Raw genomic sequence first — 56424 nt, forward strand, 5'->3', positions numbered from 1 at the left:
GGTCGAGCGCGGTCTGATCGATCTGGACAAGCTCTGAGCAGGTGCCCGGCACGGAAAAGGGGGTTCGGGGATGAAACCCCGCACCCCCTTCTCGTATGGGGTGCGGCCAGGGGCGTTAACCCTCCTTGGCCGCCAGATCCGCCAGCGTCGCGGCGAGCCGGAAGTACTTGTTCTTGCCCAGATCGGCGATGGTCTTGATGCCGAGCGCCTCGAGCAACTGGGCGTCGTGCTTCTCGGTCAGCCCGGCGAGGGCGGACGGGGGAGCGGCGAGAATGTCCTGCAGGGACTTGGTTTCGTAAGCCTTGTCGAGAGCCTTGTCGAGCACAACGTTGACGGCCATCGGGCCTCCTTCGTAGAGCACAAGATCGGACCAGGCCGACGATAGTGGCAATACCCCTGTGTCACCAGGGATCTGCGCGACGTGTTGCGGTTGTATCGCGGATGTCCGGTTTGTGTTGCAGGCGCGAAAAAGTCCCCTCAAAGTTGTGAATTCGTGTTCTACCGGCGGTATTCTCGTCGGCGAGGGCGGGTTCTCCTGAGTATCGGAGAACCCGCTCATCGCCACTTTCGAGCCGGTTTACCGACCGTCGAATCAACTGTCGGAAGCGGCAATACGACCGGCAACTTCCGGCGTTTGTCCCTTTTGTTCGGATTCCTTCCCGTTTCCATTCGGGCTCGCCCCCCACCCGGGCAAGGGTAGGTCCGGCAGCGCCTGCTCCAGCTTGGCCAGCTGTTCGGCCACCACCGTCGCCGGTCCCTCGATCAGCGAGAAGGGCCACGGCCAGTGATGCCCGCCCAGCCGTTCCACCTCGTCCTTCAGCTCCGCGGTGGTCGCCTCGAGTTCACTGATCTCCGTGCGTAATTCGTCGATCTGCTGCAGCGCCGCCGCCAGCCCGTCCACCACGGTCCGGTTCCGGCCCTGTTCGTCCTGTCCCAGTTGCGGCCAGCCGGCCAGTCCCGGCCCGCGCAACTGGATCTGCACATCGCGCAGCATCTCGTCTTGTTCGGGTGTCAACTCGGGTTCCTCCTGCACGAAATCCCATTGGCCGAAATCGGCACGGTCGCTGGTGTTCACGTCGCATTCGACGCCGCCCACGTAAACCTGTTCACCGGTCTGGAAGATGCTGATCCGCGGGTCCACATTGCCGCCCGACCAGGCGATGGTCTGCCAGCCCCAGCTGGCGGTGCCCGCGTCCAGGGCCCGGCTCAACGGCCAATAGCCGCCGTAGATACCGACATTCGCCCGGCCCAGCACGCTGGCCGCACCGTCCAGGTAGGCATTGATGGGCTCCTGCTGCTGCGGGGTGGCGTCGAAATCCGCGGAGAAGTAGATGGGCCGGTCGCGCCGCCCGCCGCAGCGCAACACCTGCGCCAGCCCGGCGCGCGCGTCGGTGACCCCCGCGCCGTACCCGTCGAGCATGCGCGCGGCGGTGGTCTCCCAGTTGGACACGATCGAAATGCCGTGTGCGCGAAGATCGTCCGCTTCGTCCGGTGTGAGTAGTTTGCCGGGAAGGGTGGGGCCGCCCGAGGACAGGTAGCGCACCACGAAGTCGTAGCCGGCGGCCCGGATGGCGCTCGCACTGGGTCGACCTGCCGCGTAATCCAGCCCGAAACGCATGTCTACCACTGTAATTCGGACGTGCGGTGCGGTGTGGTGCATTCCGGACGATTTCCGCATCTCCGATCCCGCGTGTCTGTCGGACCTTGGTGGTTGACTGGGGGCGGTTGTGTGAGCGGCGTCACTGTGCTGTGGCGGTCGGTGCTCGGCACCGGAACGCGCGGCGTGGGGCTCGCGCGCGGCCGAGATCCGATTCGCCTTGCTATTTACTCGAAATGGAGATGCCCTGATGCCCGTACGCGACGAAGCCTGGCCCCCCGGTACGCCCTGCTGGGTCGACTGCCAGGTCGATGATCCGGCGCAGGCCGGTGCGTTCTACGGTGAGTTGTTCGGCTGGGATGTGCAGGGTGGTGGGGACGACAGCGGGGGATATCTGATGGCCCTGCGGGACGGGCAGGCCGTCGCGGGGATCGGGCCGAAGCCCGACGCGGCCGCGCCGTCGGTGTGGACCACGTATTTCGCGGTCACCGATGCCGACGCCACCGCCGAACGGGTGACCGCGGCGGGCGGCAGCCTGCTGGTGCCGCCGTTCGACGTGATGGAATCCGGCCGCATGTTCGTCGCCGCCGACGTCTCGGGCGCGCCCTTCGCGGTCTGGGAAGCCCACGCGCACAATGGCGCCGCCGTGCACAACGAGCACGGCGCGTACGTCTGGAACGACCTGCACACCGGCGATTTCGAGGCCGCGAAACGCTTCTACGCCGAGGTCTTCGGCTTCACCTGCACCGAATACGACGACGAGGCCATGCACTACGCCGTCATCACCCCGCCCGGCGGTACCGACCTGGTGGCCGGTATCAACGACGACACCCTCAACGGCGCCGCCCCGGCCCGCCCCTACTGGCTCACCTGGTTCCAATTCGATGATCTGGACACGGGTTTGAAGCGCGCCGAGGAACTGGGCGCGTCCGTGGTCATGGCCGCCGAGGACGGGCCCTTCGGCCGGATGGCGGTGCTGGCGGCCCCGCAGGGGGAGCTGTTCGCCCTGCTCGACCCCGCGCAGGCGGTAGGCGAGGTGCCGCCCACGGTGGCGTGAGAAACGAAGGGCCGGACCGCGGTAGCGCGATCCGGCCCGGACGTCGAACGGTGCGTCAGCGCACCGATTCGGGGGTGCGCCCCCGCTGCGAGGCCGCGCCGCGCGAGGCGGCGGCCAGCGAAGTGCTGTGCGCGCTATCGGAATCCGGCGCCAGGAAGGGCCGCCGCGCCTCACGCCGGTCCGGCGCCACCAGGATCGCGGTGATCGGCACGGTCAGCGACAGCGCGCCGATGATGAAGAACGGCACGAAGAAGTCGAACAGCTGCTGGCCCTCGGGCGGCGCCGCACCGGCCGTCACGTGCACCTCGACCCCGGTGAGGCCCGCGTAGTGCATGGCGATCACCAGCACCGCGTACACCACCGAACCGCCGAGCAGCAGCGGCACCGACTTCACGGTCAGGCTGAACCAGATGGTCAGCACCGAGAGCACCAGCGCGATCACGTACACCGCGATGATCGACACCAGGCTGCGGTCCACGCTGCCCGGGACGTGAATCGCGGAGAGCAGCATGAGATGCGAGGTGCCGAGGCCGCCCGCCATCACGACCGCGCCGATGCCCAGGCGCACCCAGTTCAGCTTGCTGCCGGCGATGAGCAGCGCCACGAACACCGCGACGCCCGAGACCACGGACGACAGGTTGGTCAGGGCGGGTTCGTAGCGCAGCGCCTCGGCGTTCTGGAGCTCCACGCCCAGCATGAGCATGAACACCGGCATGGACATGCCGACGCCGCCGATGGACGAGGAGGCCACCAGCACCCACACCAGCCGGAACTTCGCGGTCACCGATTTGGTGGACTGCCGGATGCACGCCAGCCCGCACGCCACCCCGGCGAACGAGGTGATCAGCGCCAGACCGACCACCCAGAACCCCATCGAGAAGTAGATCACCCAGAACCCCTGCCTCTTCGTAATCCCTGTCCAGGACGTCGTTCCGGCGTGTGACGAGCAGCCGGGACGACGTATCGCGCGCGGTCAGCCGCGCTGCGCCGCCATCAGCCGCTCGATCGCGTACTCGGTGACCGCCGCCAGCGCGCGCCGCACCTCACCCGGATCGCGGGCGTCGATATCGACGATCGGCACCCCTTCGCGCACGCTGAGCGCCTCGCGCAGTTCCGACACCGGGAAGCGCGGGGCGTCGGGGAAGCGATTGACCGCGATCAGGAAGGGCAGCGATTTGGCTTCGAAGAAGTCGACGGCCGCGAAGCTGTCCTCGATGCGCCGGGTGTCGACCAGCACCACCGCGCCGATGGCGCCCTTGATCAGGTCGTCCCACATGAACCAGAAACGCCGCTGGCCGGGGGTGCCGAACAGGTACAGCACCAGATTGCCGGGCAGGATGATGCGCCCGAAATCCATGGCGACCGTGGTGGTTTCCTTGCCCGGAGTGGCGGCCAGGTCGTCGTGGCCCTCGGACATGCCGGTGACCATGGCCTCGGTGCGCAGCGGCACGATCTCCGAGACCGCGCCGACGAAGGTGGTCTTGCCGGCGCCGAAACCGCCCGCCACCACGATCTTGGTGGAGGCTACCGAGCGCGGTTCCTCACCCGGTCGCGGCGGGTACACCGGCGCGCCGCCCGGAAGCGGGAGCTGGCCGGTCGTGTACTGACCTCCGCTCGCAAACTGGCCGGTCGTGTATTGGCCGCCAGCCGCGAATTGCCCCGGCGGGAACTGGCTTCCGCCGGGTTGCGGCCCGCCGGTGTAGCCCCCGCCGTCAAAGGGCGCGGAGTCCATGCAGAGTCCTCTCCATCAAAGACCGGCGCTCATCGAAGGTCGCTTGGTCGCTCAAGGTCGAATGCAGGCGCAGGGTGCCGGCGACGACGAGATCGCCGATCACCACCCGCACCATGCCCAATGGCCGCTGCAGGTGCGCCGCGATCTCCGCGACCGACAGCCGGGCGGTGCCCAGTCGCAGGATCTCCGTGCGGATGTCACCCGCGGGCCAATCGAAATGGGCGGTGTAGGACAGGGTTTCGACGACCGCCTCGAGCGGCAGGTCCACTGCCGGCTCGGTGCGGCCGGAGGTCAGCGCGTAAGGCCGGACCCGGCTGGTCGGGCGATTGCCGCCGGCACCGTTGGAAATGGTCATCGGCGGACTCGTCTAGGCAGTGCGGGCGGTGGCCTGAACCACGGACCCGACCCGGTCGACCAGCAGCGCCATCTCGTAGCCGATCCGGCCGATGTCGTGCTGCTTGTTGGCCAGCACCGCCAGGTGCGAGCCGTTTCCGACAGTCATGACCAGCAGGTAGCCCCGCTGCATCTCCACGATGGACTGCATCACCTTGCCGCCCTCGAAAAGCTGTGCGGCGCCGGTGGACAGGCTGGCCAGACCGGCGGTCACCGCGGCCAGCTGCTCACCGCGATCGGCCGGCAGATGCGGGCTGGTGGCCTGCAGCAGACCGTCGGCGGAAACCAGAACCGCGTGCGAGACCCCCGGGACCTCCCGGGTGAATCGCGTGACGAGCCAGTTCAGATTCTCGTCGGTGGTGGTGCGCTGTGCGTCGGTCATGCATGCCCTCCGTCTGTGTACTGCGTATCGGCTCGCCCGGAGCGGACGCCGCTGAGGTGCCTGGTCAAGCTGTTACGAATCTCTTCCGGATTGCGGGCGCTGCCGTCGTCCTCCTGCGCGGCCGCACCGGGCACCAGCTGGGCCCCGGGCCGCCGGATCGGCAGACCGCCCTGCGTCCGCCCGCTGCCCTGCGGATTGGCGGCTTCCTCGGCCGCGGCCCAGCCGGCATCGGATTCCGAGGACCACACGGACTCGCTCGGCTCATCCGCCGCCGGTTCCACCAGCCACTCCGAAACCATCCGCTGGAAGATCGGCGAATCGTGCTGCGGGCGCGGCGGGGCCGCAGCTCCGTCCGGCCCGGCGGCGGCGATGTCCTGCAGCGCGTGCGCGCCGGTGGTGGTCGCCGGATCCAGCGCGGGTCGCCCGTTGTCCCCGCCGAGTTCCGTGACGCCGGTATCCGCCGCGGCGAACGACCCGGTGTGGTGGCCGTTGCCCGGCGCGCTGCCGTCGCCCGGGTTACCCGCCGTCGCGTCGGCGTCCGCCGCAGCGCCGCGGTCGAACCCGCTGTTCCCGTCGGCCGCACCGGCATTGCCGAAGCTGTTCCCGCTCTCGGCGCCGCCGGCACCGGCGAAGCCGCCGGTGGGCCTGGGGTAGTCGCCGGTGCGATATCCGAAACCGCCGTTGTTGTCGAAGCCGTTCGCGCCGCGGGCGGCATTGCCGTTGCCGCCGTTGCCGTTCGCGGGATTCGCCGCACCGAAATTGCCGGTGGCGACATTCCCGCCGAATCCGCCGCGCGCGGGGCCGCCGGTCCGGTCGTCCCCGGCCGGTGCGCCGGCGTCGCGGCTGAAGACCTCTTCGTTGCGCCGGCCGAGATCGGTGCTGCTGCCCGCGAAGTTGGCCGGGTCGTTGTTGCCGCCGAAGCCGCCGCGGTCATTGCCGCCGCGCGCCGGGGTGCCGAAGCCGTTGCGTTCTTCGGGGTTTCCGAAGCCGTTGCCGAATCCGTTCCGCTGGCCGCCGGCCCCGAATCCCTCGGCGTCGCGCAGATCGAAACGGGTGGTGGCGGGACCGTTGAAGGCGCCTGCGTCGAAGCCGTCGCCGTTCCCGTTGCCGCCCTGGCCGATCGGGGGGACCGGCCGCAGCGGCGGTTCGGCGGCGTCGGAATTGTCGCCCCAGAAGTCGACCTTGCTGGGTTCGGATCCATTGCCGCCGTAGGGGCCGGGCTCGGTGCTCTCGACGAAGGCGTCGGTGAAGCGGTCCGCACCGCCGCGGGCGAAACCGCCGGTCACGGGGTGTTCACCGGTATCGGCGCCCGGCGTCTTGCGCTGCGGCAGACCGGAACTGGTGACGCCGAAACGCTGCGGCGGGGTGGTCTCCGGCAGGTTCGGCACCGGGGTCAGGCGCGGCGGCGTGACCACCGGCTGCGGGCCCGAGACCGGTCCCTGCGCACCCGGGGCCGGGGCCGCCGGCAGCGTCGCGGTGACCGGGTACTGCCCGGTGGGATCGCCATTGCGTTCCGGCGCGGGCGAGACCAGCGAACCCGGCAGGTGCACGCTGGCGGTGATGCCCGGCTGCTGCACCATGGCCGAGGTACGGCGCAGGCTCACGGTGATGTTGTGCCGCTTGGCCAGGCGGCCGACCACGAACAGGCCCATGCGGCGCGCGGTCTCGACATTGACCTCGCCACCGGAGGCCAGGCGATCGTTGATGGACTGCAGGTCTTCGGCATTCATGCCCAGGCCGCGGTCGGTGATCTCGATCAGATAGCCGCCGTCCACGGCCCGCGCCACCGACACCGCCACCGGGGTGGAGGGCGGCGAGTAGCGCAGCGCGTTGTCGATCAGCTCGGCGAGCAGGTGCTCGATATCGACCGCGGGCTCACCGGCGACGATGCCGTCCGGCACGGTCCCGATCTCGACGCGCTGGTAGTCCTCCACCTGGGAGACCGAGGACCACAGCATATCCGACAGCGGCACCGGCGCGAGATGACCACGGCGCAGGGCCGTTCCGGCCAGCACCAGCAGGTTGTCGCCGTTACGGCGCATGCGGGTGGCGAGGTGGTCGAGACGGAAGAGCGACTGCAGGCGCTCGGAGTCGTCCTCGTCGCGCTCCAGCTCCTCGATCAGCGACAGCTGCTGTTCGACGAGCGATTGGCTACGGCGGGACAGGGTCTCGAACATATTGCCGATCTGCAGGCGCAGTCGCGCCTGTTCGGCGGCGAGGTGGAGCGCCTGGGAGTGGATGTCGTCGACGGCGCGGGCCAGCTGCCCGATCTCCTCGGTGGTGTGCACGTCCACCGGCATGATCTCGGGGGTCACGCCGCCGGCGCGCACCACCTCGAGTTCCTGCGGCAGGTCGATGTGCGCCACCTGCAAGGCATCTCGCCGCAGGCGCCGCACCGGCACGACCAGCGAGCGGGCCACCACCAGCGCGATGGCCAGACCGGCCAGCAGCATGCCGATCACGATGGAGGTATCGCGGAGCACGTTGTTGCGGGCTTCGGTGGTCAGCGAGGCGAGCTTGCCGTCCATGGCCTCGATGACCGAGGAGATCTCGCGGTCGTAGGCGGCGGCGCTGGCGTGCAGCGCGTCCTGCATGGCCGGGATCTGCCCGAGGTCCGAACCGGTCTGCGCCAGAATGCCGGCGCGGGTCTGCGCGGCGTCCTTGAGGATGTCGGCGTCGGCATTGGCGGTGGGCGCCATGCCCCGGTACACCTCGATCAGGGTGAGCTCGGCGCCGATGGCGGTCAGCAACCTGGTGCGCAGCATCGGATTCCGGTCCGCGTCCGGCATGGCCAGCATCACGCGCTGCGTGGTGAGCACGCGGCGGGCGGTATTGGCGGAACCCATCTGCAGGAACAGTCGCTGCACCCGCAGGTCGGCGATGCTGGGCGAGGTCGCCAGCGCGTTCTGCACCTTGGTGCCGACCTGATCGGCCTGATCGCCGATGGCGGCGGGCGCGAGCGAGCGCAGGCTGTTGCGCATGGTGCGGGCCATCGCGACGGCCTCGCTGACGTTCTTGGTGTCGAGCACCTCGGCATTGGTGGCGCGGATCTGGGTTTCCAGTTCCGCCACGGCCTGATCGAACTTGCTTGCCGCGGCTTCCAGCGCCGGGTCGGCGTTCTGGTTGCCGAATCCGGCGATGGCGGTGATCGCCAGTTCGTCGGTGGCCGACATGAATTTGACCGTGGGCCTCACCAGGTCCGACTGCTCACTGCCATTGCTCAACTGCGAGATGGTCTGCAACTCGCTGTTGATTCGCAATACCGCGAAGGTCGCGGCCAGGAGCACCGGCAGCACCAGCACGATGCCGACCTTGCGCGTGACGGGCCAGTTGGACAGGCTGAATTGCCAGGTTCGCGGTGCTGCTTCCATCCCGCTGCCGTCGCCTCCGCTTTTCACGAGTGACCCCCAGGTCGTATGCGGTTGTACGGTTTTGGGGTCGAATACCCGCCCGGAACCAACTAGAGGTCTTCTTTTACGGCCTGCAACATACCGCGTGGGATGACTAACGGCAATTCGGGCGACTCGGTGTATGAGACTCCGAATGCCGGTTTGCCACAACATCTTTCGAATAGGCATACGAGTGCCGCAAAGTTGCCGAAGCCGGGGTTACTGAAGAGTTAGCAGGTCACAGCGCCGCACCCGCGGACGCGCCGAATGCCGTTTGCTCGGCGTGTCGAATGGGGGCTTCTCAGTCACCTCTCAGTCGTTGTGGGCAGACTGGTGCCCATGCGCATTCTCGTAGTCGACGACGACCGCGCGGTCCGGGAATCACTGCGCCGCTCGCTGACCTTCAACGGCTACTCCGTCGATCTCGCGGTCGACGGCATGGACGCGCTCGAGAAAGTCGCCGGCGCCCGCCCCGACGCCCTGGTCCTGGACGTCATGATGCCGCGCCTGGACGGCCTGGAAGTGTGCCGCCGACTACGCAGCACCGGCGACGATCTGCCCATTCTCGTACTCACGGCGCGGGATTCGGTCTCCGAACGGGTGGCCGGCCTGGACGCCGGCGCCGACGACTACCTGCCCAAGCCGTTCGCGCTGGAGGAACTGCTGGCCCGGCTGCGCGCCCTGCTGCGCCGCACCACGGTGGAAGCGGCCGAGAACTCCGAGACGCTCACCTTCGCCGATCTCTCGCTCGACCCGGTCACCCGCGAGGTGCTGCGCGGCGAACGCCAGATCAGCCTGACCCGCACCGAGTTCTCGCTGCTGGAGATGCTGATGGCGAATCCGCGCCGGGTGCTCACCCGCAGCCGCATCCTCGAAGAGGTGTGGGGCTACGACTTCCCGACCTCCGGCAACGCGCTCGAGGTGTACATCGGCTACCTGCGCCGCAAGACCGAGGCCGAGGGCGAACCCCGCCTCATCCACACCGTGCGCGGCGTCGGTTACGTGCTGCGTGAGACGCCGCCGTAGGAGCCGGGCTCGTGGGTAGAACCATTCCGAAACGCCCCGTGGTGGCCGCGCTGGGCGGGCAACGCGGCGAGTCCGCGGAGATGCGGCCGCCGATGCCGCTCACCAGTTCGGTGTCGCTGCGCTGGCGGGTGACGCTGCTGGCCGCGTCCGTGGTGGCGGTGGCCGTGGCCTTCACCTCGATCGCCGCCTACGCCATGGTGGCGCGCTCGCTGTACGCGGACGTGGATTCGCAATTGCGCGCCCGGGCTTCGCTGATGATCGACAACAACTTCGACAGCCTCGGCTTCCAGTCGATCGTGCTGGCCGGGCTGTATTCCAGCGATGTCGGTGTGGCGCTGATCTTCCCGGATCTGCAGACCCCCTACATCCCGCCGCAGACCACGATTCCGCCGGTCGGCACCCAGGAGCTGGCGGTCGCCAAGGGCGAGATCGCGTACTCGCTGCGCACCGTCGACAATCAGCGAGTGCTGGCCCGCCGCACGCACTCCGGCTCCACCCTGGTGGTCTCGCAGCGCCTGCAGCCCACCCGCGAGGTGCTCGACCGGCTGGCCTGGCTGCTGTTCGTGGTCGGCGGCTGCGGCGTCATGCTGGCCGCGGCCGCTGGAACCGCGGTGGGCCGCACCGGTTTGCGGCCGATTGCCCGGCTCACCGCCGCGACCGAACGCGTGGCGCGCACCGACGATCTCACGCCCATTGCCGTCACCGGCGATGATGAACTCGCCCGGCTCACCGAGAGTTTCAACACAATGCTGCGCGCATTGGCCGAATCCCGCGAAAGGCAACGGCGTTTGGTGGCCGATGCCGGTCATGAGCTGAAAACGCCGCTGACGTCTTTGCGCACCAATATGGAACTGCTCATCGCCTCTTCCCGGCCGGGCGCGCCGCGCATTCCGGACGAGGACATGGCCGAATTGCGCACGGATGTGATGGCGCAGATCGAGGAATTGTCCACGCTGGTGGGCGATCTGGTGGATCTGGCCCGTGAGGACGCCCCCGAGACCGTCTACGAACAGGTCGATATCGGCGATGTGGCCGAACGCGCATTGGAGCGGGTGCGCCGTCGCCGCAGCGGCATCGAATTCGAATCCCAGCTGCGCCCCTGGTTCGTCTTCGGCGATGAAGCGGGCCTGGAACGCGCCCTGCTCAACGTGCTCGACAATGCCGCCAAATGGAGCCCGTACGGGGCCAAGGTGTTGGTCACCATGCGTGAGACGGGCCGCGGGTTGCTGGAGTTCACCGTGGACGACGCCGGGCCGGGCATTCCGCCGGCCGAACGCGAGCTGGTGTTCGAACGCTTCTACCGCACCACCGCCTCCCGCTCCATGCCCGGTTCGGGCCTCGGCCTGGCCATCGTGAAGCAGGTGGTGACCAAGCACGGCGGCACCATCACCGTCGATGGTTCCGAGCGCGGGGGCACCCTGATCCGTATCGTTCTGCCCGGAGCAGGCACGCCACCCGCGGTCCCCGAGAACTGAATCGGCGAAAAGGCTCGGCGAAACCCAAGCACGGTCTCAGTCCGCTCTCAGTCGTCACCGCCAGGCTTGGCACGAGACTCGAGGAGAAACGAGAAATGACCGAGGATTCGAAGGACACCCGCGGCACCCAGCCCGAGGGACAGCATCCCGCCCAGCCCGACGCGGCCCCGCAGCGCCTGGGCACCCAGTCCGAACAGCTCGACCTGGGCGGCGCACGGTCGGCCCGCCCCGACCTGCCGCCCGCCCCCGAATCCTCCACCGCCTCCGGCCTGCCCAAGCGCGCCCCGGCGGGAGCCCCGGAGGCCGACTTCGAGGACCAGCCCTTCGACGGCTTCGCCGCCAACCCGCCCACTCCGGCCACCGCGTCCGGTGCCGCGGGCAACGGCCCGGGTGCGCCGACCGGCGGTGCGGACAGTGCCTTCGGCGGTGCGGACAGTGCCTTCGGCGAATCGGCGAGCGGCAGCCCGGGCGCTTCCGGAAGCGGTGCGGGCGGTACGCATCGAGTGTTCGGCGCGGCCGGCGATTTCGCGGCGGGTGCGGCGGCGGCCGGTACGGGCAGTGCGGCCGATGCCGGAACCCCCGGCGCGGATCCCGGCGCCGCGGCGCGCGAGCGCTTCGATCGCGAATTCGGCGGTGACACAGCCACGTCCGAGTTCGGCTCCGGCGGCGGTGCGCCCGCGAGCGGTTCCGGTCCGGCGCCCAGCGCGCCGTTGGGCGCGAGCTTCGATCGCGAATTCGGTCTCGACGCCGGGCTTCCCGACGCCGGCGGGTTCGGTGCGCCCGCCGCATCCCACAGCGGTCCCGGATCGGCTGCCCACGGCGGCGCCCCGGCACCGGGTTTCGGCGGCGGTGACGGGCCGCACGGCGGTCGAAGCGCTGCGGCGCAAGGCGGTTCGGATTCGGCGCGGCATTGGGGTCCGGGCGCTCAGCACCCCGGTGCGGCCTTCGGTGCGCCCGCGCCGGGTCACGCCGGCTTCGGCGGGCCTGCCACACAACAGCTTCCGGTCGGCGCGACCGAACAGCTTCCGGTCGGCGCCTACGGCGCGTACGCGGCGTCGGGGGCCGGGTACGGACAGCCGGGGCAGCATGCGACCGAGCCGATGTTCGGCGGGTCCGGGCAGCCCGGAGTGCCGGGGCAGCCCGGTGGTCCGGGTGGTCCCGGAGGGCCGGGGATGCCCGGTATGCCGGGCTATCCGGGCGGCCCCGGCGGGCCGGGCGGCGGCGCACCGAAGCGGTCGGTGTCGAAGGGCCTGATCGCGGGCGCGGTGGCGCTGGCGCTGTTCAGCGGCGGCATCGGCGGCGTGGTCGGCGCGCTCGCCACCGGCGACAACAACGGCAGCTCGGTGGTCAGCAATGCCCTCGACGCGCCCAAGCCGAATGTGAAGACGGCGGCCAACGCCCCGTCCGGTTCGGTGCAGGCGGTCGCCCAGAAGGTGCTCCCCAGCGTCGTCATGATCAAGGTGGCGGGCAATCGCGCCGAGGGGGAGGGGTCCGGCGTGGTGCTGTCCTCCGACGGCCTGATCCTGACCAACAACCACGTGGTGAACGGCGCGGGCCCGAACGCGACCATGCAGGTGGCCTTCAACGACGGCAGCACCGCCTCGGCCACCCTGGTCGGCGCGGATCCGGTCTCGGACCTGGCGGTCATCAAGGTGTCCGGCAAGACCGGCCTCACCCCGATCGAACTCGGTTCCTCCGCCAACCTCCAGGTGGGTGAATCGGTGGTGGCCATCGGTTCCCCGCTCGGCTTGGCCGGCACCGTCACCACCGGCATCGTGTCCTCGCTCAACCGTCCGGTCTCGACCAGCGGCGAGCAGGGTTCGCAGGGCACGGTCATCGACGCCATCCAGACCGACGCCGCCATCAACCCGGGCAATTCCGGCGGCGCGCTGGTGGATATGAACGGCAAACTGGTCGGCATCAACTCGGCCATCGCCACCCTCGGCAGCTCCGAGGCCGCGGGCGCGCAATCCGGTTCCATCGGGCTCGGTTTCGCCATCCCGGTCGATCAGGCCCGCCGCGTCGCCGACGAACTCATCAAGACCGGCAAGGCCACCTACGCGCAGATCGGCGTGAAGGTGCGGGCGCAGGACGACGTGAACGGCGCGCGCGTACTGGAGGTGACCCCCGACGGCCCGGCCGCCAAGGCGGGCATCCCGAACGGCGCGGTGGTCACCAAACTCGACGATCAGATCATCGATTCGGGCAATGCGCTGATCGCCGCCGTGCGCTCGCACCGCCCGGGCGACAAGGTCAAGGTCACTTACGCCGACGAGCAGGGCAAGAATTCCAAGACCGTCGAGGTGACCCTCGGCGAAGCCCAGGTGGAGGGAGGCCGATGATGCGGCACCAGAGTGGACTGACCCCGGTACCCGAGATCCGGGTTACAGCCGACGGGGGATGGGAGCTGTTGTCGGACAAAGGCACTACGGTGAGCACCATGGAAATCGATGCCCCCGTGGCGGGCCGTGCTCTTGTCGTGGTCGTCGACGATCGAACCGCCCATGGCGGCGTGGACTCGCTGGGTCCGCTGGTCACCGAGCTACTCACCGAGGCCGGCTTCCTGGTCGACGCCTCGGTCTCGGTCGCGGCCGACGAGGTGGAGATCCGCAATGCGCTCAATACCGCGGTGATCGGCGGTGTCGATCTGGTCATCTCGGTCGGCGGCACCGGCATGTCCCCGCGTGACGTCACCCCCGAGTCCACCGCCGAAGTGCTCGACCGGGTGCTGCCCGGCATCAGCGAGGCGCTGCGCGCGTCCGGCCTGGCGTCGGGTTCGCTCGACGCGGGTCTGTCCCGCGGCCTGGCCGGCATCTCCGGCAGCACCCTGGTGGTGAACCTGCCGGGCACCCGCGCCGCCATCCGCGACGGCATGGCCACGCTCACACCGCTCGCCAGCAAGGTCATCGACGAACTCTCCGGTCTGGCGGAATGACCGACGAGCAAGACCGGCCCTCGGACGCGTCCGAGACCGCTTCCGACGCACCCCGTCCGGCTTCGCGCCGGGCGGGGTCGCGTCGTCTCACGCCCGCCGAGCGGGCCGAGCTGGCGCGGATCTTCGGCGATCCGCTGCCCGACACCACGTCCGATGAGCGCACGCCCGAAGGGGATTCGCGATCGTCCTCGGATGAATGGCTGCGCAATCAGGTGCCGCCCCATCACGGCTGAATTTCTTTAATTCGCTGATAATTCGCTCGTCAATAACACATGTGGCTACACGCATGTCTGTTGCCCTTGTTGCCAAACGGTTGCTGTTGTGGCTAAGGTCTCGATCGGGTCACCAAAGCTACGGCTCCAACGAGTTTGAGTAGTGTGCTTCCACATTGCTCCTGTCGGAACTCGTCGCGTAGCGGCCCGCTTCAACCTCGGTGGTCGAGGTTGTCCGCGAAAAAACTGATGAGGGAAACATGAGCGAGAACCGCACCGCCGGTTGGCGGAGCGCCGCCCGTATCGCGGGCATCGGCGCGGCCGCGTCGGTGGCCCTGGGCCTGATGTCCACCGGCGCCGCGAACGCCGACACCTTCGTGCCGTTGCCGGACGGTCAGAAGGTCGGCCCGAACGTCACCGTCACCCGGATCGGCGAGCACGCCACCATCTCCCCGTCGCTGAGCGCCAATGGCGCCGGACGCGTGGCCTGGGTGAGCGGCAAGGCCATCGCGGATGTCGCGGTCACCCCCGAAGGCACCGTCGGCCCGAACAACGGCCCGGCCAACGGCCCCGGTTCCAACAACTCCTCCACCCACGGCGCTTCCGCGCTCAGCACCGGCTACCTCGTCGGCTGCCAGGTGAACATCGCCGACAACGCGGTCTCCGCGGGCGTCTCCGGCGGCATCGACCTCTCCGGCGGCAGCCTGGGCGCGTCGGTCGGCCTGAACCTGGGCCCCGGCGAGGTCAAGTTCGTGCAGATCAACTCCAAGGACATCCTGAAGGCGGGGACCTATTCGGTCGAATACCAGGATGTGCCGATCGAGATCAACGGTTGCGCCGGTTACGCCCAGGCGCGCGCCTACACCGTGGTCGAGGTCATCGGTGACCACTACTCCAAGACCACCCTCTACGGGCAGCCGTTCAGCATCGGCTGACGTGCCGGTCCGAAGTCAATTCATTCCTCGCGCAAGCGAATTCGACCCTAGAGGGAAAATCATGAACATCCGTAAGACCATGGCGCGGGTCGCCGGCGTCGGCTTCGCCGCCACTGCCGCTCTCGGCCTGTTCTCCACCGGTGCGGCCAATGCCGACACCTTCGTCGGGCTGCCCGGCGGCCAGCTCACCCAGACCCTGTCCGACGGCACCGTGGTGACCGTCAAGCTGGTCGGCGAATCCGCGAATATCAACCCGTCGCTGGGTTCCACTCCGCTGCACCGCAATGCGTGGGTTTCCGGTAGCGCGCAGGTCGAACTGTCCGGCACCAACGGCGACGTCGGCGGCAAGATCGTGCCCGGCTACGTGGTCGGCTGCCAGGTCAACATCTCCGGTGGCGGCGCCTCCGGCGGTGGCGAGGCCGGCGCCGCGTTCGCCGACGGCGCCCCGTCCGCCAAGGGCAATGTCGGTGGCAACCTGACCCTGGGTCCGGGTCAGTCCAAGGCGTTCTACCTGCTCGATCAGGAAGCCGCGGACGACTTCGGCAGCGAAACCCACTACGTCCGCAACAAGTTCAAGGGCTCGAGCGGTTCGGTCACCTGGGCCGACGAGACCATCAACCTGAACGGTTGCGGCGGGTACGCCCAGGCGCGCGCGTTCGTCGCGGTGCAGGTCGAAACCGACAACATCATCACCGCTGTCACCCTGTGGGGACAGCCCTTCAGCATCGGCTGATACTTCCCGCTCAGCGGAACCCGAAGGGGCCCGGCGCGTTTAGCGCCGGGCCCCTTTCGCGTATTCATAGCGTCCCCGGCATAAGTGCGGGTTGTTGTGTACTAGAACAGCATCTATGTTCGCTCACGCATCAAAGCCCACATCTGTGATGTAAAGTGCCCCACGTCGCTCCACATAAAGAATTCGTTAGCAGTAACACGGCGGCAACAATGTGGCGACAAACTCAACTGGGTTCTGGCCAGGAACCCATTTCAGCCTCGGTGGTCGAGGCTGACCGCAAGAACCTGATGAGGGGAAGTATGAGCGAGAACCGCACCAACGGTCTTCGTCGCGGTGCCCGTATTGCGGGCATCGGAGCGACGGCGGCCGTGGCCATGGGCCTTTTTTCCACTGGTGCTGCTAATGCCGACACCTTCGTGCCGTTGCCGGACGGTCAGAAGGTTTCGCCGAGCGGGACGGTCACCATCACCCGCACCGGTGAGCGCGCCCTGATTTCACCTTCGCTTTCGGCCAATGGCGCCGGTCGCGTGGTGTGGGTCAGTGGCAACGCCACCGCCGAAGTCACCGTCACCCCCGAAGGTACGGTCGGCCCGAACAACGGCCCGGCCAACGGACCGGGGTCCAACAACTCGTCCACCCACGGCACCTCGCAGCTGAGCACCGGCTACATCGTCGGCTGCCAGATCAGCATCGGTGAGGACGCCATCTCCGCCGGGATCTCCGGTGGCGTCTCGCTGACCGACGCGTCGCTCGGCGGCTCCCTCGGCGTCAATCTCGGTCCGGGAGAGGTCAAGTTCGTCCAGATCGACTACAAGGACATCCTGAAGGCGGGAACCTACTCGGTCGAATACCAGGATGCCGAAATCACGATCCAGGGTTGCGCGGGTTACGCCCAGGCGCGCGCGTACACGGTTGTCGAGGTCATCGGCGATCACTACTCCAAGACGACGCTGTACGGTCAGCCGTTCTCCATCGGCTGATAGTGGCTCGCCCGCCAAAAACCTTCTCGCGCAAGCGAATTCAACCCCTGAGGGACATAAGAAATGAACATCCGTAAGACCGTGGCGCGGGCTGCCGGTATCGGCGCCGTCGCCACCGCCGCCCTTGGCCTGTTCTCCACCGGCGCCGCCAACGCCGATACCTTCGTGCCGCTGCCGGGCGGCGAACTCACCAAGACCCTGTCCGACGGCACCATCGTGACCGTCAAGCTGGTCGGCGAGTCGGCCAACATCTCCGGGTCGATGGGTGCCACCCCGGTGCACCGCAACGCCTGGGTGTCGGCGTCCGCGCAGGTCGAGATCTCCGGCAACAACAGCGATGTCGGCGGCAAGATCTTCCCGGGTTACGTCGTCGGCTGCCAGGTCAACATCGCCGGCGGCGGTGCCAACGGTGGCGTCACCGGTGGTGTCGAATGGGATTCCGAAGGCAATACCACCCCGACCGCCAGCGTCAGCACCGGCGGCAACCTGACCCTCGGCCCCGGCCAGACCAAGGCGTTCTACGTCCTGGATCTGGAGCAGGCCGACGACTTCGGCAGCGAAACCCACAAGGTGCGCAACAAGTTCTCGGGCTCCAGCGGCTCGGTCACCTGGGCCGACTCGACCATCGGCCTGTCCGGCTGTGGTGGTTACGCCCAGGCTCGCGCGTTCGTCTCGGTCGAGGTCGAGACCGACAACGTGGTCAGCTGGGTCACCCTGTGGGGCCAGCCCTTCAGCCTCGGCTGATCGGCCCACTGCTGTAAAACGAATGGGCCCGGTGCTTTTCGCACCGGGCCCATTCGTTTGTCCTGGGACCGTTCAGTTCTCGTGTTTGCCGCCGCCGCTGTTCTGGGCGAGCAGATCGCGGATCTCGCGCAGCAGTTCGTTGTCGGTGAGTGAGTCGTCGGTGGCGCCCCAGCGTTTCTTGGCGTGGGTGGCGGGGAGCACCACGATGAAATAGAGCAGTGCCGCGATGATGGCGAAGTTGAGGGCCGCGGTGATGATCGGCCCGATGGCGACGAAGGTGGCGGGTTTGTCGGCCACCAGCTGGAAGCCGAGGCCGAGTGGGTTGGTGCCGCCGAACACCGCCAGCAGCGGGTTGATCACCCCGTCGCTGAATGCGGTGACGATGGCGACGAACGCGGTGCCCATGACGACCGCCACCGCGAGGTCGATCACATTGCCGCGCATCAGAAATTCCTTGAAACCCTTGAACATTGCCGAAAACTCCTCTGCGTGATGGAGAGCGTCCGTGCAGTGAGGGTGAAGTCCCCCACGGGGTCCAGCGAGGTCGTGCGATACCCCGCGATGCTAGTTCACCAACCGTCCAGCTCAGTGGAACACGACCGTCAGCGCGCTCCGCAACGAAGCCGCGGCAACCACCGCCGCCCGCCTGGCATCCAAAGCCACCAACACCACCCGCTCCTGATCCCGCCCCGCCGATCCCACCCCGGAAACCAGCACTACCGCCGCATCCGACGCCAACAGCCGAGCCCCTCGCCCGCCGCTCTCCTCCCCGGCCACCACATCCACCCGATCCCCGGCCCGCAGCACCTCCGCAACAGCCTTGTCCGCCAACCGAATCGGAACGATCCGTCCATCCCCGTCCCCCGCCGCCACCCCTGCCAGCCGCGTCCCGACGACCCGCAGATCGGTCAGGATTTCCCCTTCGGTCACGGCCCCCGCCAACGTTGCCCCCACCACCGCCCCGGCCTCCCGTGCAACCCCATTGGGCAAGGTATCCGCCGCCCGATCAACGACCCGAAGATCCCCAGCCTCCACCACATGCCCCGGCGGTAACTCCCGCGCAGCCACGACGACTTCGACCCGCCGTTCCGAAGGGTCCTCGCGCACGGCGATCACACCGGCGACCACCACCAACGCCACCGCGACAATCCGCCGTACTGACACCGCATCCACCCACCCCGGCCGCATCTCCGCCACCCCACGCACCCGAATCATGCTGCGCAGCTTAGGTCTCCGAAACGACCGAAAACCCGCGCAAGCGCGGGTTGTGGATAACTGATGCGGCTGTGGAGAACCCGTACGGGCTCAGGGCGTAGCCCAAGGAACGGGGTTCGGGGCGTAGCCCCGATAAGGGGGTCCGGGGGCCTAGCCCCCGTCCCCCATTTCTCTTCGCGCCGAAGGCGCGGCTCTCAGGCTGCGGAGGTGCTGGAGCCGCTCGACGCCGGGGCCGGGGAGGCGGCGGGAGTCGAGGTGCTCGAGGTGGAGGACGACCCGCTGTCCGAGGAGGACGAAGGCTTGGCCGCCTCGGAGGACGTGGACCCGTTGCGCGAGTCGGTGCGGTAGAACCCGCTGCCCTTGAAGACGATGCCGACGGAGTTGAACAGCTTGCGCAGTTTGCCGGAGCACGCGGGGCAAGTGGTCAGCGCGTCATCGGAGAAGGACTGCACGATGTCGAACTTGTTGTCGCACTCGGTGCAGGCATACGAGTAAGTAGGCATCGGGAAACCTCCACAGTCTTCGTCGATTTAGCACTCTACAGCTGACAGTGCCAACACTGCCAATCGGGTGTCAATTCCCGGCCGGTTCGAGCAGCTTTCGTAACCCGCCGGCGGGAGTGAGCACCCATCCCATTCGATGGTCGTGCGCCTCTTCCGGCAAACGCTCCACGACTTCATCGTCGCGCACCACGGCGATCAATCGCGCATCCGCCCGGCAGGCGCTCAGACTGCGATCGTAATAACCCGCCCCGCGCCCCAATCGCACTCCACGCCGATCCACCGCCAGCGCCGGAATCAGAATGGCCGCGGCATTCGCCAATCCGCCGGGTGCGGGCTCCCCGTCCGGCTCGGACAACCCGAACCGCCCCCGCCGCAGGCGCTCCGGGCCGAGGTACTCCGCCCAGTCGAGCGGCCCGGGTTCGCCGGTAACCGGCAACAGCACCCGCGCCCCGCCGTCCCGCAGCGCGTCCAGCATCGCCACCGACCCGGGTTCGCTGCCGACGGGCACGTAAGCACACACCCACACCGCGTCCGGCCCGGATGCCGCCGCGAGCGATCCGGCGATCTCGCCCGCCGCCGCCGCGAGCGCCTCGGCCTCGCGCTCGCGCACCTCGCGCGGCACCGCCTTGCGCCGGGCGAGGATCTCCTCCCGCCAGGCCCGCTTGTCCCGATCGCCCGTATTCACGCCCTCGAGCCTAGGAGGCCGTGCGATTCCGGCCGAAAGCGCGTCGGAACGACGGCCCCGCCACCGCCGTGTGGGCCCGGGGGTTTGCGGGCGTACCGGTCGGGCTATTGCGTGAGGGGTGCCCCGACTCGCGGCGTTCGTGAGAATTCGCACGTTGCGGGAAGTGCGCCTGCGGGTGCGAACTCGCCCCGAGGGTGCGAAGTTGAGGGAGCGGTCGGGCGTTCGGTGGGCTCACCGGGCCCGCGCGCCTTAGGCTCTCGGGGAACTCGGGACGGCGTCGACGCCGTCCCGGTGGATATCACGGATGGATAGGGTGAAGTTCATGACAGCTAATGGCGGCGGAACCGGGTCTTGCTTCCGCACCGCGGTGGTGCCCGCGGCGGGGCTCGGCACGCGGTTCCTGCCCGCGACCAAGACGGTTCCCAAAGAGTTGCTGCCGGTGGTCGACACCCCGGGCATCGAATTGGTCGCCGCCGAGGCCGCGGACTCCGGCGCCGATCGGCTGGTGATCGTCACCTCGCCCGGAAAAGACGGCGTGGTAGCGCATTTCGTCGAGGACCTGGTCCTCGAGGGCACCCTGGCCGAGCGCGGCAAGTTCCATCTACTGGAGAAGGTGCGCAAGGCCCCGGCCCTGCTGGACGTCACCTCGGTCGTGCAGGAGGAGCCGCTGGGCCTGGGACACGCGGTGGCACAGGCGGAGTCGGTGCTGGACGACGACGAGGACGCCATCGCGGTGCTGCTGCCCGACGATCTGGTGCTGCCCTCGGGCGTGCTGTCGGTGATGGCGAAGGTGCGCGACACCTACGGCGGTTCGGTGCTGTGCGCCATCGACGTGCCGAAGGATCAGGTCAGCGCCTACGGCGTGTTCGACGTCGAGGTCATCGAGGGCGCGTCCAAGGATGTGCTCAAGGTCAACGGCATGGTGGAGAAGCCCGCCCTGGCCGATGCCCCTTCGACTTTCGCGGCCGCCGGCCGATACCTGTTGGACCGCGCCATCTTCGACGCCCTGCGCCGCATCACCCCGGGCGCGGGCGGCGAGCTGCAGCTGACCGACGCCATCGCCCTGTTGATCTCCGAGGGCCACCCGGTGCACGTGGTGGTCCATCGTGGGTCGCGCCACGATCTGGGCAACCCGGGCGGTTATCTTCGTGCTGCGGTCGATTTCGCCTTGGAACGCGAGGAATACGGCCCCGCCCTGCGCGAGTGGCTGGAGCAGCGGCTGGGACCGAGCTGGAATCCGCAGCTCACCTCGTACGAGTGACGGGACAACCGTTGACGACGGGACAACCGTTGACGAGGTGTGCAGTGCGCGAGACCAGGGAAGGGCGGCATGCGCTCGGTTGAGGACCAGCAGATCAAGGTGACCGCGGCGGCTGTCGCGCCGCGGCCGGTGCGGGTCGCGATCTCGGAAGCGCAGGGCCTGCTGTGCGCCGAGGACGTGGTGACCGAGCGCCCCTTGCCCGGATTCGATCAGGCCGCCATCGACGGCTACGCGGTGCGCAGCGTGGACGTGGCGGGCGCCGGTGCGGAAATCCGTGACGAGGACGGCGAACCCGTCGATCTGACCCTGCCGGTGGTGGGGGAGGTGGCGGCCGGTTCCCGGCAGCCGATTCGCTTGCAGCCCAGGCAGACCGTGCGCGTCGACACCGGCGCGCCGCTGCCCACGCTGGCGGATGCCGTACTGCCGCTGGACTTCACCGACGGCGGCCGTGCCCGGGTCAAGGTGTACGAACCGGTCCGTTCCGGCGATTACGTGCGCCGCATCGGCGACGATGTGCAGCCCGGCGATCTGGCCGTGCGCGCCGGCACCATCATCGGCCCGGCCCAGGTGGGCCTGCTGGCCGCGGTCGGCCGCGACAAGGTGCTGGTGCATCCGCGCCCGCGGCTGTCGGTGCTGTCGGTCGGCGGCGAACTCGTCGATATCGATCGCACTCCCGGCCCCGGCCAGGTCTACGACGTCAATTCCTATTCCCTGGCCGCCGCCGCCCGCGATGCCGGCGCGGACGTGAACCGGGTCGGCATCGTCTCCGGCGATCCCAAGCGCCTGCGCGATGTGGTGGAGGGCCAGCTGGTCCGCTCCGAGGTCGTGGTGATCGCGGGCGCGGTCGGCGGCTGGGCGTCCGAGCAGGTCCGCGAGGCCCTGGAGGGCCTGGGCGAACTGGAGATCACCCGCGTCGCCATGCATCCGGGTTCGGTGCAGGGCTTCGGCCTGCTGGGCCGCGACGAGGTGCCGACCTTCCTGCTGCCCTCGAATCCGGTTGGCGCGCTGGTGGTTTTCGAGGTGATGGTGCGGCCGCTGATCCGCATCGCCCTGGGCCGCCGCCATCCCATGCGCCGCATCGTGCGCGCCCGCACCATCCTGCCCATCGCCTCGATTCCGGGCCGCCGCGGCTATCTGCGCGCCCAGCTGATGCGCGACGAGCAGACCGGCGAATATCTGGTGCAGCCGCTCGGCGGCCCGAACGGCGCGTCGTCGCATCTGCTGGCGACCATGGCCGAGGCGAACAGTCTCATCGTGATCGATCCGGATGTCACCGAGGTGCGCACGGGTGACGAGGTCCGGGTCGCGTTTCTCGCGCAGCGAGGGTAGGCGTGGACATGAATGTCTTCCGGGCCGCTCAGCACCCGGGGTGGCCGGCGCATCTGGGTCCGGTGCGAGTGGCGGCCGGCACGGTCACCTTGCGGCCCATCCGTTTACGCGATGCCTCGGCCTGGAGCCGGATCCGCACCCGCGATCGGGAGCACCTGGAGCCGTGGGAACCGACCGGTCGCGGCGCGTGGGAGGCGCGCAATCACGGCGGCAATTGGCCCTCGCTGTGGTCCTCGCTCAAGGCCGAAGCCCGGCGCGGCGCGATGATTCCGCTGGTGATCGAGGTCAACGGCAGCTTCAGCGGTCAGCTCACGGTCGGCAATATCGTGCGCGGCGCGCTGCGTTCGGCCTGGATCGGCTACTGGGTGTCCAAGGAGGTGGGCGGCCAGGGCGTCGCCACCGCCGCGCTGGCGCTCGGCCTGGACCACTGTTTCGGCGAGGTGGGCCTGCACCGCGTGGAGGCCACGGTGCGCCCGGAAAACCTTGCCAGCCAAGCCGTGCTGCGGAATGTGGGTTTCCGCGAGGAGGGTTTGCTGCAGCGCTACCTGGATGTCGACGGCGCGTGGCGCGACCATCTCCTGGTGGCCATGACGGTGGAGGAAGTTTCGGGCACAGTGGTGGACAGGTTGATTCGCACCGGGCGCGCCGCGCGGGCTTGACCGGTGGTCACACGCTCTAATACCGGGGTAACCGGTACGAAAATCGTGTGACTAATGGTGCAGGTGTGGTCGGCGCGCCTAAGCGGTATTCCTGTGGTGTGGAATTAGCCTACGGACGTCGGTGGTGCGTCCGAAGTACCGCTGGAAGGCGCTGCGGTGCACGTCGAATGGAGAACTGTCAGGCGGGGACGGAGGTGTGAGCACGATGCCGAATTCGATCTTGTGGATTGGCCTGGTCGTGCTCTGGGTGTTCGTGCTGTTCCCCATGCTGACCACCCGCCATCCCCGCATCCGCCAGCACACCGACGCCGCCCTGGCCACCCGGGTGCTGCACCGCGGGGATGCCAAGCCGCGCACCAGGAAAGGTCCGGCCGCCGGACACGACACCGACCCGGACTACGTGCCGGTACGCAGGAAGCATCACCACAGCGATGATCCGGAGGATCGGATGACCAGATCGGACGACAGCTCCACCGCTGAATCGGACGAGAAGGATTTCGACACCGCCCGCGCACGTACCACCGGCGAGGCTTCCGCGCCGCCGCCCGAAAACCCCAGCTCCGCCGCGGACTCGGCCGCCGAAATCGAGGCCGGGGACGAATTCGGGGCGGAGACAGCGGAATCCGATGCCGAACTCGGCGCGGACTCCGACAATGATGATCGTGCAGACCGCGAGGCGCGTGCCGAGTCCGAGGACCGCGAAGAGGACGCGGACCGTGAGGCCCGTGCGGAAGACCGCGACGACGACGCGGATTCCGTTGTGCTAGAAGAGGATTCGGCGGAGTCCGGCGCCGGCCGCCGGCGGGTCCGCCCGGAGTCCCCGCAGCGCGCCCGGGTCCCCGCCCTGCGCGAGCCCGAGCCCGAGGACGACCTCGGCTTCGAATCCGACGAGGACGACGGCGATTTCGTGCCCTCCCGGCGCGGCCGCGGCGGTTACGACCCCGAGGCCGACGCCATCGCCCGCGCCGCCCGCTACACCTTCCGCCAGCGCGCCGTGCTCGGCCTGGTGCTGAGCACGCTGATCTTCGCGGCCGCCGGTTTCGCCATGTCCGCCACGCTGTGGTGGTTGTGCGCGCTGTCCGGCACGGTGCTGGTGGCCTATCTGGCCTACCTACGCCGCCAGGTCCGCCTGGAATCCGATATCCGCCGCCGGCGGCTGGCCCGGCTCTCGCGTCCGCGCGTCTCCAGCGAGGACGAGGAGCCCTCGCGCGCCGCGGCCGCGCCCGTGCCCGATCGCGAGGAGACCCGCAATCAATTGCGCCGGGCGGTCCTGGTCGAACCCGATGACGAGGACCCGGCTTTCGAGCATCTGGAACTGTTCGACGCCGCCACCGCCCGTGCCACCCGCCAGCGCGCCACGGCGGCCCGGGAACGCCGCGCCGTCGGCGAATAGCCGGGAGCACTCCGAACAGAAAGCGGGCCCGCGATCCAGATCGCGGGCCCGCTTCGTATTTCGTGTGTAGTCGTTCTCAGCAGGGGAGGGGCTCAGCCCCTCCGGTCGCCCGCCGGGATCTGCCGCTCGATGAGTTCGGCCATGGTGCGGAGCTTGGCGGCGAACTCGCGCGCGGCGGCGGGATCCTCACCCGAGCCGCGCACCACCTTCTGGGTGAGCGCGGTGAGCCGGGATTCGGCGGTGCTGAACACATCCGTGGTGCGCGGCTGATCGTCCGGCAGATCGCCGCGCAGCCACGCGCGCAGCCGTTGCACCACTTCGCCTTCGTCGTAGTCGGCCGGCAGCACGCCGACCGCCTCCCGCAGCTTGCCCGCGGTGACCTTCACATCGGCGGCGAGGGTGGTGTAGACGGTCACCGCCGCGTCCTCGCCGTGCGCCGCCGCCACCGGCAGCAGCTCGCGAATCTGCCCTTCGTTGATGGACGGCGCCACCGGATGCAGTTTGGCGGCCAGCGGCCAGGCCCGAATCAGCTTGTGCGCGTACGACCGCTGCATATCCCAGCGCTTCTCGACATAGTCGTCGAAGCTGGCGTGATCGGACCGGTAGAGCCGCCCGTCGCGGACGATCTGAAGGGCCCGTCCCGCCGTCCAGAACGCCACCCGCAGTGCGTCGATGGAGGATTCGCAGACTTCGAGCTGTTCCCGCTCCCGTGTGCTCAGCGGCCCGTCGCCGGCTTCCGGCAACGGCATGTCGAGCACGTTCTGCTGCGCGGGCGGAGCCGCCGGCGCGACCGCCGCCGGCCCGATGATCGCGAGGATGGGATCGTCGGACCCGCCGCGCATCTCGGAGGTCACCGCCCGAAGCTGCGCCGCCCCATGCCATTCGGCGTCGCGCAGCGGCGAGACCGGTGGCGTGTGCTCGGCTTCGTCGGCGAGCGGATTGCGGGCGGCGGCGGGCGCTGACCCGCCGCCGATCGAGGACTTGCGCCGCTGCGGGGGCATCAGGCGGGCACCTCCACGGGAACGCGGGCGGCGGTCAGGTAGGTCGCGACGAGTTCGTCGCCCACCTGGCTGTACTCGCCGAGATCCTCGAGAGGATTCTCGGCCCCGTCTCCGACCTCACCGTCGGCGGCCTCGCGGTACCACTTCCAAGCGCTCACATAGGAATTGAACACCTCGTAGCCCGCGTCTTCGAGATTTCCGCGCTGCGACCGGTATTCGGTGGAGACATTGACGCCGTTCTTCATGGTGACCGGCACCTTGGTCATCAGCACCCGGACCCGGATCTCGCGTGAGCTCTCCGCGGCGGCCTCCTCGGCGGCCCGATAGGTACTGGGCACCCGCTTGACCTCGGAGGGGCTGACGCTGGTGACCAGGATCAGTTCGTCGCTCTCGGGCACGGCGGCCTTGAAGATATCGGCCGATTCCCCGCCCGCGTCGACGATGATCACGTCGTAGTTCCCGGCATTGTCGGTGATGCAGTCGTTGACGTGCCGGGACGGAAAGGCGATGAGCTCGAACGGTACCGGGATCTCGGCCTTCTGCAGCCGCCGGTACCAGGAGTACCCGGTCTGACTCAGTGGATCCGCGTCGATCACCAGCACCCGCAGGCGGTGTGTGTTGGCGAAATAGGCGGCGAGGAAGAACGCCGAGGTGGTCTTACCCACGCCGCCTTTGAGATTCCCGAGCGTGACCACGAGCGGTTCGGGAAGTTTCGGGGACGCAATGGATTCGGTCATGGACATCCTCCTGAGAATGGGGAGGGCACTGTAGATGCGGTCCAGTCTCACACGCGCGCGCGTGACGTCCCGGATTCGCCGCGCTGTTTCGCGGGTTTTATCGCTCGATCGAGACGAATTCCGGCTGTGTCCAATTGGACACAGCCGCCGATGTTTACGATTCCGTTATGAATAACACGCGTGTCATTCGACGCGGTCCTCGAGATTCCGGCGAAATATGCAATCTCGGATCTGCTGGCAGTACCGAACTGAACGAAGTGTGTAGGGAAACCGAATAGCTTTCACGGCTGGATCGGAGGACCGCAACATGGATACGATCGGTGACAGACAGAGGGTTCTGGATTTCTTGCCTCGCCTGAGCTGGCGAGCGCTGGCAGCGGTGCTGCTGGGTGCGGCGGCCGTAACGGTGGTGATGATGTGCACCGCGGGCGAGGCCCAGGCGAAGCCGGTGAGCGTTCCCGGTGTCGGCGAATTCGAGGTACCGAACGAGATCGCCGAGGTCGCCGCGAATTTCGGATTCCGTCCCGTGACGATTCCCGGGGTGGCCGATGCCGACGCCGCGCAAATGACCGCGGTCCCGGAAAACGAAACGATCGCCCCGGTGCGGACCGCCGTCGCCGCGGTGGAACCCATTCCAGCTCCGGCGGTTCCCGAATTCCGCAATGTCATGGTCGCCGGTTTCGGAAATGTGGCGATCCCGAACAGCCTGCCGCTGTTGACCGGAATTCCCGGCGTGACCGATGTGCCGGTCACCACTTTCCACGCGGCCCCCGCGCCCATGCCGAAGTCCAAGGGTGAGCGCGCCGTCGAGGCCGCCCACTCCCGGATCGGCTCCGATTACCGCGCCGGCGGCAACGGCCCCGATTCCTTCGACTGCTCCGGCCTGGTGCAGTGGTCGTATGCGCAAGCGGGCGTGGATCTCCCGCGCACCAGCTACTCGCAGCTGAACTCCGGCACCCCGGTCGCGCTGGACGATTTGCAGCCCGGCGATCTGGTGTCCTTCTACGGCGGCGGCCATTCCGCGCTGTACGCCGGTGACGGCCAGGTGATTCACGCCTCCACCTACGGCAGCGGCGTGACCGTCTCGCCGATGGACAATATGCCGGTCACCGGAGCGCGCCGCTTCTGAGTCGTCAGGGCAGTCCCGCGGAGTTCGTGCGCCGCACCAGTTCCGGATACGAGATGCCGTTCATTCCGGTCCACAGGTGCTGGGCCATCACCGGCAACCGGGCCCGCAACGGCCCGACGATCTGATCGGGAGTCATGGCGGTCGGATCATCACACCAGAGGAAGACCATGGAGCCACGCAACAGGCGCCGATCGGATTCGGGCAGGCGTTGCCCGTTGACGAAAAGCCCGGGGTCCCAGGCCCACAGCAATTCGGGCGGCGCGTTCAAATTGGCGGCCCAGCCGCCGGAGGCGAAATACGTGGGCGTGAACGCCGCATTGAGGATGGGATTGCCCCGCCGGGTGAACTCCTCGGGCGTGCGCCCGCCGGGCAGCCAGGGCAGCCCGCCCGCACTGGATGACCAGTACTGCACCACGATCTCGGATTTCGGCGTCAGCGCCGCCGCATGGTCGAAGCCGTCGTTCCAGGCGCGCGGGACCTTCCCGAAGGATTCGACGATCCCGGCCGCCCAATTGGCGAAGGCGACGATGACATCGCCCGCGACCGCATCGGGTCCGATGGTCCGGGCGGCGTATGCGCTCAACTGCGGATACCGGCTGTAGTCCGAGACGTATTCGTCGCAGCCGATATGCCAGTACCGCCCCGGGAACAGCGGAACGAATTCCCGCAGGATGTCCTCGACGAGCCGGTACGCGTCCGGGTTGGTGAGATCGATCTTCCCCGGAATGCCGCCGCCGATGAGACTGTCCTGGATCGCGTCGGTGGCGCTGGTGCGCTCCGGTTGCAGGATCAGATCCGGATGCCCGGCCAGAATGACGTTCATATGGCTCGGCATATCGATCTCGGGAATGATCTCGATCCCGTAAGCCGAGGCGTAGTCCACGATCTCGCGAATATCGGCGGCCGTGTAGTGCTCCGGCGAGGTGATCTCCGGATGCGCGGTACTGGCCAGCCGGAACCCGAGGGAATCGGACAGGTGCAGTTGCAGCAGGTTCATGCGCAGGTAGGCGGCTTCCCGGATGCGGGCCTTCACCCAGTCGACCGGGAAGAACTCGCGCGCGGTATCGAGCATGAGTCCGCGCTCGGGATAGTCCGGCCAATCCTGGGCGGTGCCACCGGGAACGGTATCGGTCTGGCGCAACCATTGCAGCGCGGTCTGGGTGCCGTGGACGATGCCCAGCCGGGTGGTCGCCGAAATGGTGAGCTGGTCGCCGACCGAGATCCGGTAGCCCTCGGCGGCAGCCGGCGCGGCGGCGTCGAGTCGCAGCACGATGTCACCGCTGCGCGCGGCGCCGCCGGTGGTGGCGGGTTTCCCGGCCGCGGTGAGGTCGGCGGCCAGCAGCCGGGCGGTCTCGGTCAGTTCCGCGTCGGCGATCACCCGGGCGTCGGCGGCGAGCCGGAAATCCGTTCCGCCCCCGGACCATTCGCGAATGCTCGGCATCGTGTCCGGAAGCTGTTGTGGCACAACCAGATTCGCGTGCAGCGCCGGTGCGTTCAGCAGGGCGCAGGCGATTGCCGCCGACAGGCAGGCCGCCGCCCGGAAACGGCGGCGGGGCGGACGGGTGAGGCCGGACATCCTGATCCCTTCGGCAAGGTGTCGAGACCGGCACAAAGTACCAGCGTTGCCCGATTCGTCCCGGTGACTCGGCGAATCGGAACTAGGATCCTGTCACGGGTAAAGCCCCCTGAGCGATATACCGATTTACCCCCGGAACTGGGGTGACAACACTTCGATCGACTGAATCCGAGGTGCGGAATGAGCACGAGGAAAGCTCTCCTGGCGGCCCGCCATCCCCTGGCGGCCGCCCTCGCGACGGTCACTTTCGCCGCGCTGAGCGTCATGACCGGCGCACCCGCACAGGCCGCGCCGGTATGCGCGGGCGCGGGACAGCCGACCGTCACGGTCGGAGTGGTCGGCGGCGCGGCCCTGGAGGGCCTGACCGTGGACGCGGCCGGCCGGGCCTTCACCACCGATCTGTGGTCCGGGCGGGTGTATCGCATCGACGCGCCGGGCGCGCCGCCGGTGCAGATCGCCACCGTGCCCAGTGGCGGCGGCGGTGCGCTGGCCTGGACGCCGGACGGGAAACTGCTGGTCGGATACGGTGCCGACGCCCGGGTGCTGATCGGCGACGCCATCCGGCACGCCGGGATCGTGCAGATCGATCCGGACACCGGGTTCACCCAGCCGTATGCGAGCGGTTTGAGCGCTGCCGACGGCATGGATGTCGCGGGCGACGGAATCATCTATGCCACCAATGATTTCGGCAATCTCATCGGCCGGGTGTACCCGAACGGTGTGGTGCAGGCGGATTGGGGGAGTCTGCCGAGTGCCAACGGCGCCGTCCTGTCCAGTAATGACGAATTCCTCTATGTGTCAAGGACTTTCGTCAATCCGGGCGTGAGCAGAATCCCGACCGACGCCCCGTGGGCCCCGCAATCGATGCTGGATCTGGGCGGCGGTGACTACTTCGCCGCGCCGGACGGCCTCACCCTGGATTCCCTGGACCGCCCGGTGGTGCCGCTGAATCCCTCCGGCCAGGTGGTCCGCATCGACGCCCCGCAGCAGTTCTGCGTCCTGGGCGTCGGCCCGCAGTTCACCAGCGTGCTCAGCTACGGCCGTGGCGCCCAGGGCTTTTCGGCGGGCCGCCTGTTCGGGGCCACCTTCACCGGCCAGGTCTACGAGATCCCCGGCGGATTCGATCCGGACGCCCGCACCGCCACGCCCTGAACCGCGGCGCCGACCGGTTCGGTGAGCAGGCCCACGATCATGGCGATGATGTGGTCCTGCGCCTCGGCCCGGTCGGCGGCGCTCTCGAACTGCTGGCGTTCGTAGTCGGCCAGCAGCGCGAACATGACCGTGCTCATGGCTTTCAGCCGGTAGCGCCGCATGGCGGGGGACAGCGCCGACATGGCCTTGTAGAGCCGCCCGACCAGCACCCGGGTGGCGGACCAGCGCTGCTCGTGCAGATCGGGTCCGCTCACCGCCGGATGCGCGCGGGCCTGTTCGAGGAAGCGCGCGTAATGCGTGGACCCCTCGCTGTAGGGCACATCGAACATGGGCCGCACCAGGATTCCCACCAGCGCCGCCACCGAATCGGGTGCGTCGGCGGCCTCGTGATCGGCGAGCAGTTCGGTGCGCCGCGATTCCAGTGCGGGCTGGTGCCGCTCGATGATGGCGCCGATGAGCCCGTCGCGGGAGCCGAAGTGGTAGTGCACGGCGGAGTTGTTGCGCTGGCCGGCGGCCACCGCGATATCGCGCAGGGCGACATCGGGTCCGCGTTCGGCAATGGTGCGCTCACCGGCGAGCAGGATGAGTTCCCGGGCGTCTGGGCTGGTCACGGAGCCACTATAGCGCTTTCCGGACACGGATTAAGCAAACTGGCTTCCATTTTTAAGCGGCTCTGATTAACTCGTGACCTGCTGGAACCCGGTGCGACCCGAGGGAAACGATATGCGATCACTGTCCGCCGTCCTGACCGCGCTGACCTGTCTCGCCGCGGGCGCCCTGCTCTCGGCGTCGCCCGCCGCGGCCGCCCCGCGCTTCGAACGCTATGTCGCCCTGGGCGATTCGTATGCGGCGGTGGGTGACCTGCTCGACCAGTACGGCACCCCGGGCTGTTTCCGATCGCACAAGAACTATCCGAGTTACCTGGCGGCCGCACTGCGGCCGGGGCAGTTCGTGGACAGCACCTGCGGCGACGCCACCACCGCGAATATGACCACGGCGCAGTTCGTCGGTCTCGGTTTCAATCCGCCGCAGTTCGACGCGCTGACGCCGGACACCGATCTGGTGAGCGTGAGCATCGGCGGCAACGATCTCAGCCTGCCGCTCACCCTTGGTCCGTGCGCGGCGCTGGCGGTCACCGATCCGGAGGGCAATCCGTGCGAGCGGTACAACTCGAGCGCCGGATTCGATCAGCTCACCGCCCGGATCGAGAACGAGATCCGGCCGCGGGTCGCCGCTGTGCTGCAAGGGATTCGGGATCGCCTGCCGGACGCCACCATCGTCGTGGTGAACTACCTGTCCCCGCTCCCGGCCGCGGACGGCTGCTGGCCCGCCGCGCCGTTCGCGCGCGGCGATGTCACGTATCTGACCGCGGCATTGCGCCGGTTCGCGACGATGCAGCTGGAGGTGGGCGCGGCCGTCGGCGCGATCGGCGTGGACGTGAATGCCGTTGCCGGACATGACATGTGCCAGCCGGCGGGCACTCGCTGGATCGAACCGCTGCTCCCTGCGGCAGCCACCACGCCTTTCCATCCGAATGCGAGCGGCACCCGGGCGGTCGCCGAACTGGCGGTCGCGGCGCTCGCGGACTGAGCCGGTCCGGTCGTTCGAATGATCGCGAACGCTACGTTGCGTTCACACTATTGATAATGAACGAATGAACACGAGAACGGTATAAAGCCAGGTAGATACACTATACAAGCTATCGAACCGGCTGCACCCCAAGGCAATTCCCCTGGTCGTGTGTTGCAATAGGAGGGCCCCGTTGCGCAAAGCTCGAGCCGCCTCGCAGCACTGATGAAGGAGAGCCGCCATGCCCGGAGGAAGACTCACGCCCGATGATCGGCGTCGCATCGCCTCCGGGCTGGCACAGGGTTTGGGGTACGCCGAGATCGCCCGGCAGCTCGGGCGGCCCACCTCCACGGTGAGCCGTGAGGTGACCCGCAACGGCGGCCCCGGTCGCTATCGCGCCGATCTCGCGCACGCCGCCACCGTGGTGCGTTCCCGCCGCCGGATTCCGCGCCCCAAACGCGTCGAAAGAGTCACCGGCGCGGACGAATACGGGCGCAGCTCCGAACAGATCGCCGAGTTCAGCGCGCAGTTCGGCGAACTGTTCACCCAGACCGGGCTGCCCAAGATGGCGGCGGCGGTGCTGGCGCGGTTGTACGCCGCGGATTCCGGCAGCGTGACGGCGGGGGAGCTGGTGCGGCACCTGAGCGTCAGTCCCGCAACGGTTTCCGCCGCGGTCGGCTATCTGGAGAGTCAGGAGCTGATCCGCCGCGAACGGGACGCGGGCACCCGGCGCGACCGCTACTTCATCGACGAATCCGCCTGGTACCGGGCCACTATCGCGGGCGCGCGGTCCAACGAGCGCCTCGCGGCCAAGGCGCGGGACGGCGCGGATTCGCTCGGCATCGCCACTCCGGCGGGCATGCGCCTGCTGGGCATGAGCGAGTACCTCGATCAGGTCGGCCGGGACATGGTCCGCTCGGCGGAGCTCTGGCGGGACAAGCTGAGCGGCTGAGGCCGACTTTCTTCGAGCCCCCATAGACATACATACCGTATGTATGTAACAGTGTGGAGGTACCCCAACATTGGAGAAGCGATGGCTCTCAGCGCATCACTCGGCCGGGCCCAGCAGATCGATCTTCCCGGCGGCCGCATCAGGTACCACGAAACGGGGGCGGGCGCGCCGGTCGTCTTCGTCCACGGCCTCCTCGTCAATGCCGATCTCTGGCGCAAGGTGGTGCCCGGCATCGCGGCCGCCGGTTACCGCTGCCTCACCCCGACCTGGCCGCTCGGTTCCCACGAAATCCCGGTCCCCACCGCCGATCTCAGCCCCACCGGCGTCGCCGATCTGATCGCGGCCTTCCTGGAACGCCTCGATCTCACCGACGTCACCCTGGTCGCCAACGACACCGGCGGCGCCATCACCCAGGTGCTGCTCACCCGCGACCGCTCCCGCATCGGCCGCGTCGTATTGTCCTCGGTCGACAGCCACGAGTACTTCCTGCCGCAACCGTTCAAGCTGCTCCCGCCGCTGGCCCGCATCCCCGGTGCGCTGCGCCCGCTCACCGAATCCATGCGCGTCCGCGCCCTGCACCGCCTGCCCATGGCGTTCGGCTGGGTGGCCAAACGCCCGGTGCCCCCGGAGATCGCCGATTCCTATCTGCTGCCCAGCCGCAATTCCGCCGCCATTCGAAAAGACCTGCGCCGCCTGCTGAAAACCCTGAACAAGCGCTACACCCTGGACGCCGCGAAACACTTCGGGGCGATCGATATCCCGATCCTGCTGGCCTGGGCGCGCGAGGACAAACTCTTCCCCGTCGCCAATGCCGAACGCCTGGCCCGCGAATTCCCCGACGCCACCCTGCGGCTCATCGACGATTCCTACACCTTCCTCCCCGAAGACCAGCCCGAGTTGCTCACCGAGGCGATCCTGGAGTTCACTCGGCTGCATGCCACGCCGTAGCCAGGAGGACCGCTCGCGCACCACCCGGGCCGCGCTCGAGGACGCCGGTCGCCGGCTGTTCACCGAGCGCGGTTTCGCGGGCACCTCGGCCGAGGATCTGGTCGCGGCGGCCGGTGTCACCCGGGGCGCGCTGCACCACCACTACGGCGACAAGCGCGGTCTGTTCCTGGCCGTGCTGGAGCAACTCGAGGTGGAGATCACCGCCGAGATCGAAACCGCCATAGCCACCGTCGATCCCGATGATCTGCTGGGCGGCATGGCGGTCGGCCTGAACGTCTTCCTGGAGATCTGCCGCCGCCCCGCAATGCTCCGCATGATGCTCACCGACGCGCCCACCGTGCTGGGCTGGCAGGCCTGGCGGGCATTCGAGACCGAGCACAGCCTCGGGCTGATCACCGCCCAGCTGGAACGCGCCCGCGCCGCCGGGCTGATCGCCGAGGCCCCGATTCCGGTGCTGGCGCAATTGCTGATCAGCGCGCTGAGCGAGGCCGCGCTCATCGTCGCGCACGCCGACGACCCGGATACCGCCGGAGCGCAAGCCCAGCAATCGCTGCTGCTGTTGATCGCCGGCATCCTGCGTTCCGGATAAAGACGTCCGATTGATGAATTCGTGAGCGAAGGTCTTGCGGCGGGCGGCGATCGCGCCTACAGTTCGCCGCTCGTGAGTACAAGTGCGACACGCGAATCGAGCAAACGGATTCGGATCTGGGGAGCGGTCGCCGCACTCGGGGTAATTGCCGGTTATGCGGTAGTTCTGCTGGCCGACGCCCGCCATTTCTACACCGATGACACCGAGGCGCAATACGCCCCCATGTGGGTGGCCCTGGGTGAACAATTGCGCGCGGGCCGCTTTCCGGCACTGCTGCCGTGGGAATGGATGGCGGGCAATTACACCCTGGAGGAAGCGGGGCTCTACAACCCGCCCCAGCTGCTGGTCTATCTGCTCGCGCCCTCGATGGACAATCTCGCGGTCTACGCCACCGTGGTGAAACTGATCTTCTCGATCATCGCGGCGCTGGGCGTCTTCCGGATCTGCCTGGCCTACGGCGCGCGGGCCCCGTGGGCGGCGGTGGCGGGCGTGGCGTTCCCGCTCAGCGGCTGGTTCCTGTTCTTCGACGAGGCCAGCTGGTTCACCTCGCACACCGGGACGGCGTGGATGCTGCACGCCTGGGCCTCGGCGGTGCTCTACGCGCGCGGGCGGCGCGGGCCGATCCCGCTGCTGATCTTCCTGTACCTGGCGCTCACCATCCAATACGCCTTTCCCGCGGTCGAATCCGCGCTGATGATCGTCGCGGTGCTGGCCGGGGAGTACATCTATCAACGGCAGTGGCGGCCCGTGCTGCGGCTGGCCCTGGCCTCCGGTTTCGCGGTGCTGACGGCGCTGCTGGCCAATCTCAACGGCTTCCTGTCCTCACAGGTGACCTGGCGCGGCAATGCCCGCATCCACAACGATCCGTTCCTGACGGTGCCGTGGTCGGAATCGCTCAATGCCAGCCTGCCCAGCACCACACCGGCTTTCACCGCCTGGTGGGGTCATGTGCAGCCGCTGCCCATGGTCTATATCGCCTGGTTCCTGATTCCGGCGCTGGCCTTCATCGACTGGCGGGCGGCGCTGCATTCGGCGCGCGAGCTGGCCGGGCCGGGGCTGTTCGCGGTGGCCGTGCTGATGTGGACGGCCGGTCCGGGCGCGATCGGGCCGCTGCGCTGGCCGGCGCGGGTGCTGCCCATGCTGGCCATCGTGCTGCTGGTGCTGGTGTGCGTATTGCTCAGCCGCCACGGCGTTTTCGCGTCCTCGCGCCGGCGGAACCTGGCCGCCGGCAGTTTGATCGGCCTGCTGTTCATCCGATCGGTGTCGGCCGCGCCGGATATCGCGGTGCGGCACGTGCTGGCGGTGGCCGCGGTGGCGGGGCTCGGGTGCGCGGCGCTGTGGCTGGCGCGCAATCGCGGGGTGGCGGTGGCGTGCGGGCTGATCATCGCCGCCATGTTCCCCATCGCCTACACGCAGGTGCGCAGTGCGCCGTCCACGCCGCTGTCCTACAACTTCCCGGAACGGCGTTCGGAGATGACCGCCGCCTTCCCCGATTTCCCCGGCGTCACTTTGCAACTCGCGGACCGGGCGGTGCTGACCCCGGAGGATCGCGATATCAGCGCCGCCTACGGCTCGCTGGCCATCGGCAATTACGGCAAGGCGCTCGGGCTGAAGTACGTCAACGCCTACACCCCGGTCGGGCACGCCGCCTTCGCCGGACTGCTGTGCATGGCCTGGGACGGCAGCACCTGCCCGGACGCCTTCCGTAAGGCGTTCGCCGTCGAATCCTCCACGGGGCGAACCATTGTCGATCTGATGCGGGTGGACCGGGTGGTGCTGCATCGCGCCCAGTACCCGGACGCGGGCGAGCGCCCGGCTCCCGAGGGCTGGGAGTGGGCGTCCTATCCGGGCCATGAGCGCTACATCTGGGTGCTGGAGCGGACCGGCGGCATCGTGTCGGCCGACAACAATCTGATCGCGCACACCGCACAGGTGCTCGCCACGCCGGTCGCCACCGACGGCACGGACGCCGTCACCCGGGTCACCTCCGGCGCCGGCGGACGGCTGGTGTTCGCCCGGCTGGCCTGGCCCGGCTATCGAATCACGCTGGACGGCCGGGAGATTCCGCACACCACGGTGGCCGGTACCTTCCTCGCCGTCGATATTCCGGCGGGCACCCGCGATGCCGAACTCGAGCTCACCTGGACGCAGCCCGGCCTGTACGCCGGGCTGGGCACGGCCGCCGCCGGGCTCACCGGAATCGGCCTGCTGCACTGGGCGTATCGGCGTTCACAGAGCCGGCGACCCGGGTGGACCGGGCCGGAAATGGTGCACGATGGCAATATCCGGGAACCGGCGATGAATTCGCTCGACGTAGCGGCGCAGCTGAGTTAGTTCGGCATTCAGCGATTGCCGGGCTTCGGGGGAGGGCGCGGTCTGCATCCGGCGGAGCAGTGCGGCGATTTGTTTCTCGAGTTCGCCCAGGAACACTCGGGCCTGGGCCGACTCGGGATCTTCGTGCTCATCGGGATCGTCGAATCCCCTGTACTGCATAGGGCCGAAGTATTCCACGCCCGGCCGGTCCCGCCGGGCGAATCGGATGGCGATCGGCCGAATTCGTTACGGCTAGGGCGCGTAGCGCAGAATTGCCGCCGCCGGACCGCCCTCGGGTATGTCCTCGGCGCGCACGGCGAGCACCCGGCCGCCGGAAAGCAGTGTGCGTCGCGCGATCTCGTCGAGTACGCCCGGTGCATCCCCGTTCGCGCCGGTGACCTGGGTGATCGAACCGTCGTCGGCCAGCCCGCCCGGCACCGCGGCGTCGATATCCACGAACAGCGCGTGCACGATGCCGTAGGTGGCGGCGCGCGCGATATCGGACAGCTCGATCACGCCGCGGCCGTCACTGCGGCGCTGTTCGAATTCACCACGCAGCTCGGCCAATTCGGCGGCGTAATGCTTGTCCAGGAGGGCGCGCGATTGATCGGCCAGCTCCGCGTCGGACAGTCGCTCGGGATTGCCGGAAATGCCTTCGTCCAGCAGATGGGGATAGGTGTTCACCGAGCGGAACAACGAGGCGGTGGGTTCGGTGGCGGCCAGAATCAAGGGAATGTCCAAGCCTGTCAATACACTTCGTAAAGCCTGATCCACCGCGCGGCAGTATTGCCGCACCCGGACCTTGCGGCCCTCGCTGCCCTGCAAACGCCCGTGTGGATTGCGGCCCAGCGGCGGAAGTTCCAGGTATGCCTGCATATTCGCGGGCAGGCCCGGCACCGGCGCGTCCTGGGCGGGCTGATCGGCGGTGATCTCCACCAGCCGGACCGCGTTCTCCGACAGCGCCAGCACGTATGCCGCCTGCGGGAAGGTGACGGTGCGCAGCAGCGGTTTGACGAGGAATTTCCCGCCCACCGTGGTGGCGGGTTCGAGCCGGTTCGGCACCCGGTAGGTGATCAGTTGCTCCGGGGTTGCGAATATGGCCAGCGTGCGGGACTGGAAGCGCCAGTAGTCCTCGTCCTCGAGCAGATCGGCGAACTCCTCGGCGAGCGCGGCGCGCGCCTCCTTGTCCTCGACGGCGTCCAGGGCCTGCTTCACCTGGTTCTCCACGGCCACCCGGTTCCGGTCCGGCGTGGGGGTATCGACCTCGGTCGGTGTGTAGACGGTGACGCACCAGGGGCCCGTCTGCCGGGCCAGGGCCAGGATCTCACTGTGCGTGGGGATATCGGTGTGCAGCATGCTTCGCCCTCCACGGAATCGGGTTCTCGGTGGGTGCAACGAGCGCTGAGGCTCACCGTACTCAGGGTAGCCAACCGATTGCTATCGCGCCCCCGCGCACAGCGGATCGGGTATCAGGCCTTGCGGTCCACCGCGGCCCAGGCGGTCAGCGCCACCACGCCGGACACCACGGCCACCGACGGCCACGCGCCGATCTTCTTGGCCAGCGGGTGCGAGGCGCCCATCGCGCCGATCGACAGCCCGGTCAGCGCGGCCGCCCCGCCGGTCCCGACGGTCTGACGCCACCGCGGCACCGACGCCGCCACACCCGCGCCGAAGACGACGCCGCCGAGCTGACGCTTCTTGGTGGCCTGCGCGAGCGCGAAGCCGCCGGTGAGGCCGCCGGCCGCGAGCAGGGCGGTGGGAACCGAGGGAATCCGAGCCATATCCAACTACCTCCAACAGAAAACATGCGGGATTGCCCCATCCAGCATACGAATTCCGGCCGCCGCTCCGATCCGGCCCGGATCCGCGGTTGTTCGCGCAGGTCTTGCTATGTTTCGGCACGCGGTGCCGACGCGGCCACCGGGAGGCGCGGGCGGTTGCGGTGCGGCGGAAACGGCCATCGAGAGGAGTTCTGGTGCGCGCTGATCCCTACGCCTATCTACCCGAGCTGCCCAGCTTCGCCCTGACTTCCGACGACATCGCCGACGACGGCGCCCTGCGCCTGGATCAGGCCGCGGCCGCGGTCGGCGGCCTGGACATCTCCCCGCAGCTGTCCTGGTCCGGATTCCCCGACGACACCCAGAGTTTCGCGGTCACCATGTACGCCCCGGACGCGCCCACGGTGTCCGGCTTCTGGCACTGGTGCGTGGCGAACATCCCGCCCGACGTGACCTCCCTGCCCACCGGCGCGGGCGACGGCTCCGCGCTCCCGCCCGGCGCGGTCACTCTGCGCGCCGACGCCGGGATCGCCCAGTACACCGGCGCCGCTCCGTCGCCGAACACCGGCCCGCACCGCTACTACTTCGCGGTGCACGCGGTCGGCGTCGACACCCTCGGCGTGGACGAGTTCACCAGCGGCGCGGTGCTCGGCTTCAACCTCTTCGCCACCGCGCTCGCCCGGGCCGTCATCGTCGGAACCTACGGCGGCTGAACGACTTCCGCGCCGGGCGCGCGGTCACTGCGCCCGCGGCCGCCGGTTGTCGACATTGGCGGTCAGGGTGGCGAGCAGGCCGGGCAGTCCGGCGACGGTAGCGGGCGGCAGGCCTGTCACGGTCTCCTGCGCGAGCTCGCGCCAGATCCGCTTGACCTGATCGACCAGATCCCGTCCGCTGTCGGTGAGTTCGACGACGGTGGCGCGTTTGTCGCCCGGTGCGGGGGTCCGGCGAATGTGGCCGGAGGCTTCCAGTTTGCGAGTCATCAGGGTGACGCTGGGCGGCTCACAGCCCAGCGCATCGCTGAGTTGCGCCTGGATGCGCGGGCCGGTGCGGGCCAGTTCGAGCAGTAGCGCCTCCTGCCCCGGATGCAAGCCGAGTGGGGCCAGCAGCGCGGCGGCCCGGGCGCGATGGCGCAGGGTCAGCAGGCGAATGGCCTGGTTGAGGGCATCGGCTTGCTCGAAGTCCACGGACACTCCTTGACAGGGTTTAGTTACGTGCATAACAGTTATGTGCGTAACTAACTCTATACCGAGGGAGCCGGACATGGCCGTGAAGGTCGCCGTCATCTACTACAGCGCCACCGGCGGGGTGCACGAACTCGCGCGAGCAGTGGCCGATGGGGCCGCCGCGGCCGGGGCCCGGGTGCGATTGCGGCGGGTGGCCGAACTCGCGCCCGACCGCGCGATCGATCAGAATCCGCTGTGGCGCAAGCACATCGATGCCACCGCGGACGTACCCGAGGCGAATCTCGAGGATCTGGCGTGGGCCGACGCGTTCGCCTTCGGCACGCCGACCCGGTTCGGTGCGCCCGCCGCGCAGCTCAAGCAGTTCATCGACCAGGCCGGGGGCCTGTGGCGGGAGGGGCGGCTCGCGGACAAGCCGGTGACCGCGTTCACCTCGGCGTTCAACCGGCACGGCGGGAGCGAGGCGACGTTGTTGTCGCTCGGAAATGTCTTCTACCACTGGGGATCTCTGATAGTGCCGCCGGGTTTCACCGATCCGTCGGTGTCCGAGGCGGGCGGAAACCCGTACGGCACTTCGCATGTGAGTGGTCCGGCCGGTGCGGGACCGGATGCGGCGACGCTGGCGGCGGCCGCCTATCAGGGGCGGCGATTGGCCGAAATCGCCATCCGGCTGCTGGGAGCGGAGCGCGTCGACGCGGAGGCCGGGGGTTTCGTGGGCGATGGTGGCGCCCGGCTCGCCGATGCCGGAGCGGTGAACGCATGAACCGGAACGCTGCGGGGGAAGCCTTGGGCGGCAACGTGATCCGGCAGGCGGGGCCGCGCGCCGCCGGGCTGGTGCTGGCGCTGGTCTGCGCCTGCCAGTTCATGGTGATTCTGGATTCGTCCATCGTGAACGTCGCATTGCCTTCGGTGCAGCGTGATCTCGGGTTCAGCGCGTCCGGGCTGGCGTGGGTGGTGAACGGCTATCTGCTCACCTTCGCGGGCTTCATGCTGCTGGGCGGCCGGGCCGCGGACCTGTTCGGGCAGCGGCGCATGCTGATCGCGGGCCTGCTGGTGTTCTCCGCCGCCAGCCTGGCCGGGGGATTGGCGACCGGTCCGGAGTTGCTGGTGGCGGCCCGGGTGGTGCAGGGCGCGGGGGCCGCGCTGCTGGCTCCGGCGACGCTGGCGGTGATCAATACCGGCTTCACCGAACCGCGCTCGCGGGCAAAGGCATTCGGTGCGTGGTCGGCGGCCGGAGGAGTGGGCGGGATGGCCGGGGCCGTCGCGGGCGGGGCCATCACCACCGGCTTGTCGTGGCGGTGGGTGTTCCTGATCAATGTGCCGATCGGTGCGGCGCTCATCGCGCTCGCCGTGCTCGCGCTGAGTGAGAACCGCACGGGGGCAAGGGAATCGCTCGATGTGCTGGGGGCGGTCACCGGGACTTCCGGCCTGGCCGCGCTGATCTACGGGGTGATGGGCAGCGCCGACCACGGCTGGGAGGCCGCCGAGGTGCTGGGACCGATCGCGGCCGGTGTGCTGCTGCTGGCCGTGTTCGTGGTCGTGCAGGCGCGCTTCGCGTCCCGGCCGATGATGCCCCTGCGGCTCTTCGGCATCCGGCGCGTGGTCCTGGGCAATGCGATGCTGCTGCTCTTCGGCTTCATCGCCATCGCCATGTGGTACTTCACCTCGCTGTTCCTGCAGAATGTGCTGGGCTACAGCGCCCTTCGCGCCGGACTCGGGCAGACGCCCGCCGCGGTCACCTTCCTGCTCGTCGCGCGCTATGCGGCCGCCCGGCTGCCCAGCCTCGGTGCCCGCCCCCTGCTGCTCACCGGCGGTGCGAGCTTCCTGATCGGGTTCGGCTGGCTCGCCCGGGCGCACGCGGACACCGGCTATCTCACCGGATTCCTCGTTCCCACGCTGCTGATCGCGATCGGTATCGGCGTCACCTTCCCGACCCTGATGGCCACCGCGACCGCCGATGCGCCCGCGGGCGACGCGGGCATAGTCGGCGGTCTCGCCAATACGGCCGCGCAGGCGGGCGGATCGATCGGCCTGGCCGTGCTCGCGGCGGTCGCGGGTCCGGTGACCGGGCAGCACGCCCAGGCCACCGGCTACGACCGAGTCTTCCTGGTGGCGGCCGGAATCGGCGTGCTCATCGCCGCGACCGGCCTGCTGCTGCCCGGCAGCTCACAGGTCGAAGACGCGGTCGGCGGGGTCGAGTAGGCCGACCGCCGCCGAGATCCGCGCGCACAACCGCCACGGCCGGTCATTGTCGGTGGTGGCCTTACCGCTGGTGAGGATCGCCCCCGACAAGCCGCGCGCCGGATCGGCCCAGCCGTACTGGGTGGTCAAACCGCTGCGGCCGAAATGCGTTTCGGTATGGCGGCCGAACTTGGACCGCCGTGCCCCGAGCTCGTACCCCGCCCGGCTGACCCGTCCGGCCGCCCCCGGAATCCGGTTCGCCGGCCGCACCGCCGCCCGCAGCGTCTCGGGCCGCATGATCCGCACGCCGTCCAATTCCCCGCCGCGCGCGAGGATTTCGTAGAACCGCGACAGTTCCTGCGCGGTGGTCACCAGATTCCCGGAGGGCAGCTCCGCGGTCAGGAAAGCCCGGGTCGCCGATTCGGAAACCGCCCCGCCCATCCCGCCGCCGAGCGCCCGCTTGGCGAGATAGCTCCACACCCGCGACGGCCCCGCCCCGACCTTGACGCTCGGCACCACCAGATCGACGTCCTCGTCCCGCACGCCGAAGTTGTTCCACCGGAACCCCAACGGCCGCAACACCTGTTCGCTCAAATGCTCCCGCATCGGCTTCCCGGTGGCGCGCTGCACCAGCAGCCGCTGAATCAGCCCGCTGGTCAGCGCGTGATAAACCCGGAACCGCCCCGGCCCCCAGCTCGGCTTCAGATCGGCCAGCGCCCGCACCGCCAGCTCCTCGTCCACCACCAGTTGATACCCCTTGTACGGCGGCGTCACGAACGGCACCCCCGCCGAATGCGACAGCACATCCCCGATCGTGATGCCCGCCTTGCCATTGGCCGCGAACTCCGGAATGTACCGGCACACCAGATCTTCCAGCGCGAACGCCCCCTGCTCGATCAACATGAACATGAGCGCCGCCGAAACCCCCTTGGCGGTGGAAAACCCGCAGAACGGCATCTCGGTGGTAACCGGCACCCGCTCCGCATCCGGCCCATCCCCCGGCGCATTCCCCCACCCATGCCCGATCGCCCGATTCAGCACCACCCTGCCATTACGCCGCAGACACACCTGAATAGCCGGCGTAGTCCCCAGCCGATACCACTCCCGCACCGCCTCCCACACCGACTCGATCGCGGCGGGATCCAGCCCCGCCGCAGCCGGATCATCCTCATAGCCGGTAGCCGTCACCGCCTCCAGATCAGCGACGATCGGCACCAGGGCATCGGCAGGAGCAACCATTCCGCCCAGGGTAGCGGCGCATGGCTACTTCATGAGCCGCAGCAGCCCCAGGTTCGGTTCCAGCGCGCCGTCCTGTCCCAGCGCCACGAAGTCCGCCTCCACCGCCGAGCGATCGAGCCGGCCCGCGCGCACGGCGCGATACCGCACGAACGACCACAGGAACACGTCGAGATCATCGAACCGGGTACCGGCCTCGACCACCTCCTCCTCGTGGAACCAGACCGCTACCTGGCCATTGGCGAGCACGACGAACAGATTGCCGCCGCCGTCCGCGCCGATCGAGTAGACATCGTCGTCGGTCAGTTCGGTCTCGTAATCGGAATCGAGGATGCCGCAATCGTTTCCGGCGAAATCGAAGCCGTAGGACCAGTCGAACACATCCAGGAACTGCGGCATCGTCCCCGAGCGGACCCGGCGGTCGAAAGCGGCCAGCGCGGCGGCCGACCCGGGGGACAGGCGGGTCAGGAACGGCGCTACCGGACGGGTCTGCGGCGGTATCCGCACCGGCTCGGCGTCGGGGAGCCAGCGTTGTAGATCGGTGTCGAGCTCCCGATCGGTGTAGCCGAACAGGTCGGCGACGGTAAGAGTCACGCGCGGATTGTATGAATTCCGAAGACCCGGCAAGAGGGCGATCTCAGGAGGCCGCGCGCTGCCGGTGCTGGGCCACGTGTACCCGGGTGGAGCAGCGGGTGGTGCAGAAGCGACGCCGGCCGTTGCGTGAGGTGTCCACGAAGACGGTGTCGCAACCGGTGCGGGCGCAGCTGCCGATCCGGGCGGGGTCCTCGCAGAACAGGGCGGCCAGGCCGAAGGCGGTGTACGCCTTCACTCTTTCGTCGATCGGTGCGGATTCGTCGGAGTAGTGCAGGTGCGGTGCGCGGCCGTCGTGGGTCGAAATGTAGGGCCGCCCGGCGGTTTTGGCGAGCAGGGCATTGAGGCGGTCGACGGTGGGATCGTGGAACACCGCGCCGAGTTCTCCGGCCCACCGCCGCAATTCGGCGTCCTGCCGCGCGTCGATGGTCCCGATCGGCTTGTATCCGCACTCCGCGAGCAGTCGCGCGAGATCCTGTCCGGGCGCGGCATTCACCAGCCGGGCGGCCAGTTCGGCGGCCACCCCGCCGTAAGGGTTGAAATGCACTGACTCATTACATCAGGGTGAAGTCATGTCCGCTACCTGCCCGGCTTGCTCTTGGCCCGCACCCGCCGTCGTCTCCACCCACGGCGCCATCCGCTACCTGCGCTGTGTCTGCGGCAAATGGCTGATCGCCGATGCGGACGGCGTGCTGGCGAGCGCGGGCGCCGGCGGTTTCGCCGACGCCCGCGAAACCAGCGGTCCCGCTACGGCAGCAGGTTCGGCTGGTCCACGGCCCACAGCCAGGTCCCGTCCGGCTGGCGGCGGGCGATCTCCACGGTCACCTCGCCGCTGGTCAGCGTGACCGCGGTGAGCGCCAGGTCGTCGCTGACCAGGGTCGGATGCTGCCGGCCGGGCACGAGCACCGGGGCGGCCGCCACGAACTGCTCGTACACCTTGCGGATCTCCGCGTGCCCGGTGGCCAGGCTGCCGGGCGGGAAGGCCAGCACGGCGTTCGGTTCGTACAGCGCCACCAGGCCGTCGACATCGCCGGCATTGGCGCGTTCGATGAAGAGCCCGGCCAGGTCGTCGGGGTGATTCGCAGCGGTCTTGTTCGTCATGAGCACCAGCCTTCCGGCTAATCACGACATCTTGTGTCAGGTATTCCGATAGACTTTTTTTCATGCGCGCCGACCGGTTGGTCTCACTGGTTTTGCTGCTGCGCCGCCGCGGCCGGCTCTCCGCCCCCGAACTGGCCCGCGAGCTCGAGGTCTCCACCCGGACCGTGCTGCGCGATATCGAGGCGCTGTCCGCGGCCGGGGTCCCGGTCTACGCCGAACGCGGCCGGCACGGCGGCTTCGCCTTGCTGCCCGGCTTCCGGACCGAACTCACCGGACTCAATCACGACGAGGCCCTCGCCCTGCTGGTCGCCGGATCACGCCGGGGCGCACAGGCTTTCGGACTCGGCTCGGCCCTCGCCTCCGGTATGCGCAAGGTGGTCGACGCGCTGCCGGAGGGCCATCGCGACACCGCGACCGATGCCGCCGAACGCTTGCTGATCGACCCGGACACCGACCTGCTCGCCCGCCGCGTGCACCCCGAGGAAGGTTCCGGCGCGGTGGTGGCCGCGGTGCGCCGCGCCGTCTTCGCCGGGCACAAACTGCGCATCCACTACGCGGCCGTGGACCAGGACCCGCGCTGGCGCACGGTCGACCCGATCGGCCTGGTCACCGTCCGCGACCACGTCTACCTGCTGGCGATCCGCGCGGGCGAGGACCGCACCTACCGGCTGTCGCGGGTGCTGGCCGCCGAGGAACTGCCCGAACCCGCCGACCGCCCCGACCGCGTCGACCTCGGCCGCGCCTGGCAGGAACGCAGCACCCGTTTCCGGACCGGCGGCGACCAGGTCAGCGTGCTGATCCGGCTGCACCCGGCGCGCCGCGAGGAATTGCTCGGCACCGCGCTGACCATCCGGAATGAGACTTCCGACACGGACGGCCGGCTGCGAATCGAGGCCGCGTTCCAGGATCGGCGGCACGCGGAATGGGCATTGTGGCAGCTCGCCACCGACGCGGAAGCCCTTGCCCCGCAATGGTTACGCGACAACCTGCGCGACCGCGCCGCGGAGCTGGCCGCCCGGTACGGAATGTCGCCTTGACCATTGCCGGATCCACGCGGTGTCATGGGTCGGGAGAACTGGGGGAGAATGTGGTCGTGAGTTATGCAATCAGCGAGAAATTCGGGGACCGGATCGGAAGATCGGCGGTCGTAGTGCGGACGGGTGCCGCGGCACTCGCCGGCGGCTAGTTCGATGTCCGATCGGGAAACACCGGGACGCGGATCCTTACCGGGACCCGGTGGCAACAGGTTCGATGCGGTGGAGCGGCTGCGCCGGAAGCTGGAGGCTTTCAAGCCCGCCGAGAGCGCGACGCCCGAAACGGGAGACGATTCGAAGGTCATCCGGCTGCCGCGCCGCCCCCGGCGCGCCTCCGAGGAAGCCGGCGAGCCGCCGCAGCGGCCGTGGCTGCGCGAAGGCGGTTCGGCCTACGACCCCGCGCCGACCCGGCCGGTGACCCGCCAGGAACTGCAACGCGAGACCGGCTGGTGGCCGGTCGACCCCGGCCGCGCGGGCCATCCCGCCCCGGAATCCGAGCCGGGCGCGGCCGAACACGACGGCAGCGTGATCGATCTCGGCGCCTTGCGCCGCAAGCGAGCCGGTGAGGACGCCCCGGCTCCGGGCAATCGGCGGCGGGTGCGCCCGCGCCGGATCGACAATGGCGAGGGCGCCGACGGCGGCCAGGACGACGATCGCGACTGATCGCTCCCTCCATCGGGGGAGGCCGAAATCCGCCTCGTGACCGACGCCGGGCCCGGTCGCGCTCCGTAGCGTCGAAGACCTCGGGTCGGACCGACAATCGCTGTCCGCCAATGTCATTCGACTGGAGGACGCGGTGCTTTCCGCCTTCGTACCGGCTCTGCGCACCCCGGATCTCCGGCGGAAGATCCTCTGCACGCTCGGGCTGCTGGCGTTGTATCGCCTCGGTGCGGCGCTGCCCTCGCCGGGGGTGAACTACGCCAAGGTGCGCGCGTGCGCCGAACTCGCCTCGGGCGGATCGTCGGCGGGGATCTATCAATTGATCGATCTGTTCTCCGGCGGCGCCATGCTGCAACTGTCGGTCTTCGCGATCGGCATCATGCCCTACATCACCGCGAGCATCATCACCCAACTGCTGGCCGTGGTGATCCCGCGCTTCGAGGAGCTGCGCAAGGAAGGCCAGGCGGGCCAGGCCAAGATCACCCAGTACACCCGCTACCTGGCGATGGCGCTGGCGGTGCTGCAGGGCACGACCCTGGTGGCGCTGGCCGCGCGCAAGCAGCTCTTCCGCGGCTGTGCCGAGCGGATCCTCTCCGACGATTCGATTTTCGGGATGGTCGTCATCGTGCTGGTCATGACCGCGGGCGCGGCGCTGGTCATGTGGTTCGGCGAGCTGATCTCCGAGCGCGGGGTGGGCAACGGCATGTCGCTGCTCATCTTCGCCGGTATCGCGGCGCGAATTCCCAGTCAGGGCAAGGCGATTCTGGACAGCCACGGCGCGCTGACCTTCGCCGCGATCTGCGCGGCGGTGCTGCTGACCGTGATCGGTGTGGTGTATTTCGAGCAGGGCCAGCGGCGGATTCCGGTGCAGTACGCCAAGCGCGTGGTGGGTCGGAAGCTGTACGGGGGTTCCTCGACCTATCTGCCGTTGAAGGTGAATCAGGCCGGGGTCATCCCGGTGATCTTCGCGTCCTCGCTGCTGTATCTGCCGAATCTGCTGGCGCAGTTGACCCAGCGGAGTTCGGGCGATCCGGCGGCGTGGCAGGAATTCATCGCGAAGTATCTGGTCGATCCGGCCAACCCGGTCTATGTCGCGGTGTACTTCGGCTGCATCGTCTTCTTCACGTACTTCTATGTCGCGATCACGTTCAACCCCGAGGAGCGCGCGGACGAGATGAAGAAGTTCGGTGGTTTCATTCCGGGCTATCGGCCGGGCCGGCCGACCATCGATTACCTGAACTATGTGCTCAGCCGTATCACCTTGCCGGGTTCGCTCTACCTCGGCGCGGTGGCCGTCCTGCCGACCCTGCTGCTGGCCGCCGGCGGTTCCGGCCCGGCCCGTAACCTCGCGTTCGGCGGCACATCGGTGCTGATCGTGGTGAGCGTCGGCCTCGACACCATGAAGCAGGTCGAGAGCCAATTGCTGAATACCAACTATGCGGGATTCCTCCGCTGAAGCAGACTCTGGAGATGGCTTCGACCAAATCGGCGCACACCCTGATCCGGGTGGTGTCGTCCATCCTGATCGCGCTCGCCGCCACCGTGCTCTCCACCGGTTACGCACAGGCCGCGACGCCCGCGACCGCGCGCACCATTACGGCGGGACTCGATCCGCACGGTCCCGACCCGGTCATCTCGGTGCTGCTCGCCGATCAGCACGTGCTGTTCCGGTCCGGGCTGCGCGCCGCCATCCTCACCCAGCCCGACTTCCGCTGTGTGGCCGAGGTCGGGGACGGGGCGGCCGCCATCGCCGAAATGCGCAGGCAGCGGCCGCATATCGCCATCCTGGACCTGGATATGCCCGGGCTGGACGAGGCGGCCATCGTCGAAACGGTGGCGGAACTCGCGAACACCACCCGCATTCTCACCCTGACCAGCGATGACACCGAGGAGAACCTCTACCGGGCACTGCGGCTGGGCGCGACCGGGTTCCTCTCCAAAGCCCTACCGGCGCAGGACCTCATCGCCGCCATTCGCACCGCCGCGCGTGGGGACGCGCTCATCGATCCGCGGCTCACCCGCAGTCTCATCACCCGGCTGACCACCGGCATCGAACCGTTCCCGGCCGCACCGGAACTCCGGTCGCTCACCGCGCGCGAGCACGAGGTGCTGCAGTTGATCGCCAAGGCGTACACGAATCCGGAGATCGCCGCCGCGCTCGGGGTCGGCGAGCAGACCGTGAAAACCCACGTCTCCAATGTGCTCACCAAGCTCGGCGTCCGCGATCGCGTGCAGGCCGCCGTCTATGCCCACACCCGCCGCATCGTCACCTGAGTACGTCAGGCACGGCGTCACCTGACGGATGCCGGGGCCGGGTCGCGCGCGCCAGAGTGGAGGTGAAGGGCGCGACCACGGAATTCGCCCGCCAGGAGCGACAATTGATCACCTACGACCGGCTGTACGCGGGCGGGGGCTGGGTCGAACCCAGCGAACCGGCGCTGCTGGAGATCCTGTCCCCGCACGATCGATCGGTGCTCGGACGGGCGGCGCAGGCCCGGCCCGACGATATGGATCGGGCGCTGGCGGCGGCGCGGACGGCCTTCGACGGCGGTGCGTGGCGGGAGCTGCCGCCGGGGGAGCGGATCGCGGTGCTGCGGCGGTTCAATCGGCTGCGGGAAGAAAAGGCCGGACTGATGGCAGACCTGATCACCGCGGAAACCGGCCGGCCCGTGTGGTTCACCCGGGCGGGGCAGGACGGTCTGACCAGGCAGGTGAACGCTTATCTCACGGCGGCCGAGCATTTCGATTGGGAGCGCACGCCGGATACGCGGATGCACAGCGTGATTCGGCAAGCCCCGGTCGGCGTGGTCGCCGCGCTGGTGCCGTGGCATTCGCCGTGCTTCGCGGTGACGTCCAAGGTCGTGCCCGCGCTGCTCGCCGGAAACTCGGTGGTGCTGAAGGTATCCCCGGAGAACTCGCTGAGCATGGGCTTGCTGGCCGAACTGCTGGATCGAATCGGATTGTCCGACGGGGTGATCAGCGTGCTGCCCGCGGAACCGGAGGTCGGCGAGCACCTGATCACGCATCCGGCGGTGGACATGATCACCTTCACCGGGTCGGCCGAGACGGGCAGTCGGGTCGCGGAACTCGCCGGTGCGCGACTGAAGCGAGTCGATGTCGAGGTATGCGGCCGATCGGTAGTCGTGGTGCTGCCCGACACCGAGCTCGATACCGTCCCGGCGGTCGCGCGGCTCGGATCGGTCCAAACCTGTTTCCTCGCACCACGTTCCCGCTACCCGGAAGTAGTGGCGGCGGTGGTGCGCCTGGCGGAATCGCTGCCGGTCGGCGACCCGCGTGACCCGGCGACGCGAATCGGCCCGATGGCGCGCGGCGACCAGCAGCAACGGTTCCGCGAGCACATCGAAGCCGCGATCGCCGAAGGCGCGCACCCGGCACTCGGCAGCTCGGGAATCCCACCCGGCCTGCGCGACGGCTTCTACGTCACCCCGACGGTCCTCGCCGACGTGACGCCGGACATGCGCATCGCCGACGAAGCGATATGCGGCCCAGTACTGATCGTCATCCCCTACGACGACATCGACGACGCACTCCGCATCGCCAACCGCTCCGGCCCCGGCCTCTCCGGCGCAGTATGGTCGGCCGACCCCGCAGCCGCCGCAGCGGTGGCCCGGCGCATGCACGCCACAACCGTCGCCGTCAACGCGACACCGACCGGATTCGACGACACCCCAGCAGAATTCGACGCCGCCCGCGCACACGACACCCTCAGCCGATTCACCGAACTCCGGACGATCAGCTCCCGGCTGCGCTGATCGGTCAGCCGGCCGTCTCCGTCAAGGTCGGTAGCAGGGCTGCCAGGTCGCCGCGGGAACTGATGCCGAGTTTCGGGAAGATGCGGTGCAGGTGGGTGCTGACCGTGCGGTGGGAAAGGTAGAGGCGCTGGCCGATTTCGCGGTTGGTCAGGCCCTGGGCGGCCAGCTGGGCGATGCTCAGTTCGTGCGGGGTGAGGCGCTCGCGGGCGTCCGGATCGCGGTTCGGGCTGGATTCGCCGGCGCTGCGCAGTTCCAGGCGTGCGCGTTCGCTCCAGGCGGTGAAACCGAGGGCGTCGAAAGTCTCACGCGCCGTGCGCAAATGGGTGCGTGATTCGACCACCCGGCGCTGGCGGCGCAGCCATTCGCCGTAGGCCAGGTGCAGGCGGCCGCGTTCGGCGGGCCAGCCGGTGAGATCCGCGGCCAGCGCGGTCGCGAACAGTTCGGCGGCCGCGTCACCAGCGAGAACCGCACGTGCGTAACGCATTCCGATGTGCAGGGCGGGCGATGAGGTGGCCGCCGCCGTGACCTCCAACTCGCGCAGCAGCTCCGTCATGGCGTCGGCGCGCCCGGCCCGCACCGCCGCCTCGGCGAGCTCGGTGAGGAAATACGCGCCCAGCGCCGGAGAATGCGACGGGTCGCGCGGGTCGTGAATCCGCATCAGATCGGTGAAAGCGTCCTCGAACCGGCCCTCGCCGAGCGAGATCAGACCGCGGGTGAGCTGCACGGTCGCCAGCACCGGGCGCGCGCCGGCCGCCAATCCGATGCGCTCGGCCTCCGCCGCCAGCTCGACCGCCCGCACGTAATCACCACGCAGCGCGGCGATTTCGGCCTGCACGGCGATCACCACCGCGTGCATGAAGGGCGCACCGGTCTCCCGCGCGAAGGCCGCCGCCTCGGCCGCGATGGGCGCGGCGGCCGCGAGATCGCCGAGCCGGGCCAGGCTCCACGCCTCGATGGCCAGCGCCCGGCACAGCAGCCCCAGCCGCCCGGCGGAGCGGAAACCGGGTGCTGCGGCCGCCGCGAACTGAGCCGCGAGGTCGAACGCACCGACTTGATATGCCGCACTGCTCAGGAAGTGATCCACTTCCGGGTCGCCGCCCATGCTCGCGGTTTGCCCGCGCAGGAACCCCAGTACCTGTTCGCCGCGTTCCAGCGGGGCCACGATGGAGTCGATGGCCAGCTTGCGCGGATCGCCGTCCGGGATGCCGAGGCTGTCGGCGACGGCCAGCACCACGCGCCGGGTATCGGGTCCGGGCTCGGACCAGAAGCACCGCATGGCCGCGCCCCACAGGATGCGCAAGGCCGGATCCGGATATCCGTCGGCGGCGACGGCCGTGGCCAGCGCCGCCAGTTCGGCTATGCGCGTGGGACTTTCGCGCATACCGTCCTCGAAGCCGCTGAGCAGCCACTTCGCGGTGGCCTCCTGCTCGGCGGTGAGAGGGAGGGCGCGCGCGGCATCGACCAGCCGGTCGGCAGTGCCACGATGACCGGAGTCGACGGCCAGTTCCGCCGCGCGCAGCAGGCGATCCGCGCGCCGGGCGGGGGTGGCGCTGAGCGCGGCCGCGCGTTCCAGCGCGGCGATCGCACCGCCCCGGTGCCGGGAACGTTCGGCGGCCGCCTCCAGCGCGGCCGCCACGTCCTCGTCCGCACCGGCGGCGCCCGCCGCCAGATGCCACACCCGGCGGTCCGGTGCGTCGGTCAGCAGTTCGGCGAGTGCCAGGTGCGCCTTCCGGCGATCCTCGGGCGAGGCCGCCGCGACCAGGGCCGAACGCACCAGCGGATGGCGGAAAGTGACTGTGCCGGAGTCGATCTGGATCAAACGCGCCTGCACCGCCGGGGCGAGCACATCTGCCGTCACCTCCGAGCCGAGCAGGATCGCGGCCGCGGCGAGAGTTTCGGCCAGCGCTCCGTCGTCATCCAGCGCGGCGACGAGCAGCGCCGATCGGGTGCGCGGGGGCAGCATCGCGCCGCGTGCCGAGAATGCCCGTTCGAGACGTTCGGTCAAAGGCAAGGTGTCGGCGGACTCCGCGAGATCCGTTATCGCCGTGGGAAGTTCGCTCAGCGCCAGCGGATTGCCGTGCGCTTCGGCGAGCACCCGGCGGCGGGCCTGGGCACTCAACCCGGGAGCGATGCTGTCCAGCAACGCATGCGCGTCATCGTCGGGCAGCGGGCCGAGTCGCATGACGCTCAGTTCGGCCTCGTGCAACGCCGAACCGGTGCCGGTCCGTGCGGTGGCGAGCATGGCGACGGGCTCGGACTCGATGCGGCGCGCCACGAACGCGAGCACCTCGGCACTCGCGGGATCGAGCCAATGCGCATCCTCGGCCACCACCAGCAGCGGCTGCTCGGCCGCCAGATCCGTGAGCAGCGTCAGCGCCGCCAGCCCCACCAGATGCGGGCTCGGTTCATCGATCACATCCGACATGCCCAGCGCGGTTGTCAGCGCCTCCAACTGACGAGCGGGCAACCCGTCGAACGCCCGGCGCAGCGGATACAGCAGCCGATGCAATCCCGCGAAGGTGAGCCCGTGCTCCGCCTCCACCCCGCTGGTCCGCAACACCCGCACCCCCGCGGCCGCCGCATCCCGCACCGCTGCCTCGACCAGCGCCGACTTCCCGATCCCCGGTTCCCCTTCGATGAGCACCCCGCTCCGCCCATCGGTTCCGGTCACGAGCGCGCCGAGTTCCTTCAGCTCACTGTCTCGTCCGAACATCGGCATGGGTAGCGCTCTCCTCCTGGCCCGTCCACGACATACGAACCGGTCGCGACATTACCCAAGCGCAACCACGAGCAGCACCCGCCACGGTGTGCACGATGGCATGCGGTGGCGGGTGCGATGGCACGCGGTGCTCGGCCCGTGTGCAGTTGCTGGTGCGTTCGCACACGGCGCGCGATGTTCATGGTCGATGCGTTGTGTTGGGCGCTTCGACGCGCGGGAGTGGTGCTCGGCCCGCGGGTGGCGCCGCGCGACGGCGGGCGGCGGCGAGTGCGTCCGTCAGGCGTTCGTCGGCTCGGATTCGACTGCGGTGTCGGACCAGTCGGGTTGTGCGGCGGGCCGGATCAGCAGTAGGGCCAGTACGCCGCCCAGCAGGCCCACGATGCCCGATACGGCCAGGACACTCTGGACCCCGGCCACGGCGGCGGTGTGGGTTGCGTCCGTCACGGCCGCCCGCAAAGCCGCTGGAGCCTCGGCGGTCAGCAATCCCGCGCGTCCACCGGCCACCGCCCGCGCCGCCGCGGCCGGATCGGCGAAGGCATCGTCGGTAAGGATCCGCTGCGCGCGGGCGGTGAAAACACTGCCCAGCGCCGCGGTTCCGAATGCCATGCCCAGCTGCTGGGCGGTGCTGACCGCACCGGTCGCCATGCCGCCGCGTCGCGGTTCGACCGCCGCCATGGTCGCCGAACCCAGTGTGGCGGTGGCGGCTCCGACGCCCGCCCCGATCAGCAGGAAGCCGGGCACCAGCGCCGGCCAGCTCGCATCGCCGTGCATCAGCAGCGCACCGACCACGCCACCCAGGCCGATGAGGAGCAGTCCGCTGCCGATGATCCGCCCGGGGTGCATGGCGTGCAGGTATCGCCCGAATCCGGCCGACACCGCGAAAGCCATTGCGGACAAGGGCAATCCGATCAGCCCGGTTTGGATCGGCGTCCTACCCTGATCCGACTGCAACCAGATGGAGGTGTACATCAGCGCGGCGAACGCGGCGAAGAACAGTGTGACCGCCGCGATCAGCACCCCGGCGAAGGAACGCTGCCGCAGCAGCGCCAGCTCGAGCATGGGTTCCGCGACCCGCCGTTCGACCACCACGAACACCGCCAGCGCGGCCGCCGACACCAGGAACATCGACCACGCGCCGGTATCGGACCAGCCGTGTTCATTGGCACGGATCAGTGCGTAGGTTGCCGTCGCGGCCGCCACCGCGAAACTCGCCATGCCCGCGAAATCGATTCGGGCACGGTGGGTTTCCTCGCCGCCCCGGAACACCCACCACCCCAGCGCGATGACGCCCACACTCACCGGCAGGTTCACGAAGAAGATCCACCGCCACCCCGCCGCCTCGGTCAGCACCCCGCCGACGATCGGCCCGACCGCCGAGGACGCGCCCGCGACCGCACCCCACATGCCGTACGCGATGCCACGCTCCCGGCCGTCGTAGGCGCGATTCAGCATGGGAAACGTGGTGGCCGCCATGGCGGCGGCCCCGATGCCCTGCGTCACCCGGGCGGCGATCAGCACCGCCGAGTTCGGCGAAATCCCGCACACCAGTGACGATGTCGCGAACATCGCCAGTCCCGCCAGATAGATCCGCCGATGCCCGAACGAATCCGCGATCGAGCCCGCCCCCAGCAGCAGCGCGGCCATGGCCACGGCGTAGGCGTTCACCACCCATTGCAGGGAGCCGAAGGACGCGCCGAGATCGGCCGCCATATCGGGCAGGGCGACGTTCACGATGGTGACGTCGATGAGCAGCATGAAGGTGCCGAGGCAGATGGTCAGCAGCGGAAGCCATTTGCGCATATGCCGGTGTCCTTTCCGGAGTGCGAACAAGTCGGCGTCGAGTCTCCGATCGCGAGGCATCGAAAGTCGCCTGTGCTCGGCCGCGACGTAGGATTCGTGCAATGGCGGCCACTTCTCCGGCGGAAACTTCCATTCTCGAACCCCTCGATCTGGCGATCGTGCGCAAGCTGCAACTCGACCCGCGCGCGCCCTTCCGGCAGATTGCCGCTGAGCTGGGGCTGGCCGAGCAGACCATCGCCCGCCGCTACCGCCGCCTGCGCCGCGAGGGCCTGGTCCGGGTGATCGGTTCGGTCGATGCCCCCGCGCTCGGCGAGGACGACTGGCTGATCCGGGTGCGCTGCCGCCCCGAAGGCGCCGTGAAAGTGGCCGAGGCGCTGGCCCGCCGGGACGACGCCGCCTGGATCAGCATTGCCGCGGGCGGCGCGGAGGTCGCCTTCTCCCTGCATCCGCGCACCCAGCAGGATCGTGACGACCTACTGGTGCAGCGCCTGCAGCGCACCGCCCCGGTTCTCGATATCACCGCCGCGCTGATCCTGCACCGCTTCGTCGGCCGCCACGCCATCGACTATCGCGGACGCCGAGACCTGCACTCCGGCAACAGATCCAGCGAGTCGGCGACGCGCACCGTCCACATCGAGGACACCGATCGCGCACTGCTGGACCTGCTCGCGCACGACGGCCGCACCTCCTACGCCACCCTCGCCCGCGCCACCGGCCTGACCGAAGGCCGCGTCGTACGGCGCATCGCCACCCTGCACGACGCCGGGATCCTCTACTTCGACCTCGATATCGCCCCGGCCGCAATGGGTTCCGGCATCGCCACCTTCCTCTGGCTCAATGTCGCTCCCGCCCAGCTCGATTCGATAGGCACCGCCATCGCCGACTTCGAGGAGACCACCTACACCGCCGCCGTCACCGGTCCTTTCAACATGTTCACCACGCTCTTCTGCGAAAGCACCCGAGCCCTGTACCACTTCATGTCCACCAAAATGGCCACCCTCCAGGGCATTCACAGTTTCGAACTCTCGCCGGTCCTGCGCCGCGTCAAGCAGGCCGGCACCATCACCCACGGCGACCTGCTGGCCCCGCCCGCGCCGCCCGCCCGCCGTAACCGCTGACCGCAACCCACGCAGATCGGCGAAGCGGGCGGGAACGCGTTACTGTCCGCCCGTGAAGTATCTCGTGGGTTGCACCCTGACCCTGTTGTTCGTGCCCGCGGTTTCGCCCGTGGCACAGGCGGATTCCGCCCCCTCCTGCGTCGAAACCCCGAACCCCGAAACCGCGGCCTGGCAATCCGCATGGGCCACCTACCAGGCCGCGGAATCCAATCCCTCGTCGGCGGATTCGTCTCGAACCGTCGATCTGCCCATCACCATCGACGCCCAGCTGGAGAAGGTCTGGGCGGTGTACTCGAACCTGCACAACGACATCGGCCGCCACCCCTTCCTGGCCGGTATCGCCACCCATCGCGACTGCACCGAAAACGGCGTTCGGACCATCGCTTTCACCGCGCTGGAAAACATCCCGATGGGCTCCGTCACCTATCCCGCCAAAACCCAAGCCCAGCAACGCCTGTACCCCGCCGACCACTACTACCTCTCCGACAGCTACGACGACCCCGGCGTCTTCACCCATCAAAAGATCACCTTCACCGACAACGGCGACGGCACCACCTCGGTGAACGAACACATAACCTTCACAACGAACCCGCTGCTGCTTTCTTTCACCGTGGAGAACGGCGTCTCATCCCACCTCGCCTACCAAGCGGC

At 68.9% G+C, this 56424-nt stretch carries 55 protein-coding genes (1 of these 55 only partly in view); 31 read left to right on the plus strand and 24 right to left on the minus strand.

Translation table 11 applies throughout. The features are described from left to right. Window positions 1-115: 115 nt before the first annotated feature. Together NY1_RS09045 and NY1_RS09050 are read right to left on the minus strand one after the other, a co-directional pair. Window positions 116-340, minus strand: a complete 225-nt coding sequence (locus tag NY1_RS09045) for a hypothetical protein (RefSeq protein WP_067710429.1) — start codon at window positions 338-340, stop codon at window positions 116-118. Between the two features lie 252 nt (window positions 341-592). Then, window positions 593-1618, minus strand: coding sequence for a DUF1906 domain-containing protein (locus tag NY1_RS09050; RefSeq protein ID WP_067710431.1), 1026 nt, complete (start codon window positions 1616-1618; stop codon window positions 593-595). 229 nt (window positions 1619-1847) lie between these two features. Here NY1_RS09050 and NY1_RS09055 point away from each other — a divergent pair, with 229 nt between their 5' ends. Beyond that, window positions 1848-2654, plus strand: a complete 807-nt coding sequence (locus NY1_RS09055) for a VOC family protein (RefSeq protein WP_067710432.1) — start codon at window positions 1848-1850, stop codon at window positions 2652-2654. A 55-nt stretch (window positions 2655-2709) separates the two neighbouring features. On the opposite strand, the gene NY1_RS09060 is transcribed toward NY1_RS09055, so the two are convergent. The 5 genes from NY1_RS09060 to NY1_RS44445 all read right to left on the minus strand — a co-directional run bounded on the left by NY1_RS09060 (window position 2710) and on the right by NY1_RS44445 (window position 8532). Next, the gene (locus NY1_RS09060; protein WP_067710434.1) at window positions 2710-3543 is read right to left on the minus strand and encodes an MHYT domain-containing protein; all 834 of its coding nucleotides are present in this window, start codon (window positions 3541-3543) and stop codon (window positions 2710-2712) included. 84 nt (window positions 3544-3627) lie between these two features. Beyond that, entirely contained in the window at window positions 3628-4218 is a 591-nt protein-coding gene (locus tag NY1_RS09065; protein ID WP_067710699.1) for a GTP-binding protein, read from the minus strand. Between the two features lie 148 nt (window positions 4219-4366). After that, a complete protein-coding gene (locus tag NY1_RS09070) occupies window positions 4367-4741 on the minus strand; it encodes a DUF742 domain-containing protein (protein ID WP_067710436.1) in 375 nt (124 codons plus the stop codon). A gap of 12 nt (window positions 4742-4753) precedes the next feature. Beyond that, the gene (locus tag NY1_RS09075; protein WP_067710438.1) at window positions 4754-5161 is read right to left on the minus strand and encodes a roadblock/LC7 domain-containing protein; all 408 of its coding nucleotides are present in this window, start codon (window positions 5159-5161) and stop codon (window positions 4754-4756) included. Then, window positions 5158-8532, minus strand: coding sequence for a sensor histidine kinase (locus tag NY1_RS44445; RefSeq protein WP_067710440.1), 3375 nt, complete (start codon window positions 8530-8532; stop codon window positions 5158-5160). The genes NY1_RS09075 and NY1_RS44445 overlap by 4 nt, the downstream gene beginning before the upstream one ends. A 357-nt stretch (window positions 8533-8889) precedes the next feature. Here NY1_RS44445 and NY1_RS09085 point away from each other — a divergent pair, with 357 nt between their 5' ends. The 9 genes from NY1_RS09085 (at window position 8890) to NY1_RS09125 (ending at window position 17590) form a co-directional block, all read left to right on the plus strand. Beyond that, complete coding sequence (locus NY1_RS09085) at window positions 8890-9576, plus strand: response regulator transcription factor (protein ID WP_067710700.1); 687 nt, start codon at window positions 8890-8892, stop codon at window positions 9574-9576. A gap of 80 nt (window positions 9577-9656) precedes the next feature. Beyond that, window positions 9657-11051 (plus strand): sensor histidine kinase, encoded by a 1395-nt coding sequence (locus tag NY1_RS09090; RefSeq protein ID WP_084534834.1) that lies wholly within the window; start codon window positions 9657-9659, stop codon window positions 11049-11051. 1100 nt (window positions 11052-12151) lie between these two features. Beyond that, window positions 12152-13393, plus strand: a complete 1242-nt coding sequence (locus NY1_RS09095; RefSeq protein ID WP_084534835.1) for a S1C family serine protease — start codon at window positions 12152-12154, stop codon at window positions 13391-13393. 98 nt (window positions 13394-13491) lie between these two features. After that, entirely contained in the window at window positions 13492-13986 is a 495-nt protein-coding gene (locus tag NY1_RS09100; protein ID WP_218028337.1) for a MogA/MoaB family molybdenum cofactor biosynthesis protein, read from the plus strand. Continuing rightward, a complete protein-coding gene (locus NY1_RS09105; RefSeq protein WP_067710442.1) occupies window positions 13983-14219 on the plus strand; it encodes a hypothetical protein in 237 nt (78 codons plus the stop codon). Before NY1_RS09100 ends, NY1_RS09105 begins: the two co-directional genes overlap by 4 nt. A 239-nt stretch (window positions 14220-14458) precedes the next feature. Beyond that, complete coding sequence (locus NY1_RS09110) at window positions 14459-15133, plus strand: MspA family porin (protein ID WP_067710444.1); 675 nt, start codon at window positions 14459-14461, stop codon at window positions 15131-15133. 61 nt (window positions 15134-15194) lie between these two features. Continuing rightward, a complete protein-coding gene (locus NY1_RS09115; RefSeq protein ID WP_067710446.1) occupies window positions 15195-15866 on the plus strand; it encodes an MspA family porin in 672 nt (223 codons plus the stop codon). Window positions 15867-16165: 299 nt separating this feature from the next. After that, entirely contained in the window at window positions 16166-16846 is a 681-nt protein-coding gene (locus tag NY1_RS09120) for an MspA family porin (RefSeq protein WP_067710448.1), read from the plus strand. Between the two features lie 63 nt (window positions 16847-16909). After that, window positions 16910-17590, plus strand: a complete 681-nt coding sequence (locus NY1_RS09125) for an MspA family porin (RefSeq protein WP_067710449.1) — start codon at window positions 16910-16912, stop codon at window positions 17588-17590. Window positions 17591-17662: 72 nt separating this feature from the next. Here the strand turns inward: NY1_RS09125 and mscL are convergent, their stop codons facing one another. The 4 genes from mscL to NY1_RS09140 all read right to left on the minus strand — a co-directional run bounded on the left by mscL (window position 17663) and on the right by NY1_RS09140 (window position 19993). Beyond that, a complete protein-coding gene (gene mscL / locus NY1_RS09130) occupies window positions 17663-18061 on the minus strand; it encodes a large conductance mechanosensitive channel protein MscL (RefSeq protein ID WP_067710451.1) in 399 nt (132 codons plus the stop codon). A gap of 114 nt (window positions 18062-18175) precedes the next feature. Further along, a complete protein-coding gene (locus NY1_RS09135) occupies window positions 18176-18805 on the minus strand; it encodes an SAF domain-containing protein (RefSeq protein WP_067710453.1) in 630 nt (209 codons plus the stop codon). Window positions 18806-18999: 194 nt separating this feature from the next. After that, a complete protein-coding gene (locus tag NY1_RS41850) occupies window positions 19000-19308 on the minus strand; it encodes an FmdB family zinc ribbon protein (RefSeq protein ID WP_084534798.1) in 309 nt (102 codons plus the stop codon). Between the two features lie 70 nt (window positions 19309-19378). Then, window positions 19379-19993 (minus strand): 5-formyltetrahydrofolate cyclo-ligase, encoded by a 615-nt coding sequence (locus NY1_RS09140; RefSeq protein WP_067710455.1) that lies wholly within the window; start codon window positions 19991-19993, stop codon window positions 19379-19381. A gap of 322 nt (window positions 19994-20315) precedes the next feature. Between NY1_RS09140 and NY1_RS09145 the strand changes: the two genes are divergently transcribed. From NY1_RS09145 to sepX, 4 genes are all read left to right on the plus strand, one after another. Next, on the plus strand, window positions 20316-21254 hold the full coding sequence (locus NY1_RS09145; protein WP_067710704.1) for a UTP--glucose-1-phosphate uridylyltransferase: 939 nt from the start codon (window positions 20316-20318) through the stop codon (window positions 21252-21254). A 69-nt stretch (window positions 21255-21323) separates the two neighbouring features. Further along, on the plus strand, window positions 21324-22583 hold the full coding sequence (gene glp, locus NY1_RS09150; RefSeq protein WP_067710457.1) for a molybdotransferase-like divisome protein Glp: 1260 nt from the start codon (window positions 21324-21326) through the stop codon (window positions 22581-22583). A gap of 8 nt (window positions 22584-22591) precedes the next feature. Continuing rightward, window positions 22592-23242 (plus strand): GNAT family N-acetyltransferase, encoded by a 651-nt coding sequence (locus NY1_RS09155; RefSeq protein WP_067710705.1) that lies wholly within the window; start codon window positions 22592-22594, stop codon window positions 23240-23242. Between the two features lie 205 nt (window positions 23243-23447). Then, window positions 23448-24635, plus strand: coding sequence for a divisome protein SepX/GlpR (gene sepX, locus NY1_RS09160; protein WP_084534836.1), 1188 nt, complete (start codon window positions 23448-23450; stop codon window positions 24633-24635). A 92-nt stretch (window positions 24636-24727) separates the two neighbouring features. Here the strand turns inward: sepX and NY1_RS09165 are convergent, their stop codons facing one another. Beyond that, window positions 24728-25636, minus strand: coding sequence for a hypothetical protein (locus NY1_RS09165; RefSeq protein WP_067710462.1), 909 nt, complete (start codon window positions 25634-25636; stop codon window positions 24728-24730). After that, the gene (locus tag NY1_RS09170) at window positions 25636-26373 is read right to left on the minus strand and encodes a ParA family protein (RefSeq protein WP_067710464.1); all 738 of its coding nucleotides are present in this window, start codon (window positions 26371-26373) and stop codon (window positions 25636-25638) included. Before NY1_RS09170 ends, NY1_RS09165 begins: the two co-directional genes overlap by 1 nt. 346 nt (window positions 26374-26719) lie before the next feature. Between NY1_RS09170 and NY1_RS09175 the strand changes: the two genes are divergently transcribed. Continuing rightward, window positions 26720-27502 carry a C40 family peptidase gene (locus tag NY1_RS09175; RefSeq protein ID WP_233434259.1) on the plus strand — a complete coding sequence of 261 codons (783 nt, stop codon included), beginning with the start codon at window positions 26720-26722 and terminating at the stop codon, window positions 27500-27502. Window positions 27503-27506: 4 nt separating this feature from the next. Here the strand turns inward: NY1_RS09175 and NY1_RS09180 are convergent, their stop codons facing one another. Further along, complete coding sequence (locus NY1_RS09180; RefSeq protein WP_067710466.1) at window positions 27507-29078, minus strand: beta-N-acetylhexosaminidase; 1572 nt, start codon at window positions 29076-29078, stop codon at window positions 27507-27509. Between the two features lie 180 nt (window positions 29079-29258). On the opposite strand from NY1_RS09180, the gene NY1_RS09185 reads away from it, so the two are divergent. After that, complete coding sequence (locus tag NY1_RS09185) at window positions 29259-30230, plus strand: SMP-30/gluconolactonase/LRE family protein (RefSeq protein ID WP_067710468.1); 972 nt, start codon at window positions 29259-29261, stop codon at window positions 30228-30230. Here NY1_RS09185 and NY1_RS09190 read toward each other — a convergent pair. After that, window positions 30179-30841 carry a TetR family transcriptional regulator gene (locus tag NY1_RS09190; protein WP_169815325.1) on the minus strand — a complete coding sequence of 221 codons (663 nt, stop codon included), beginning with the start codon at window positions 30839-30841 and terminating at the stop codon, window positions 30179-30181. The two genes, NY1_RS09185 and NY1_RS09190, sit on opposite strands and share 52 nt — an antisense overlap. A gap of 112 nt (window positions 30842-30953) precedes the next feature. Here NY1_RS09190 and NY1_RS09195 point away from each other — a divergent pair, with 112 nt between their 5' ends. The 5 genes from NY1_RS09195 (at window position 30954) to NY1_RS09215 (ending at window position 36622) form a co-directional block, all read left to right on the plus strand. Then, window positions 30954-31820 (plus strand): SGNH/GDSL hydrolase family protein, encoded by an 867-nt coding sequence (locus tag NY1_RS09195; protein WP_067710707.1) that lies wholly within the window; start codon window positions 30954-30956, stop codon window positions 31818-31820. A 220-nt stretch (window positions 31821-32040) separates the two neighbouring features. After that, on the plus strand, window positions 32041-32751 hold the full coding sequence (locus NY1_RS45535) for a GbsR/MarR family transcriptional regulator (protein ID WP_067710472.1): 711 nt from the start codon (window positions 32041-32043) through the stop codon (window positions 32749-32751). 81 nt (window positions 32752-32832) lie between these two features. Further along, entirely contained in the window at window positions 32833-33699 is an 867-nt protein-coding gene (locus tag NY1_RS09205) for an alpha/beta fold hydrolase (protein WP_067710474.1), read from the plus strand. Further along, window positions 33686-34288, plus strand: coding sequence for a TetR/AcrR family transcriptional regulator (locus NY1_RS09210; RefSeq protein ID WP_067710476.1), 603 nt, complete (start codon window positions 33686-33688; stop codon window positions 34286-34288). Before NY1_RS09205 ends, NY1_RS09210 begins: the two co-directional genes overlap by 14 nt. Window positions 34289-34396: 108 nt before the next feature. Continuing rightward, window positions 34397-36622, plus strand: a complete 2226-nt coding sequence (locus NY1_RS09215; RefSeq protein WP_084534838.1) for a hypothetical protein — start codon at window positions 34397-34399, stop codon at window positions 36620-36622. 231 nt (window positions 36623-36853) lie between these two features. Here NY1_RS09215 and NY1_RS42725 read toward each other — a convergent pair whose 3' ends face one another. Together NY1_RS42725 and NY1_RS09225 are read right to left on the minus strand one after the other, a co-directional pair. Beyond that, the gene (locus NY1_RS42725) at window positions 36854-37957 is read right to left on the minus strand and encodes a baeRF11 domain-containing protein (protein WP_067710478.1); all 1104 of its coding nucleotides are present in this window, start codon (window positions 37955-37957) and stop codon (window positions 36854-36856) included. Window positions 37958-38070: 113 nt separating this feature from the next. Then, window positions 38071-38382, minus strand: a complete 312-nt coding sequence (locus NY1_RS09225; RefSeq protein WP_067710480.1) for a hypothetical protein — start codon at window positions 38380-38382, stop codon at window positions 38071-38073. 191 nt (window positions 38383-38573) lie between these two features. Here NY1_RS09225 and NY1_RS09230 point away from each other — a divergent pair, with 191 nt between their 5' ends. Further along, on the plus strand, window positions 38574-39092 hold the full coding sequence (locus NY1_RS09230; protein WP_067710709.1) for a YbhB/YbcL family Raf kinase inhibitor-like protein: 519 nt from the start codon (window positions 38574-38576) through the stop codon (window positions 39090-39092). 24 nt (window positions 39093-39116) lie between these two features. Here the strand turns inward: NY1_RS09230 and NY1_RS09235 are convergent, their stop codons facing one another. Further along, window positions 39117-39563, minus strand: a complete 447-nt coding sequence (locus NY1_RS09235) for a MarR family winged helix-turn-helix transcriptional regulator (RefSeq protein WP_067710482.1) — start codon at window positions 39561-39563, stop codon at window positions 39117-39119. 76 nt (window positions 39564-39639) lie between these two features. On the opposite strand from NY1_RS09235, the gene wrbA reads away from it, so the two are divergent. Next, complete coding sequence (wrbA, locus tag NY1_RS09240; RefSeq protein ID WP_067710484.1) at window positions 39640-40323, plus strand: NAD(P)H:quinone oxidoreductase; 684 nt, start codon at window positions 39640-39642, stop codon at window positions 40321-40323. Beyond that, window positions 40320-41762 carry an MFS transporter gene (locus NY1_RS09245; protein ID WP_067710486.1) on the plus strand — a complete coding sequence of 481 codons (1443 nt, stop codon included), beginning with the start codon at window positions 40320-40322 and terminating at the stop codon, window positions 41760-41762. The genes wrbA and NY1_RS09245 overlap by 4 nt, the downstream gene beginning before the upstream one ends. Here the strand turns inward: NY1_RS09245 and NY1_RS09250 are convergent. From NY1_RS09250 to NY1_RS09265, 4 genes are all read right to left on the minus strand, one after another. Next, entirely contained in the window at window positions 41727-42980 is a 1254-nt protein-coding gene (locus tag NY1_RS09250; protein ID WP_067710488.1) for a serine hydrolase, read from the minus strand. The two genes, NY1_RS09245 and NY1_RS09250, sit on opposite strands and share 36 nt — an antisense overlap. Before the next feature lie 24 nt (window positions 42981-43004). Continuing rightward, window positions 43005-43571 carry a hypothetical protein gene (locus NY1_RS09255; RefSeq protein WP_067710490.1) on the minus strand — a complete coding sequence of 189 codons (567 nt, stop codon included), beginning with the start codon at window positions 43569-43571 and terminating at the stop codon, window positions 43005-43007. Window positions 43572-43614: 43 nt separating this feature from the next. Further along, complete coding sequence (locus NY1_RS09260) at window positions 43615-44115, minus strand: CGNR zinc finger domain-containing protein (protein WP_067710492.1); 501 nt, start codon at window positions 44113-44115, stop codon at window positions 43615-43617. Window positions 44116-44315: 200 nt separating this feature from the next. After that, window positions 44316-44669: a YybH family protein gene (locus NY1_RS09265; RefSeq protein WP_067710494.1), complete on the minus strand. Its 354-nt coding sequence runs from the start codon at window positions 44667-44669 to the stop codon at window positions 44316-44318. Window positions 44670-44731: 62 nt separating this feature from the next. Here NY1_RS09265 and NY1_RS09270 point away from each other — a divergent pair, with 62 nt between their 5' ends. The 5 genes from NY1_RS09270 to NY1_RS09290 all read left to right on the plus strand — a co-directional run bounded on the left by NY1_RS09270 (window position 44732) and on the right by NY1_RS09290 (window position 50136). Further along, window positions 44732-45706 carry a helix-turn-helix transcriptional regulator gene (locus NY1_RS09270; protein WP_067710496.1) on the plus strand — a complete coding sequence of 325 codons (975 nt, stop codon included), beginning with the start codon at window positions 44732-44734 and terminating at the stop codon, window positions 45704-45706. Between the two features lie 219 nt (window positions 45707-45925). Then, window positions 45926-46366: a hypothetical protein gene (locus NY1_RS09275; protein ID WP_067710498.1), complete on the plus strand. Its 441-nt coding sequence runs from the start codon at window positions 45926-45928 to the stop codon at window positions 46364-46366. Between the two features lie 133 nt (window positions 46367-46499). Continuing rightward, complete coding sequence (secY, locus tag NY1_RS09280) at window positions 46500-47819, plus strand: preprotein translocase subunit SecY (protein ID WP_067710500.1); 1320 nt, start codon at window positions 46500-46502, stop codon at window positions 47817-47819. A 14-nt stretch (window positions 47820-47833) separates the two neighbouring features. Next, window positions 47834-48637, plus strand: coding sequence for a response regulator (locus NY1_RS09285; RefSeq protein ID WP_084534802.1), 804 nt, complete (start codon window positions 47834-47836; stop codon window positions 48635-48637). A 104-nt stretch (window positions 48638-48741) separates the two neighbouring features. Next, on the plus strand, window positions 48742-50136 hold the full coding sequence (locus NY1_RS09290) for an aldehyde dehydrogenase family protein (RefSeq protein ID WP_067710711.1): 1395 nt from the start codon (window positions 48742-48744) through the stop codon (window positions 50134-50136). A 4-nt stretch (window positions 50137-50140) separates the two neighbouring features. Here NY1_RS09290 and NY1_RS09295 read toward each other — a convergent pair whose 3' ends face one another. Continuing rightward, complete coding sequence (locus NY1_RS09295; protein ID WP_067710502.1) at window positions 50141-52855, minus strand: AAA family ATPase; 2715 nt, start codon at window positions 52853-52855, stop codon at window positions 50141-50143. Window positions 52856-53131: 276 nt separating this feature from the next. After that, window positions 53132-54655 (minus strand): MFS transporter, encoded by a 1524-nt coding sequence (locus NY1_RS09300; RefSeq protein WP_067710504.1) that lies wholly within the window; start codon window positions 54653-54655, stop codon window positions 53132-53134. Between the two features lie 101 nt (window positions 54656-54756). Here NY1_RS09300 and NY1_RS09305 point away from each other — a divergent pair, with 101 nt between their 5' ends. Beyond that, entirely contained in the window at window positions 54757-55773 is a 1017-nt protein-coding gene (locus NY1_RS09305) for an Lrp/AsnC family transcriptional regulator (protein WP_067710506.1), read from the plus strand. 52 nt (window positions 55774-55825) lie between these two features. Next, window positions 55826-56424, plus strand: the 5' portion of a protein-coding gene (locus NY1_RS45070) for an SRPBCC family protein (protein WP_067710508.1). 34 nt of this gene lie beyond the right edge of the window; 599 of the gene's 633 nt are visible here — the first part of the coding sequence; its start codon is at window positions 55826-55828; the stop codon falls past the right edge of the window.

The sequence above is a fragment of the Nocardia yamanashiensis NBRC 100130 genome, assembly GCF_001613325.1.
GTDB classification, from domain to species: domain Bacteria; phylum Actinomycetota; class Actinomycetes; order Mycobacteriales; family Mycobacteriaceae; genus Nocardia; species Nocardia yamanashiensis.

Bases quoted from the DNA above. Each gene is read 5' to 3' on its own strand.
- NY1_RS09180 (WP_067710466.1), bottom strand. From the start codon at position 29,078: ATGTCCGGCCTCACCCGTCCGCCCCGCCGCCGTTTCCGGGCGGCGGCC.
- NY1_RS09155 (WP_067710705.1), top strand. From the start codon at position 22,592: ATGAATGTCTTCCGGGCCGCTCAGCACCCGGGGTGGCCGGCGCATCTG.
- NY1_RS09185 (WP_067710468.1), top strand. From the start codon at position 29,259: ATGAGCACGAGGAAAGCTCTCCTGGCGGCCCGCCATCCCCTGGCGGCC.
- NY1_RS09245 (WP_067710486.1), top strand. From the start codon at position 40,320: ATGAACCGGAACGCTGCGGGGGAAGCCTTGGGCGGCAACGTGATCCGG.
- NY1_RS09170 (WP_067710464.1), bottom strand. From the start codon at position 26,373: ATGACCGAATCCATTGCGTCCCCGAAACTTCCCGAACCGCTCGTGGTC.
- NY1_RS09125 (WP_067710449.1), top strand. From the start codon at position 16,910: ATGAACATCCGTAAGACCGTGGCGCGGGCTGCCGGTATCGGCGCCGTC.
- NY1_RS42725 (WP_067710478.1), bottom strand. From the start codon at position 37,957: ATGCTGCACACCGATATCCCCACGCACAGTGAGATCCTGGCCCTGGCC.
- NY1_RS09120 (WP_067710448.1), top strand. From the start codon at position 16,166: ATGAGCGAGAACCGCACCAACGGTCTTCGTCGCGGTGCCCGTATTGCG.
- NY1_RS09165 (WP_067710462.1), bottom strand. From the start codon at position 25,636: ATGCCCCCGCAGCGGCGCAAGTCCTCGATCGGCGGCGGGTCAGCGCCC.
- NY1_RS09070 (WP_067710436.1), bottom strand. From the start codon at position 4,741: ATGACCATTTCCAACGGTGCCGGCGGCAATCGCCCGACCAGCCGGGTC.
- NY1_RS09095 (WP_084534835.1), top strand. From the start codon at position 12,152: ATGTTCGGCGGGTCCGGGCAGCCCGGAGTGCCGGGGCAGCCCGGTGGT.
- NY1_RS41850 (WP_084534798.1), bottom strand. From the start codon at position 19,308: ATGCCTACTTACTCGTATGCCTGCACCGAGTGCGACAACAAGTTCGAC.
- NY1_RS09270 (WP_067710496.1), top strand. From the start codon at position 44,732: ATGCGCGCCGACCGGTTGGTCTCACTGGTTTTGCTGCTGCGCCGCCGC.
- NY1_RS09250 (WP_067710488.1), bottom strand. From the start codon at position 42,980: ATGGTTGCTCCTGCCGATGCCCTGGTGCCGATCGTCGCTGATCTGGAG.
- wrbA (WP_067710484.1), top strand. From the start codon at position 39,640: ATGGCCGTGAAGGTCGCCGTCATCTACTACAGCGCCACCGGCGGGGTG.
- sepX (WP_084534836.1), top strand. From the start codon at position 23,448: ATGCCGAATTCGATCTTGTGGATTGGCCTGGTCGTGCTCTGGGTGTTC.
- NY1_RS09075 (WP_067710438.1), bottom strand. From the start codon at position 5,161: ATGACCGACGCACAGCGCACCACCACCGACGAGAATCTGAACTGGCTC.
- NY1_RS45535 (WP_067710472.1), top strand. From the start codon at position 32,041: ATGCCCGGAGGAAGACTCACGCCCGATGATCGGCGTCGCATCGCCTCC.
- NY1_RS09295 (WP_067710502.1), bottom strand. From the start codon at position 52,855: ATGCCGATGTTCGGACGAGACAGTGAGCTGAAGGAACTCGGCGCGCTC.
- NY1_RS09045 (WP_067710429.1), bottom strand. From the start codon at position 340: ATGGCCGTCAACGTTGTGCTCGACAAGGCTCTCGACAAGGCTTACGAA.
- NY1_RS09205 (WP_067710474.1), top strand. From the start codon at position 32,833: ATGGCTCTCAGCGCATCACTCGGCCGGGCCCAGCAGATCGATCTTCCC.
- NY1_RS09100 (WP_218028337.1), top strand. From the start codon at position 13,492: ATGGAAATCGATGCCCCCGTGGCGGGCCGTGCTCTTGTCGTGGTCGTC.
- NY1_RS09195 (WP_067710707.1), top strand. From the start codon at position 30,954: ATGCGATCACTGTCCGCCGTCCTGACCGCGCTGACCTGTCTCGCCGCG.
- NY1_RS09085 (WP_067710700.1), top strand. From the start codon at position 8,890: ATGCGCATTCTCGTAGTCGACGACGACCGCGCGGTCCGGGAATCACTG.
- NY1_RS09145 (WP_067710704.1), top strand. From the start codon at position 20,316: ATGACAGCTAATGGCGGCGGAACCGGGTCTTGCTTCCGCACCGCGGTG.
- NY1_RS44445 (WP_067710440.1), bottom strand. From the start codon at position 8,532: ATGGAAGCAGCACCGCGAACCTGGCAATTCAGCCTGTCCAACTGGCCC.
- NY1_RS09105 (WP_067710442.1), top strand. From the start codon at position 13,983: ATGACCGACGAGCAAGACCGGCCCTCGGACGCGTCCGAGACCGCTTCC.
- NY1_RS09305 (WP_067710506.1), top strand. From the start codon at position 54,757: ATGGCGGCCACTTCTCCGGCGGAAACTTCCATTCTCGAACCCCTCGAT.
- NY1_RS09110 (WP_067710444.1), top strand. From the start codon at position 14,459: ATGAGCGAGAACCGCACCGCCGGTTGGCGGAGCGCCGCCCGTATCGCG.
- NY1_RS09055 (WP_067710432.1), top strand. From the start codon at position 1,848: ATGCCCGTACGCGACGAAGCCTGGCCCCCCGGTACGCCCTGCTGGGTC.
- NY1_RS09090 (WP_084534834.1), top strand. From the start codon at position 9,657: ATGCGGCCGCCGATGCCGCTCACCAGTTCGGTGTCGCTGCGCTGGCGG.
- NY1_RS09225 (WP_067710480.1), bottom strand. From the start codon at position 38,382: ATGGCTCGGATTCCCTCGGTTCCCACCGCCCTGCTCGCGGCCGGCGGC.
- mscL (WP_067710451.1), bottom strand. From the start codon at position 18,061: ATGTTCAAGGGTTTCAAGGAATTTCTGATGCGCGGCAATGTGATCGAC.
- NY1_RS09050 (WP_067710431.1), bottom strand. From the start codon at position 1,618: ATGCGTTTCGGGCTGGATTACGCGGCAGGTCGACCCAGTGCGAGCGCC.
- NY1_RS09210 (WP_067710476.1), top strand. From the start codon at position 33,686: ATGCCACGCCGTAGCCAGGAGGACCGCTCGCGCACCACCCGGGCCGCG.
- NY1_RS09115 (WP_067710446.1), top strand. From the start codon at position 15,195: ATGAACATCCGTAAGACCATGGCGCGGGTCGCCGGCGTCGGCTTCGCC.
- NY1_RS09285 (WP_084534802.1), top strand. From the start codon at position 47,834: ATGGCTTCGACCAAATCGGCGCACACCCTGATCCGGGTGGTGTCGTCC.
- NY1_RS09300 (WP_067710504.1), bottom strand. From the start codon at position 54,655: ATGCGCAAATGGCTTCCGCTGCTGACCATCTGCCTCGGCACCTTCATG.
- NY1_RS09265 (WP_067710494.1), bottom strand. From the start codon at position 44,669: ATGACGAACAAGACCGCTGCGAATCACCCCGACGACCTGGCCGGGCTC.
- glp (WP_067710457.1), top strand. From the start codon at position 21,324: ATGCGCTCGGTTGAGGACCAGCAGATCAAGGTGACCGCGGCGGCTGTC.
- NY1_RS09135 (WP_067710453.1), bottom strand. From the start codon at position 18,805: ATGATTCGGGTGCGTGGGGTGGCGGAGATGCGGCCGGGGTGGGTGGAT.